General features: G+C 64.6%; 57 protein-coding genes and 1 tRNA gene (1 of these 58 cut by a window edge). 27 read left to right on the top strand and 31 right to left on the bottom strand.

Annotated elements, in window-relative coordinates:
* Positions 1-1,252: ATP-binding protein (locus AC1DT7_RS15915; RefSeq protein WP_478037010.1), on the top strand; the 1,252-nt coding region annotated here is incomplete at its 5' end.
* 56 nt (positions 1,253-1,308) lie between these two features.
* Here the strand turns inward: AC1DT7_RS15915 and AC1DT7_RS15920 are convergent.
* The 5 genes from AC1DT7_RS15920 to AC1DT7_RS15940 form a co-directional block, all read right to left on the bottom strand.
* Entirely contained in the window at positions 1,309-2,277 is a 969-nt protein-coding gene (locus tag AC1DT7_RS15920; protein ID WP_478037011.1) for an N-acetylglucosamine kinase, read from the bottom strand.
* Entirely contained in the window at positions 2,274-3,413 is a 1,140-nt protein-coding gene (locus AC1DT7_RS15925; RefSeq protein ID WP_478037012.1) for an SIS domain-containing protein, read from the bottom strand. The genes AC1DT7_RS15920 and AC1DT7_RS15925 overlap by 4 nt, the downstream gene beginning before the upstream one ends.
* On the bottom strand, positions 3,406-4,689 hold the full coding sequence (locus AC1DT7_RS15930) for a D-tagatose-bisphosphate aldolase, class II, non-catalytic subunit (protein ID WP_478037013.1): 1,284 nt from the start codon (positions 4,687-4,689) through the stop codon (positions 3,406-3,408). Before AC1DT7_RS15930 ends, AC1DT7_RS15925 begins: the two co-directional genes overlap by 8 nt.
* A 67-nt stretch (positions 4,690-4,756) precedes the next feature.
* Positions 4,757-5,677, bottom strand: coding sequence for an EamA family transporter (locus AC1DT7_RS15935; protein WP_478037014.1), 921 nt, complete (start codon positions 5,675-5,677; stop codon positions 4,757-4,759).
* On the bottom strand, positions 5,674-7,767 hold the full coding sequence (locus tag AC1DT7_RS15940) for a glycoside hydrolase family 36 protein (protein WP_478037015.1): 2,094 nt from the start codon (positions 7,765-7,767) through the stop codon (positions 5,674-5,676). The genes AC1DT7_RS15935 and AC1DT7_RS15940 overlap by 4 nt, the downstream gene beginning before the upstream one ends.
* A gap of 145 nt (positions 7,768-7,912) precedes the next feature.
* Here AC1DT7_RS15940 and AC1DT7_RS15945 point away from each other — a divergent pair, with 145 nt between their 5' ends.
* Complete coding sequence (locus AC1DT7_RS15945) at positions 7,913-9,019, top strand: amidohydrolase family protein (protein WP_478037016.1); 1,107 nt, start codon at positions 7,913-7,915, stop codon at positions 9,017-9,019.
* Between the two features lie 3 nt (positions 9,020-9,022).
* Here AC1DT7_RS15945 and agaR read toward each other — a convergent pair whose 3' ends face one another.
* Entirely contained in the window at positions 9,023-9,799 is a 777-nt protein-coding gene (gene agaR, locus AC1DT7_RS15950) for a transcriptional repressor AgaR (RefSeq protein ID WP_478037017.1), read from the bottom strand.
* Between the two features lie 174 nt (positions 9,800-9,973).
* Between agaR and AC1DT7_RS15955 the strand changes: the two genes are divergently transcribed.
* Both AC1DT7_RS15955 and AC1DT7_RS15960 read left to right on the top strand, forming a co-directional pair.
* The gene (locus AC1DT7_RS15955; protein ID WP_478037018.1) at positions 9,974-12,847 is read left to right on the top strand and encodes a TonB-dependent receptor; all 2,874 of its coding nucleotides are present in this window, start codon (positions 9,974-9,976) and stop codon (positions 12,845-12,847) included.
* 9 nt (positions 12,848-12,856) lie between these two features.
* A complete protein-coding gene (locus AC1DT7_RS15960; protein ID WP_478037019.1) occupies positions 12,857-14,425 on the top strand; it encodes a hypothetical protein in 1,569 nt (522 codons plus the stop codon).
* Between the two features lie 324 nt (positions 14,426-14,749).
* Here the strand turns inward: AC1DT7_RS15960 and AC1DT7_RS15965 are convergent.
* Positions 14,750-14,839: transfer RNA gene (locus AC1DT7_RS15965), tRNA-Ser, on the bottom strand.
* Positions 14,840-14,989: 150 nt separating this feature from the next.
* Here AC1DT7_RS15965 and hspQ point away from each other — a divergent pair.
* The 5 genes from hspQ to AC1DT7_RS15990 all read left to right on the top strand — a co-directional run bounded on the left by hspQ (position 14,990) and on the right by AC1DT7_RS15990 (position 17,715).
* Positions 14,990-15,370 carry a heat shock protein HspQ gene (gene hspQ / locus AC1DT7_RS15970; RefSeq protein WP_478037020.1) on the top strand — a complete coding sequence of 127 codons (381 nt, stop codon included), beginning with the start codon at positions 14,990-14,992 and terminating at the stop codon, positions 15,368-15,370.
* Between the two features lie 135 nt (positions 15,371-15,505).
* On the top strand, positions 15,506-16,162 hold the full coding sequence (locus AC1DT7_RS15975) for a glyoxalase superfamily protein (RefSeq protein ID WP_478037021.1): 657 nt from the start codon (positions 15,506-15,508) through the stop codon (positions 16,160-16,162).
* 176 nt (positions 16,163-16,338) lie between these two features.
* Positions 16,339-16,716 (top strand): 50S ribosomal protein L21, encoded by a 378-nt coding sequence (gene rplU / locus AC1DT7_RS15980; RefSeq protein ID WP_478037093.1) that lies wholly within the window; start codon positions 16,339-16,341, stop codon positions 16,714-16,716.
* Between the two features lie 12 nt (positions 16,717-16,728).
* Positions 16,729-16,998, top strand: coding sequence for a 50S ribosomal protein L27 (rpmA, locus tag AC1DT7_RS15985; RefSeq protein ID WP_478037022.1), 270 nt, complete (start codon positions 16,729-16,731; stop codon positions 16,996-16,998).
* Between the two features lie 171 nt (positions 16,999-17,169).
* Positions 17,170-17,715 carry a GNAT family N-acetyltransferase gene (locus AC1DT7_RS15990; RefSeq protein WP_478037023.1) on the top strand — a complete coding sequence of 182 codons (546 nt, stop codon included), beginning with the start codon at positions 17,170-17,172 and terminating at the stop codon, positions 17,713-17,715.
* A gap of 24 nt (positions 17,716-17,739) precedes the next feature.
* Here AC1DT7_RS15990 and AC1DT7_RS15995 read toward each other — a convergent pair whose 3' ends face one another.
* On the bottom strand, positions 17,740-17,940 hold the full coding sequence (locus AC1DT7_RS15995) for a hypothetical protein (RefSeq protein ID WP_478037024.1): 201 nt from the start codon (positions 17,938-17,940) through the stop codon (positions 17,740-17,742).
* Between the two features lie 349 nt (positions 17,941-18,289).
* Here AC1DT7_RS15995 and AC1DT7_RS16000 point away from each other — a divergent pair, with 349 nt between their 5' ends.
* Genes AC1DT7_RS16000 through AC1DT7_RS16010 form a run of 3 tightly spaced genes read left to right on the top strand, consistent with a single transcriptional unit; the run spans position 18,290 to position 20,731 of the window.
* The gene (locus AC1DT7_RS16000; RefSeq protein WP_478037025.1) at positions 18,290-18,658 is read left to right on the top strand and encodes a PDZ domain-containing protein; all 369 of its coding nucleotides are present in this window, start codon (positions 18,290-18,292) and stop codon (positions 18,656-18,658) included.
* Between the two features lie 2 nt (positions 18,659-18,660).
* Positions 18,661-19,341 (top strand): winged helix-turn-helix domain-containing protein, encoded by a 681-nt coding sequence (locus AC1DT7_RS16005; protein ID WP_478037026.1) that lies wholly within the window; start codon positions 18,661-18,663, stop codon positions 19,339-19,341.
* Between the two features lie 10 nt (positions 19,342-19,351).
* The gene (locus tag AC1DT7_RS16010; protein ID WP_478037027.1) at positions 19,352-20,731 is read left to right on the top strand and encodes a sensor histidine kinase; all 1,380 of its coding nucleotides are present in this window, start codon (positions 19,352-19,354) and stop codon (positions 20,729-20,731) included.
* Positions 20,732-20,749: 18 nt separating this feature from the next.
* On the opposite strand, the gene AC1DT7_RS16015 is transcribed toward AC1DT7_RS16010, so the two are convergent.
* The gene (locus AC1DT7_RS16015) at positions 20,750-21,001 is read right to left on the bottom strand and encodes a hypothetical protein (RefSeq protein ID WP_478037028.1); all 252 of its coding nucleotides are present in this window, start codon (positions 20,999-21,001) and stop codon (positions 20,750-20,752) included.
* Between the two features lie 164 nt (positions 21,002-21,165).
* Here AC1DT7_RS16015 and AC1DT7_RS16020 point away from each other — a divergent pair, with 164 nt between their 5' ends.
* Positions 21,166-21,537: a TonB-dependent receptor domain-containing protein gene (locus AC1DT7_RS16020; protein ID WP_478037094.1), complete on the top strand. Its 372-nt coding sequence runs from the start codon at positions 21,166-21,168 to the stop codon at positions 21,535-21,537.
* A gap of 349 nt (positions 21,538-21,886) precedes the next feature.
* Here AC1DT7_RS16020 and AC1DT7_RS16025 read toward each other — a convergent pair whose 3' ends face one another.
* Positions 21,887-22,747, bottom strand: a complete 861-nt coding sequence (locus AC1DT7_RS16025; protein ID WP_478037029.1) for a metal-dependent hydrolase — start codon at positions 22,745-22,747, stop codon at positions 21,887-21,889.
* 66 nt (positions 22,748-22,813) lie between these two features.
* On the opposite strand from AC1DT7_RS16025, the gene AC1DT7_RS16030 reads away from it, so the two are divergent.
* The 10 genes from AC1DT7_RS16030 (at position 22,814) to lptG (ending at position 34,035) form a co-directional block, all read left to right on the top strand.
* A complete protein-coding gene (locus AC1DT7_RS16030) occupies positions 22,814-23,398 on the top strand; it encodes a TetR/AcrR family transcriptional regulator (protein WP_478037030.1) in 585 nt (194 codons plus the stop codon).
* Positions 23,399-23,841: 443 nt separating this feature from the next.
* Positions 23,842-24,888 carry a GTPase ObgE gene (gene obgE / locus AC1DT7_RS16035; RefSeq protein ID WP_478037031.1) on the top strand — a complete coding sequence of 349 codons (1,047 nt, stop codon included), beginning with the start codon at positions 23,842-23,844 and terminating at the stop codon, positions 24,886-24,888.
* A 150-nt stretch (positions 24,889-25,038) separates the two neighbouring features.
* Positions 25,039-25,836, top strand: coding sequence for a hypothetical protein (locus tag AC1DT7_RS16040; protein WP_478037032.1), 798 nt, complete (start codon positions 25,039-25,041; stop codon positions 25,834-25,836).
* A gap of 45 nt (positions 25,837-25,881) precedes the next feature.
* Positions 25,882-27,012 (top strand): glutamate 5-kinase, encoded by a 1,131-nt coding sequence (gene proB, locus AC1DT7_RS16045; protein ID WP_478037033.1) that lies wholly within the window; start codon positions 25,882-25,884, stop codon positions 27,010-27,012.
* Positions 27,009-27,911: an NAD-dependent epimerase/dehydratase family protein gene (locus tag AC1DT7_RS16050; protein ID WP_478037034.1), complete on the top strand. Its 903-nt coding sequence runs from the start codon at positions 27,009-27,011 to the stop codon at positions 27,909-27,911. The genes proB and AC1DT7_RS16050 overlap by 4 nt, the downstream gene beginning before the upstream one ends.
* Before the next feature lie 205 nt (positions 27,912-28,116).
* A complete protein-coding gene (locus tag AC1DT7_RS16055) occupies positions 28,117-28,359 on the top strand; it encodes an acyl carrier protein (RefSeq protein WP_478037035.1) in 243 nt (80 codons plus the stop codon).
* Between the two features lie 4 nt (positions 28,360-28,363).
* Entirely contained in the window at positions 28,364-29,626 is a 1,263-nt protein-coding gene (gene spt, locus AC1DT7_RS16060) for a serine palmitoyltransferase (protein ID WP_478037036.1), read from the top strand.
* Positions 29,627-29,680: 54 nt separating this feature from the next.
* Positions 29,681-31,621: an ATP-binding protein gene (locus tag AC1DT7_RS16065; RefSeq protein ID WP_478037037.1), complete on the top strand. Its 1,941-nt coding sequence runs from the start codon at positions 29,681-29,683 to the stop codon at positions 31,619-31,621.
* Between the two features lie 108 nt (positions 31,622-31,729).
* Positions 31,730-32,941, top strand: a complete 1,212-nt coding sequence (gene lptF / locus AC1DT7_RS16070; protein WP_478037038.1) for an LPS export ABC transporter permease LptF — start codon at positions 31,730-31,732, stop codon at positions 32,939-32,941.
* A complete protein-coding gene (gene lptG, locus AC1DT7_RS16075) occupies positions 32,938-34,035 on the top strand; it encodes an LPS export ABC transporter permease LptG (protein ID WP_478037039.1) in 1,098 nt (365 codons plus the stop codon). The genes lptF and lptG overlap by 4 nt, the downstream gene beginning before the upstream one ends.
* Before the next feature lie 291 nt (positions 34,036-34,326).
* On the opposite strand, the gene AC1DT7_RS16080 is transcribed toward lptG, so the two are convergent.
* Complete coding sequence (locus tag AC1DT7_RS16080; protein WP_478037040.1) at positions 34,327-35,433, bottom strand: fatty acid desaturase family protein; 1,107 nt, start codon at positions 35,431-35,433, stop codon at positions 34,327-34,329.
* Between the two features lie 150 nt (positions 35,434-35,583).
* On the opposite strand from AC1DT7_RS16080, the gene AC1DT7_RS16085 reads away from it, so the two are divergent.
* Positions 35,584-36,744, top strand: coding sequence for an N-acetyltransferase (locus AC1DT7_RS16085; RefSeq protein ID WP_478037041.1), 1,161 nt, complete (start codon positions 35,584-35,586; stop codon positions 36,742-36,744).
* Between the two features lie 62 nt (positions 36,745-36,806).
* On the opposite strand, the gene AC1DT7_RS16090 is transcribed toward AC1DT7_RS16085, so the two are convergent.
* The 11 genes from AC1DT7_RS16090 to AC1DT7_RS16140 form a co-directional block, all read right to left on the bottom strand.
* Positions 36,807-37,052 (bottom strand): hypothetical protein, encoded by a 246-nt coding sequence (locus tag AC1DT7_RS16090; protein WP_478037042.1) that lies wholly within the window; start codon positions 37,050-37,052, stop codon positions 36,807-36,809.
* A 183-nt stretch (positions 37,053-37,235) separates the two neighbouring features.
* Positions 37,236-38,024, bottom strand: a complete 789-nt coding sequence (locus tag AC1DT7_RS16095; protein WP_478037043.1) for a transporter — start codon at positions 38,022-38,024, stop codon at positions 37,236-37,238.
* A 103-nt stretch (positions 38,025-38,127) separates the two neighbouring features.
* Entirely contained in the window at positions 38,128-38,898 is a 771-nt protein-coding gene (xth, locus tag AC1DT7_RS16100) for an exodeoxyribonuclease III (protein WP_478037044.1), read from the bottom strand.
* Between the two features lie 4 nt (positions 38,899-38,902).
* Positions 38,903-39,244 carry an iron-sulfur cluster insertion protein ErpA gene (gene erpA, locus AC1DT7_RS16105; protein ID WP_478037045.1) on the bottom strand — a complete coding sequence of 114 codons (342 nt, stop codon included), beginning with the start codon at positions 39,242-39,244 and terminating at the stop codon, positions 38,903-38,905.
* Positions 39,245-39,298: 54 nt separating this feature from the next.
* Positions 39,299-40,492: a M23 family metallopeptidase gene (locus AC1DT7_RS16110; protein WP_478037046.1), complete on the bottom strand. Its 1,194-nt coding sequence runs from the start codon at positions 40,490-40,492 to the stop codon at positions 39,299-39,301.
* A gap of 111 nt (positions 40,493-40,603) precedes the next feature.
* Positions 40,604-41,395, bottom strand: a complete 792-nt coding sequence (locus tag AC1DT7_RS16115; protein WP_478037047.1) for a ferritin-like domain-containing protein — start codon at positions 41,393-41,395, stop codon at positions 40,604-40,606.
* A gap of 5 nt (positions 41,396-41,400) precedes the next feature.
* Positions 41,401-41,871 carry a peroxiredoxin gene (locus AC1DT7_RS16120; RefSeq protein ID WP_478037048.1) on the bottom strand — a complete coding sequence of 157 codons (471 nt, stop codon included), beginning with the start codon at positions 41,869-41,871 and terminating at the stop codon, positions 41,401-41,403.
* Entirely contained in the window at positions 41,871-44,582 is a 2,712-nt protein-coding gene (locus AC1DT7_RS16125; protein ID WP_478037049.1) for a bifunctional [glutamine synthetase] adenylyltransferase/[glutamine synthetase]-adenylyl-L-tyrosine phosphorylase, read from the bottom strand. Before AC1DT7_RS16125 ends, AC1DT7_RS16120 begins: the two co-directional genes overlap by 1 nt.
* A gap of 345 nt (positions 44,583-44,927) precedes the next feature.
* Positions 44,928-45,578: a sigma-70 family RNA polymerase sigma factor gene (locus AC1DT7_RS16130; RefSeq protein WP_478037050.1), complete on the bottom strand. Its 651-nt coding sequence runs from the start codon at positions 45,576-45,578 to the stop codon at positions 44,928-44,930.
* 88 nt (positions 45,579-45,666) lie between these two features.
* The gene (locus tag AC1DT7_RS16135; protein WP_478037051.1) at positions 45,667-45,804 is read right to left on the bottom strand and encodes a hypothetical protein; all 138 of its coding nucleotides are present in this window, start codon (positions 45,802-45,804) and stop codon (positions 45,667-45,669) included.
* 78 nt (positions 45,805-45,882) lie between these two features.
* Complete coding sequence (locus AC1DT7_RS16140) at positions 45,883-46,689, bottom strand: response regulator (protein ID WP_478037052.1); 807 nt, start codon at positions 46,687-46,689, stop codon at positions 45,883-45,885.
* Positions 46,690-46,740: 51 nt separating this feature from the next.
* On the opposite strand from AC1DT7_RS16140, the gene AC1DT7_RS16145 reads away from it, so the two are divergent.
* From AC1DT7_RS16145 to AC1DT7_RS16155, 3 genes are all read left to right on the top strand, one after another.
* Positions 46,741-47,109, top strand: a complete 369-nt coding sequence (locus tag AC1DT7_RS16145; RefSeq protein ID WP_478037053.1) for a hypothetical protein — start codon at positions 46,741-46,743, stop codon at positions 47,107-47,109.
* Positions 47,110-47,116: 7 nt separating this feature from the next.
* Positions 47,117-48,700: a sensor histidine kinase gene (locus AC1DT7_RS16150; protein ID WP_478037054.1), complete on the top strand. Its 1,584-nt coding sequence runs from the start codon at positions 47,117-47,119 to the stop codon at positions 48,698-48,700.
* Positions 48,701-48,968: 268 nt separating this feature from the next.
* On the top strand, positions 48,969-49,103 hold the full coding sequence (locus tag AC1DT7_RS16155) for an entericidin A/B family lipoprotein (RefSeq protein WP_478037055.1): 135 nt from the start codon (positions 48,969-48,971) through the stop codon (positions 49,101-49,103).
* A 95-nt stretch (positions 49,104-49,198) separates the two neighbouring features.
* Here the strand turns inward: AC1DT7_RS16155 and tatC are convergent, their stop codons facing one another.
* The 9 genes from tatC to AC1DT7_RS16200 form a co-directional block, all read right to left on the bottom strand.
* Positions 49,199-49,990 (bottom strand): twin-arginine translocase subunit TatC, encoded by a 792-nt coding sequence (gene tatC, locus AC1DT7_RS16160; protein WP_478037056.1) that lies wholly within the window; start codon positions 49,988-49,990, stop codon positions 49,199-49,201.
* Positions 49,987-50,442: a Sec-independent protein translocase protein TatB gene (gene tatB / locus AC1DT7_RS16165; protein ID WP_478037057.1), complete on the bottom strand. Its 456-nt coding sequence runs from the start codon at positions 50,440-50,442 to the stop codon at positions 49,987-49,989. Before tatB ends, tatC begins: the two co-directional genes overlap by 4 nt.
* Positions 50,443-50,544: 102 nt before the next feature.
* Complete coding sequence (locus AC1DT7_RS16170) at positions 50,545-50,778, bottom strand: twin-arginine translocase TatA/TatE family subunit (protein WP_478037058.1); 234 nt, start codon at positions 50,776-50,778, stop codon at positions 50,545-50,547.
* 27 nt (positions 50,779-50,805) lie between these two features.
* Positions 50,806-51,408 carry an SMC-Scp complex subunit ScpB gene (gene scpB / locus AC1DT7_RS16175; protein WP_478037059.1) on the bottom strand — a complete coding sequence of 201 codons (603 nt, stop codon included), beginning with the start codon at positions 51,406-51,408 and terminating at the stop codon, positions 50,806-50,808.
* Positions 51,405-52,148, bottom strand: a complete 744-nt coding sequence (locus AC1DT7_RS16180; protein ID WP_478037095.1) for a segregation and condensation protein A — start codon at positions 52,146-52,148, stop codon at positions 51,405-51,407. The genes scpB and AC1DT7_RS16180 overlap by 4 nt, the downstream gene beginning before the upstream one ends.
* Before the next feature lie 57 nt (positions 52,149-52,205).
* Positions 52,206-53,213: a glycoside hydrolase family 3 N-terminal domain-containing protein gene (locus tag AC1DT7_RS16185; protein ID WP_478037060.1), complete on the bottom strand. Its 1,008-nt coding sequence runs from the start codon at positions 53,211-53,213 to the stop codon at positions 52,206-52,208.
* A gap of 66 nt (positions 53,214-53,279) precedes the next feature.
* A complete protein-coding gene (locus AC1DT7_RS16190; RefSeq protein WP_478037061.1) occupies positions 53,280-54,005 on the bottom strand; it encodes an SPOR domain-containing protein in 726 nt (241 codons plus the stop codon).
* A complete protein-coding gene (gene argS, locus AC1DT7_RS16195) occupies positions 54,005-55,732 on the bottom strand; it encodes an arginine--tRNA ligase (RefSeq protein ID WP_478037062.1) in 1,728 nt (575 codons plus the stop codon). The genes AC1DT7_RS16190 and argS overlap by 1 nt, the downstream gene beginning before the upstream one ends.
* Positions 55,733-56,139: 407 nt before the next feature.
* Positions 56,140-56,863, bottom strand: the 3' portion of a protein-coding gene (locus tag AC1DT7_RS16200) for a DUF1501 domain-containing protein (protein WP_478037063.1). It continues 431 nt past the right edge of the window; only the last 724 of its 1,155 coding nucleotides appear in the window; its start codon lies beyond the right edge, outside the window; its stop codon occupies positions 56,140-56,142.

A 56,863-nucleotide genomic window follows, 5' to 3' on the forward strand; every position in this document is an offset into this window, starting at 1 on the left:
GCGACAGCCATGTGGCAATGTCGTCCACCTGTTCGAGCGCGACTGCTCGCTCCAGCGCCGCCACCAGAAGGTGATCGAGGAAGCCCCTGCCCCCGGCATGGACGAGACGACGCGGGAGGCGATCTGCGCCGCAGCGGTGAAAGCGGCGCAGGCCGTCGACTATGTCGGCGCCGGCACCATCGAGTTCATCGCCGATGCGAGCGAGGGCCTGCGCGCTGATCGCATCTGGTTCATGGAGATGAACACCCGGCTTCAGGTCGAGCATCCGGTGACCGAGGAAATCACCGGGCAGGATCTGGTCGAGTGGCAGTTGCGGGTGGCGTCCGGCGAGGCGCTGCCGAAGCGGCAGGATGAGTTGGCCATCAACGGATGGGCGATGGAGGCACGGCTCTGTGCGGAGGACCCGTCAACCGGCTTCCTGCCGTCCACCGGCAAGCTCGAACTCGCCGACTTGCCCGATAGCCAGACCCGGATCGAGACCGGAGTCGAACGGGGCGATGCGATAACGCCATTCTACGATCCGATGATCGCCAAGATCGTGGCACGCGGGGATGATCGCGATGGCGCGATCGATGCCCTTGCCGAGGCGATGCGCCGGGTAAGAATCTGGCCGGTCAAGACCAATGCCGCGTTTCTGCTGGCATGCCTCGGCCAGGCACAGTTTCGCGCTGGCACCGTGACCACCGGCTTCATCGCGGACCAAGGCGACGCGCTGACCGCAGCACCCGCTGCCACGGACAGCGACTGGAACCTCGCGGCGGTCCAGATATATGCCCCCTATTTCCTTCATCGCGACGACGCGACGGCAGACCCCTGGGGCAGGGCAATCGGCTTTCGTCTCAACGCCGGCCATCGTGGCGCCATTGCCGTTCAGCATGGAGCCGAGCGCCGAACGATCGACCTTATGTCGCTCGACGACAGCAACGGCTATGTCGCCCCTGTTTCGGACGGCTTGCTAACCTTCCGCAACGGGCAGCCGCTGCTGTTCACCGAAACGCGTTTCGGGGCTGGCGCCGGGGGAACGGTCGAGGCCGGCTCGATCCTCTCCCCCATGCCGGGGCGGGTCATCGCGGTAGAAGTTGCGGCCGGCGACGCCGTCACCAAGGGCCAGAAGCTGCTCACGCTCGAAGCGATGAAGATGGAACACAGCCTGATCGCGCCGTTCGACGGGACCGTGGCGGAGTTGAGTGCGGAGACCGGTGGCCAGGTCAGCGAGGGCGCGCTGCTTGCCCGCATAGAACGGACGGAATGAGCTTGATCCGGGGCTGACGCACGCCCGTTCTACGCGGTTCGGCGCCAATCCGCTGCCTAAGCCGACTGCCTATCGGCTGTTTCCCGTTTGTTGGTTTGCGCCGACAGCCGGGCATATAAGGCGGCGCCATATCCCGGCGGGTGAAGAGGCTCGGTCGCCGCAAAAAGCCCGTCCTCACTGACGATCCGAATAAAGGCATCGCGCACCAACGGCTCCTGCGACAAGACGCCTCCCGACCAGGACAATGGAACGCTGACGTCGGACGGAAAACCCAACACGTCGCGTAACCCGATCGCCAGCGCCGCCAGTTCATGGGCTGCTGACAACAGAATTGCACCGGCGCCCTTATCGCCATCGGCAGCGGCGCTCGAGACCACCGCCGCGAGACCAGCGACCGCGCCTCGGCTCATTGCCGCGGGTCCCATGATGCGCTGGCACAGGTCCAGGTCATCCTCGAGCACAAGCGCTTCGGAGATCCGATCGTGCAGCAGATCCTTGGTCGCGCGACCGTCACTCATGCGGGAAAACAGGGCGAGGCCTTTGACGGCTATCCAATAGGCCGACCCTTCGTCGCCGAATACCTCGCCCCAACCGCCCGCGCGGGCACCCCTGCCCTCTCGTTCCCCATAGGCGATCGAGCCGGTGCCGGCGACAATGTTGATCCCATCCTGGCAACCCAGCGACCCCGCCCAGCCGCATATCATGTCGTTTCCGCAGGCGTAGCGGTCATGGCCGAGCAGCCGTCCACAGGCGGCGTCCAGCTGTGGGTCGATGACCTTGTCCTCGCCATAGGCCGGAAGGCCGAAAAAGACGTAGCTCAGCGCGTCGGGCTGAATGCCGAGCTGTCCGCAAATGGCGGCGACTCCCTGGCCGATGCGCGCCGCGGCCTCATCCATCCCGACCTCGATATGATAGGTCGTGCCGGTCATCGCGCGCGCGACGATCGTGCCGGCGGCGTCGATGCAGATGAATTCGGTCTTGGTGCCGCCCCCATCCACGCCAAGGAAATAGCTGCGGTCGCTCATGCTTGTGCGGCGTATATCCGAACACCTTGCACGACCCGGTTAACGGCGCCGCTGGCATTGGGACGGTCGGGGGTGAGGCCCAGAGCCAGCGAGACATGCAGCCCGAAAAGCTGCGCCGGCACGATGAACGGGAACAGGAGATCGGCGTCCACCGCATCGGTCATGCCGGCGACCGCGATGTCCGCGCCGTCGCCCGGCCGGGCGGAGATCACCGCGAGAGCGCCGCAAAGGCCGTCCCTGCGCAATTCCTCGACGATATCGAGATCGTAGCGGCGCGTAAGCGGGTCGTTCGACACGAACACCACGGCGAGCGTGTCGGCATTGATGATCGTCTTGGGACCGTGCCGGAAGCCCAGCGGGGTGTCGAAGGTGGTGACGACTGCGCCATCGCTCAGTTCCATCAGCTTCAGCGCCGCTTCGCGGGCGAGCCCCTTGAATACCCCGCTACCGAGATAGACGACGCGCTTGAACCCGCGCGTCGCAAGGTCGGCGACCAGCCGCTCGGACCGGGCAAGCACGTCATCGACTGACGCGGCGATGGCAGGCACGCGCGCATCAAGCGCATCGATACCACCAAGGATCGACAGCGCCGCCAGCATCATCGCGCCAAAGCTGGAGGTCATCGCAAAGGCGCGATCGTGCGTCGCCTCTGGCAGCACGACGACATGGGTGTTGCCGCTGCTGCGCCCGGCCAGCTCGCCCTCAGGGTTGCAGGTCACGATCAGGTGATAGGCCTCGGCAACGGTCGCATCCACCAGATCGACCGCGGCGACGCTCTCCGGGCTGCTGCCCGAGCGGCCGAACGAGACCAGCAATGTCGGCGTACCGGCGCGCAGGTACAGCGACGGCGCGCTGACGATGTCCGTCGTGGCGATCGCCTCGACAGAACGATGCAACAGGCCCGACAGCCAGGGTGCGAGGCACTCGCCGATGAACGCAGAAGTGCCTGCCCCGGTCAGCACGATGCGAAGATCGGTCCTGGCGAGCAAAGGCGCGACGAATGCCTCGATGTCGGCCCGGCGATCGCGCAGCAACGCCTGGGTGGCGCGCAGCGTTTCGGGCTGCTGGTCGATTTCCCGGCGTGTCCAGGACGTGTCCTGGCCATCGGGTCGGGGGGTGAGCAAGGTCTCAGGCATTGGGAAAGCAAGCTCCATGATACGCGTCGAGTGTCGCGGCGATATGCGCCATGGCAAGTTCGGCAGGATCGAGTGTCGCCCGGCCGGCGCGTAGCGCGGCATAAGCGAGCGGAAGATACTGGCTGACCAGCGCCAGCGGCGGCGGCGTCAGCCGGAGATTGGCGAACAGCTTTTCCTGCGCGGCGGCGATCTCCGCGTCGGGCCAGTAATAGCGGATCCGGTCCGACAGACTGTACTGCAGCTGGAAATCGAGCGCCGCGCCGGTCGCATGGTAATATTTCCGCCAGTGCTTCGGCTCGGCGTGCATGCGCGACAACGTCACCGTCCGCAAAGAGGCGCGCTCCCCGGAAGGACATATCTCCGCCTCGATCGCATCCAGCGCCCAGAGCGCCTCGCGCAACGCGAATGTGACGCCGGGCCCGACTTTCAGGATCGCATAATGGTCGCGTACCAGGGCGGCGAGCGCCCCGGGCGTCTGATAATCGGTGGAATGTGCCTCGAACACCATATGCTCGACCGGCTCGATGGCCTGGCTGAGCGCGGTCGCGCGTTCGGGGCGGTAGTCCACCACCTTGTCGTGATCGAACTCGACGCCGGGCTGAACCACGGCTGCGATGACACGGTCCCACGCGCTCTCCAGGCCGGCCGCGTGAAACAGATCGCGGTGCATGTCGATCGTAGCGGTCGCCGCCTCGGGCGTGGTGACCGCCAATTCTCCCAGGTCCTCCGCCGCCCCGCCGGGAACCGGCACCTCGGTGCCGATGACATAGACCGGCGCGTCGGCGGGATCGCCATCGAACGCGTCCTCGGCCGCGCGACACAGCAGTGCCGCGCGCTCGGCGATGATCTTCTCGGGCAGCGGCACCGGATCATCGGCGCAGCTCATCGAGCAGTCGAGATGGATTTTCCGGAAACCGGCGCGGACATAGTCCGCGACCATCACATCGGCCTTGTCCAACGCCTCTGCCGCCGGCGCGCCCGTCCAGGCGTTGGGGCCGAGATGGTCGCCGCCGAGAACGAGGCGCTCGAGCGGAAATCCGACCTTGGCAGCGATCGCCTGGACGAAATCGCGATAATCGGCTGGGACCATGCCGGTATAGCCGCCGTCCTGGTTCACCTGGTTGGAGGTGGCCTCGATCAGCGCGATCGGCTGACCAGTGGCGAGCGCGTGGAGCAGCGTCGCCTCGATCACCAACGGGTGCGCCGAACAGACCGACGTGACGCCAATCCGCTCTCCCGCCTTGTGCCGAAGCACCGTTTCTAGAATCGCCTGCACATCGGCTCCTTCGGCAAACGCGTACCGCAACCTATAACAAAAAGCAACGAAACGAAATATAACGAAACTAGATTGTTTCGACAATAGCATCCGGATCCTTTGCATCCGGCTCGATCGCGAGCAGCAGGGAGGCAATGAGGGCGAGCCCGATACCGACCGCCTTGAGCGGCCCGGGTACCACCCCCAGGATCACCAGCGACAGCAACGCCGTGGCGAGCGGCGCGCCCGCATTCGCCAGCGGAGCGACGATGATCGCCTTGCCGTAGCGAAACGCGAACACGAGGGTCAGGGCGCCGATAGCGTTGAGCACCTGGATCAGGGCCGCCAACCAGGGGCCGTCCAGCCCCCAGTTGATCGGGCGGCCGAAGTCGGTCATCGCCCAGGCGACCGGGATCAGCGTCAGCCCGGAGAGCATCATGTAGACGAAGATGCTTTCGCCCGACATGACATGGTTGGCCGCCTTCATGAAATAGGCCTGCACGCCCCAGCAGAGCATCACGATCAAGGCCGGCACGAGCCACGCCGCCGAGGCGCCGCCCCCGCTCCCGGGTGCAAAATCGAAGGTCGGCAAGGCGAGCAACGCGAGCAGGATGCCGAAGGCGCCCAGCCGTCCGGTGCGTTCGCGCATCAGCAGGAACGATAAGGCGATCGTCACGATCGGCGACAACGAGATAATCGGGAAGATGAGATAGGCCGGGCCCCGCGCGACGGCGTAGAACAGCACCATCTGCCCCCCGGCGCCAAGCAACCCGATTGCCAGGCCGTAGCCGATCGCTCGAGGCGAGACATCGAGCCGCCAGCCGGCCAGTCCGAGCACCACCAGCGCCGGCGGAATCATCGTCAGCGCCCAGACGCAATACACCAGGGTTTCGGGGAAGCCATGCTGCGGGGAAAGGCCTGAAAAGGCGCCCCAGATTCCCCAGAGAATGACGGTGATCAGCGCATTGATCAGCCAGGCACGGCCCGATGGCACGACCGCTCCGGTCATGCCCTGCCTTCCCGGACAGGGGTGGCCTGTACGAGAAGAAAGCGCTCGAACCTCGCCTGGATGATGTTCCGCGCCGCCGTGGCGCTCCCCAAGGGGCTGCCGGTAAAACTGTCCGTCAGCGCGTAGCGGCCGGTGCCGAGGCCCTTCAGCGTGACCGGGCCGTCCCACTTGGCCGCGTAGAAGGCGTAATGCATGACACCGTCACGATCGATCGCATGAGCTTCGGGCTTGTCAAAACCGATATCGTAGAGGCCACCGAGATAGCGCCCCTTGGATAGCATGTTGGCGCGGTACAGGTCGATCCACTTGCGCCACAGCGCCTCTTTCGCCGCGGTCAGCAGATAGCCGCCGGGCGGGAGGGGTTCCGATGGGGTCTGCACGTCCTTGGGCCAGGTGAACTTGGTCGACGGAATCGCGCCGATCCCATAGGTCGAGGCGAAATCGTCGTGCCCGTCGCTCAGCTCGACATGGTCGCCCGAATAAGGCGCAGACGGTCCCATCAGCGCCTTGAACGTCTTGCCCTTCAGCCTGACCTGCCATGATGACGTGGGATCGGATGCTGGCGTATTGTTCATCGCCGGGATATTGTGGAACGCGAAACTGTCGCCGCACGGACAAATCTCGATTACCGCCTGCGGGTTGATCGCGATCGCTTCGTCATACACCGCCTTCCAGAAATCCTGCAGCTTCTCGAACGATTCCTCGGGACGCGCATGGTTGTGCGCGGGGTTGTAGCAGGGTGCGACGCCGTTCAGGTGCTGCCCATCGAGCTTCAGCCCCTCGAAGCCCCAGTCGCCGATGATGCGGCGCACCTGCGCGCGAAAGAAGTCGACCGTTGGCGGATAGGCCGGGCACATCGTGAACGCGCTCCACCAGCTGACATTCTGCGCCGCGCCGTCACGGTCGAGAATGAGCATCTCAGGATGGTCGCGCAGAAGGTCTGTACCCGGATCGACCGCGAGCGGCGCGAGCCACAGTCGCGGACGCATGCCGTCAGCCTTTATCCGGTCGGCAAACGCCTTCATGTCCGCATCGCCACGCGGAAACTTCCTAGCGTCCAGTTTCCAGTCACCTTCGGATGTCTGCCACCCGTCATCGAGGACTGCCCATTCGAAGCCGAGCTCCTTGGCCTTCGGCAGCGTGCCATACACCTGTTCGGGCGTGAAATTGCGCTCATAGCCCCAGGCACACCAGATCGGGCCGTAGCTCGATTCCGGGATGGTCGGCGCCGCGAGGCCACGCTCGGCCATGATGCGCCGATAGGCGTCGAGCGGGCGAAAATGGTCGCCGGTATGCGCCATCAGAAAGGCGGTCGGCAGGGTCAGGGCAGCGCCCGGCGGGAGCAGGGTCGCCTCGTCGCCCGACAGGCCGATGCGCGTCCCGTCCGGCTGCGCTGCAACCGGCAGCGAGATCAGCCTCGGCACCTTTTCGATGTGGCCGACCGCCAGTCCGACATCGCGGCGCCATACCACGGCAACGGGCGTACCGCCGCCATAGTCGGACCCGTTCATCCCCATGAAGTTGCGTTGCTCGAAGCCCGGTGCGACCTTCTGCACCCAGTCGCGGCGATCGGGATAGGAAGCGCCGGCGAAGCTCCACGCGCCCGCCGGATGCGCCAGCAGATCGTGCGTCGCGACGCGCCACCCGGCGATCGCCAGCGGCATGGTGCCAGTATTGCGATACCGCAGCTCGTACAAGGCGAGTCCCGGGTAGCGATCGAGGAAGGTCACATCGAGCTGCTGCTCCACCGCACCGCCCGCGGTGCCGCGCAGCCGGTGCCGGCGGCCCGGGCCGTGCGGGCCCGATATCGGCCCTTCTTCATGGTCCAGCAGCAGGAAGCGATCGAGCGTGCGTTGACCGGCGACAAAGAGCGCCTCGCCCGCCGCCATCGGCGTGACCGGCCTGCCGCCAAACGACACGCGCGATTGCATCGCCGCATCGAAATCGATCGTCAGCGTGCCATCGGAAAGCTTCACGCCCTCCGACGCGGCAGCCCAGGCGCCTGCCGGCAGCACAGGCCCGGAAACAAGGGCTGCGCCGGTCATCAGGCGGCCAAGCAGAACGCGGCGATCGATGGGATTGGACAGCATGGCAACGGCTTCCCTGATATCGGCCGCAAGGCAAGCGAGCAGCCGTATGAGAAAGATGTTGCACGAACCGCACGGCCGGCGCAAACCCTATTCGCAATTTAATCGATCGTTTTGTTTCGTTTCGTTGTTTTTGCGGAGACAGAGGATGCAGTCACTGAAGGTCGTCCTGTTGCTCGGTACGGCAGCGCTTCTGGGCGGTGCGGCGGCACCCGCACCTGGCTACAGCGAAGCGGATTTTGCGAAGGTCGCCAAGTTCGACGCCCACGTCCATGCCAATGTCGACGATCCTCGTTTTCTCGATGTGGCGCGACGCGACGGCATGGAACTGCTGTCGATCAATGTCGATTATCCGGACTTCCCGCCGCTGCCGCTGCAAGCGACGGTCGCGCATAAGATGCAGGCGCTCGATGCGGGCCAGTTTCACTTTGCGACCACGTTTTCGATGCAGGGCTTCGGTACGCCGGGGTGGGCCGAACGCACCAACCGCGCGCTGGACGACGCCTTTGCACAGGGCGCCGTGGCCGTGAAGATATGGAAGAATGTCGGCATGGTCGCCACCGATGCGGAGGGGAGGCGCGTGTTTCTCGACGATCCGCGCTTCGACGGCGTCATGGCGCATCTCGAGAAACGCGGCGTGCCGCTGATCGCGCACCAGGCCGAGCCGAAGAACTGCTGGCTGCCGCTCGACCAGATGACGACCGAGAACGACCGCTCCTATTTCAAGGAGCATCCCGAATATTACATGTTCCTCCACCCCGAAGAGCCGAGCTACGAGGCACTTATGGCGGCGCGCGACCGGTTCGTCGCCCGTCATCCCAGGCTTGCCTTTGACGGCGCGCATATGGCCAGCATCGAATGGAGCGTGGACGAACTGGCGCGGTTCTTCGATCGCCATCCCAACACGGTGGTGGATCTCGCGGCGCGCATGTCCAACCTGCAGGTCCAGTCCAACGCCGATATCGCGAAGGTGCGCGCCTTCTTCGTCAAGTATCAGGACCGTATCCTGTACGGCACCGATCTCACCGACAGCCCGCCCGACCCCAAGGCGCGGGCCCAGAATCCTCCCGCCACCAACGATTTCCCCAAGGAGGCCGACCAGGTCTGGCGCGCGGACTGGCGCTATCTGGCGACCCCGCTCAGCCAGCATGTCGATGCCATCGATGCCGATGCGAAAGGGCTCGACCTGCCCCGCGCCGTAATCGACAAGATCTACTGGAAGAATGCCCGGCGCTTCTTCAAGCTCAAGGGCTGAAGCTCAGGCGATGTGAAGGCGAAAGCCCAGGCGGTCGGCAGCCGCCTGCATTGCCGCATCGGCGCCATCGGTCACCAGGTCGTCTATCTCGGCCACGTTCATGATACGGTGCAGGCAGACGCGGCCGAACTTCGACCGGTCGCTCACGGCGATCACCTGCCCGGCGGCCTTGACCATCTTTCGGTTTAGCACGGCTTCCGGCTCGAAATGGGTGGTGATGCCGCGCTCGACGTCAAGCCCGTCCACGCCCAGGAACAATTTATCGACATGCAGGTCGTCGAACGCGCTTTCCGTCTGCGCTCCGTAAAACGCACGGTTGCGCCGCCGCAGCGCGCCACCCAGCATCACGACGTTGATCCGCTCCTTGGCCGCCAGCGCGCAGAGGATATCCAGATCGTTGGTCAGCACGGTTACGTCTTCGATATCGGCCAGATGCAGTGCGATCTGCAGCGCCGTGGTGCCCGAATCCAGCACGATCGAATCGCCCGGCATCACCATGGCAGCGGCGACCGCGCCGATTCGCGCCTTTTCGTCGACATTGATCGCACGCTTGACCTCGACCGGGGGCTCGGCCGCGACGTTGACGGCATCGGCCGCGATCGCGCCGCCATAGGAGCGCTCGGCGATGCCCCGCTTTACCAGATAATGGAGGTCCTTCCGGATCGTCTGCATTGAGACGCCAAACCGTTCCGCCAGCGGCACGACCTGCACGCTGCCGTGCTCGCGCATCAAAACACTGATCTGCTGCCTTCGGCCGCTGGTGTCCCGAGTGATGGACATATGGCTCCTCCCGTTCGCAGACCTGCATATCAGCCTCGAATTGCTCACACAACAAACAGGAAGTTTCGTTTCTTTTCTATTTGACAGTTTCGCTACGGTCGGGATACCAAACCGCAATAAATCGCGCGAATCCGTCAGGGTCCGGAGAACGCGCATCGGCAAAGGGGAACGGCGATGACGCAACGACACATCTTGCGGACTATGGTGCTGGGCGGAGTCAGTGCGGCGGCGCTGCTCTCTGCGTCGACCGCTTCGGCTCAGGAGGCCAAGCCCACCACGGCCGAGCCCGACCCAGCGACGGTGCTGACCGATGGTGCACAAGAGCCTGGCGACGCGAGCGCCGCGCCCGATATCGTCGTGCGGGGTGTTCGCGGCAGCCTGCTGCGGTCGATCCAGGCCAAGCGCAATGCCGACACGATCGTAGACGCCATTTCCGCCGAGGAGCTCGGCAAGTTTCCCAACCGCAACGTCGCCGAAGCCCTCGCCAATATTCCGGGCGTGACCGTCGGTCGCGACGGCCGCGGCGAAGGCCGCTCGATCACCGTACGCGGGCTTGGCGAGAATTTCGCGATCACCACGCTCAACGGGCGCATCCTGCCGACCGACGGCACCGACCGCTCCTTTGCATTCGACGTGCTTCCATCGGAAATCATCTCCGGCGCGGAGGTCCAGAAGGCGGTGCGCGCGTCGGAACTTGAAGGCAGCATCGGCGGCAACATCAACCTGCGCACCGCGCGGCCGCTCGACCGTCCCGGCCTGCATGCCTCCGCCTCTGTGGAAGGACAATATAACGATTTCGTCGACAAGGGCGGCTACAAGGTCACTGGCGTCGTCAGCACGACCTTTGCCAACGACACGATGGGGGTGATGGCCGGGGCCAGCTACAACAAGTACAAGTTCCGTACCGACAATCTCGGCGAATATTCGATCACTGACGGGACGGAAGCCGCCTATGGCGTCGATTTCAACCGGGACGGCAAGATCAATCCCGATGCGAATGGACCAGCCTATATCTGGCCGGACTATTACAGCGTGGGCACCGTGCAGGGCGAGCGCGAGAGGATTGGCGCGGCCGGTGCCTTCCAGTGGAAGCCGTCAAGCGCCTTCGAGCTGACGATCGACGGCATCTACAGCCAGTACAATGTCACCCAGCACAATTATCGCTCCTCCAATTATCTCAATCCGCTGGGCGACGACGGTTCGCCGCGCTGGGATCCGGCGTCGATCAAGGTCGATTCCCATAATGTCGTCACCGGGTTTGCGATCAACGATCTCGTCAGCGAAGTGCTGACCACCGACGAACCGCGCAACAGCAAGACCTACCAGATCGGTGGCCATATCGACTGGCACCCCGTCGATCGATTGAAGGTCGCGATCGACGGCTATTACGGCAAGGCGAGCGACGACACGGGCGGGCAGAACCGCTTCGTCGTGGCCGGCATCCCCGGCGCGTCCGCGGTCTTTGCGACACGGGACGGCGGCATCCCGGATCTCGACATCACGATCCCCGGCGGCCGCTCGCTCGATCAGGCGACCAATGACGATTTCCGCGCCCACTATATCGGCATCCAGGGGCAAAATATCGAGGATCGCACGCAAGGCGCGAAGCTCGATCTAACCTATGAGGTCGACAACGACACGTTCAAGTCGATCACCTTTGGCGGCGCCTGGACCGATCGCCGCAAGACCGTCGAGACAATCGACAACCAATATACCACTTCGTGCAATTATTGCGGCTATCCCTTCACCTTCGGGCAGCTGGGTGCATCGGTCGTGCGGCCGGGCAATGACAATATCCTGTCGAAATTGCCCGGCAATTTCCCGCGCAACTTCCCCAACTTCGACATCGATACTTATCTCGCGGCACTCCCGCGTGCGGACAACAATCCGGCGATCCTCGATCCCAACAGCTGCCTCGATGCGACGGGCACGCCGATCCCGGGATGTGCCCTGTCGCCTTATCCCGCCGGCTATTCGGCCCAACTGGTCGAGCCAGACCTTCCTGCGTCCTATCTGATCAGGGAGCGGACCTGGGCAGGGTATGTGCAGTTCAACCTGGCCGGCAAGCGCTGGCGTGGCGATATCGGCTTGCGCCTGGTGTCCACCAAAGTCTCGTCGACGGGCTATGGCGCCAGCATTGCCAGCATCATCCCCCGGGTCGGCACGCAGGACAATGACGTGAACTTCAATCCTGTCGATGCCATCAACGGCGGCGGCGACTATCTGCGCCTGCTGCCGGCGGTCAATTTCGCCTATGACATCGCCGACGGCTTCCGTGTCCGGCTCGCGGCGTCGAGAGCAATCTCGCGGCCGAGCTTCGGCGAGCTGTCGCCCGCGAAGGACGCGACATCGGCCCAGTCGGGCACCTTCATCATCTATGATGCCGGCAACCCCAATCTCAAGCCGGCCACGGCTGACCAGTTCGATGTCTCGTTCGAATATTATCCGTCGAACCGCCTCGCCCTGACGGCGGCGGCGTTCTACAAGCACATCACCAGTTTCGTCTCGACCGTCCCGGTCGACGTCGTGATCAGCCCGTCCGCGCAACCGGCCAACCAGCAGCAGAATTTCGATTTCGTCGAATATCAGGTGATCAACGGCGACAGCGCGAAGGTTTATGGCCTGGAGGTTGGCGGCCAATATTTCCTCGACAACGGCCTCGGCGTTCAGGCGAACCTGACCTACAATCATTCGCGCGCCACTTCCGGGGCGGTGACGACAGGCCTGCCCGGCGCGATCCCCTTCTCGGCCAATACCAAGCTCTTCTATGAGAAGAATGGCATCGGTGCGCAGGTCTCCTACAGCTATCAGTCGCGCTACACCTACGCGCAGGCAGGCAACCTGGCCTATTTGCCGGTAAAGGAAGAGGCCTATCACGAGATGTCGGCCAGCCTGTCCTACGACCTGACCGACAACGTCTCGGTATATGTCCAGGGATCGAACCTGCTCGGTTCGGCAATCAAGCGCTTCAACACCTACAGCAACGTGCCTAATTTCTACGAATATTCGGGCCGTTCCTTCTTCTTCGGTATCCGCGGCCGCTTGTGACCTAGGCTGGTGAGCGGCGGAATCGTCAACCGGCGAACGTTCCTGGCGGCAGGCGCCGCCGCCGGGAGCGGTCTCGCGGCCCTTCCGGCAGCGGCTGCCCGGGTGCCGGAACATGCGTGGAGCGGGTTCGATTGGGGCTCCGGCCCACGGGTCGCGGACCGACTCTATCAGGGCCCCTTCCCCCAATATGGAGCGGGTGCCGTCGTGCCCGGCAGCGAGGTCGTGATGGTCACGAGCCCGTCCCGAGACATCGTCCCCAACCGCGGCATGGGCCTCACCGTCTATGTTTCGGGCGACACCGGCCCACCCCACATCCCCGGCGAAACGCTGGAAAAGTCGATCGAGGATCTGATCCGGCTACCCTTTGTGCAGAAGGTCTATCTTCGTCCCAATTGGCGCGAGGTGCAGCGCCGCCCCGGCCGACTCGACCTGCCGGACTGGTGGCAGATCACCTTCGATCTCGCACGGCGGCACGGCAAACAGGTCGGTTTCCGCATCATGCTCGAAAACCCAGACTTCGCCGAGCCGGGCATGCCCGCATTCCTGATGGACAAGGTTCCGTCGGTTCGCCTGAAAGGCAGCTGGAAGGGCGACCGGTTGCAGACGCGGTATAACAAGCGCCACGCCCTACCGCGCTACGATCACCCGGCCTATCGCGCCGCCTTCGAGGAATTGAACGCTTTGCTGGCGGCCGACCTGAACGGCCACCCGGACGTCGAGTACATGGACACCATGATGTACGGCTTCTGGGGCGAGGGCCATAGCTGGCCGTTCGAAGGCCATGTGTTCGAGAGTGATCTCATCGCCGAGCAGACCTGGCGGCAGATGCTCGAGGTCCAACTCACGGCGTGGACCAAGACGCCGCTCGTCACCAATACGCAGCCGGATTTCAACAATGTCGGCAATGCCGACATGCTCGATCGTACGGTGCGCAGCGGCAACTGGATCCGCAGCGACACGATCTTCATCGAGAACACCCAGATCGAGGCGCTGAGCAATCGCCCTTCCTGGTGCGCGGCAATCAGCGAAGTCGGCATGACGACCGGTGCGCCTGCCGAGCTCGGATTGGAAGACGGCATTACCCAGAATGAACGGATCATCGATCAAGTGCTGGCGGTCGGGGCCAATTACTGGTCGGTGTGGAACTGGCACAATGAAGCCGCGGCAAATGTCCTGGGCTATTATGACCGCTTCCCCGAACCGATCGACGGCGCCGCCCGGCGCATAGGCTATCGGATCTATCCGTCCTTCATCTGGGCATTCGAGCGTGACGCCCAGCAGGGGCTGGTGATCGGGCTCGCCAATGCCGGCGTCGCCGCCCCACCCGGCGTAGTTCGCCTGACCGTTGAGGACTCCATGGGCCGGAAGCTGGTCAGCGGCTGCGTCGATGCCGGTTATCCGCGTCCGACGGGCATCCATCAGGCGATGTTGCAGCTGCCGCGCGGTTTTGCCTGGGAAGGTCTTCGGCTCAGGGCGGAGCTGGAGATCAAGGGTGTCCTTTACCCTGTGCGATGGGCATGCCGGCAGCAGCTGAACGCGGACTTCTCGCTGACGCTTAAGCGGAATATCCGCCCATGACATGGACGGGTCACCGAAGGACCGCGATCGGGTCCTCGCCGACGGCACAAGACCGCCGCCCGGTTCTCCTTGCGATCGGGATCGCCTGTTGTCCGCGTAGCGGGGGCCCGCGGTTTTGCCGCGGACTTTTGCGTCGGTGCGCAAAGCTCGCCTCCTGAAAATACCGTAATTCCCGACCACGCGCACCACGCAAAAGTTGCCGCAATCCGCCGGCAGGCCGCTAACGGGTACGGACGGGCGTGGCCGACCTGATCAGCCAAGCGTCTATTTTCAGGTGAAAAGTCGATACCGGGAGCCCGGTGCGGCCCCCTGTGGAGGGCCCCGTGGCGGAGAGGGTGGGATTCGAACCCACGGTACCCGTGAGGGCACAACGGTTTTCGAGACCGTCCCAATCGACCACTCTGGCACCTCTCCGCAGAGGTCTTTGCAAAGCAACCCAGGCCCGTGAAAGCGAGGGGTACCGGTCGAAGAGCGCGCGCCTCTAACGCAAAGCTAAACATCGCACAAGCGCCGGTTTGCGGCCTATCTGCTTGTGCGGCGTAAAAGAGTCCTTAGATTGGCGTCATGCCCCGTGCCCATATTCCCGCCCATCCGTTCGATGCGGCGATTCCCCTGCCGCCCGTGTCCCATGCGCGCTTCGCCATCGGCGATGTCGTGCGCCATCGCATGTTCGATTTCCGCGGCGTGATCTTCGACGTCGATCCGATCTTCGCCAACAGCGCCGAATGGTATGAGGCGATCCCGGAGAATATCCGGCCTCGCAAGGATCAGCCCTTCTACCACCTGCTCGCCGAGAACATGGAGTCGAGTTACGTCGCCTATGTCAGCCAGCAGAATCTGATTGCCGACGACACGGACGAACCGATCGACCATCCGGCGATCTCCGACCTGTTCACCGATTTCGCCGATGGGCGCTATCAGTTGCGGCGCGAGCACAAGCACTGAGATTCGCACACGCCGCCGGTCGATTGACAGGCGGCGTACCCCGATCCTAGTCTTGCATCGCTCTCCCGGGGTGCATCGGCATCGTGCCGAAAGGGCCAGGCCCGCCCGCTGACATTCTCAGCCGGAGCCTTAGCCATGCCCAATCCCGTCCCCGCCAGCCTCGAAGCCTATCGCAAACACGCCAAGCTGTTCGTCCGCTGGCACCGTGAGGGCAATTATTCGATCGGCGGAAAGATTCGCCTGCTCGAACGCTATCGTCATCTCACCGATCGCGAAGCACTCGACATGCCGCGGCCCCTCACCCTGGCCCAGGAAGTGGTGGCCGTGGAAGCGGGCTTTCCGAACTGGACCGCGCTCAAGGCGGGGCTCGATCGCGCTGCCCGGCCGAAGGCCGAACCCGCAGCATCCATGATGAAGGCAATCGTCCCCATCCTGTTCGTGCATGACGTTGCCGCCGCCGCATGGTATGGCGATAAGCTCGGCTTCGCGGTGGACTTCCTCCACGGAAACCCGCCTTTTTACGGCTCCGAATCGCGTGACGGCCTGTGCCTTCACCTGCGATTCGTTCACCAGCCCAATTTCGCCGAGCTCGCGGCACGCGAGGCATCGCTCATCTTCGCGACGATCGAGGTGAGCAACATCAACGCGCTGTTCGAGGAGTTCAGCGCACGCGACGTGGAATTTGCCCAGAAGCTGTTCAAGCAGGCCTGGGGCGGCACCGACTTCCATGTCGGCGACCCTGACGGGAACGTCATCTCCTTCGTCCAGTATCGCTCCGCACCGGCTCCCTGATGGAGCGAGAGGCGTGGACGACTCGATCCCGATCGCCTATATCGTTTCGGCGTGGCCCCGCTTCCCGGCGGAAGGGCAATTCGGCGTTGACAGAATCGCCTGTCTCCCTTAGCTGCGCCCCTTCTCCCGCCGGGCATGCCTGAGCGGGCACATGCATTTGGAAAGTGATTGAGGCCATGTTCGCAGTGGTGCGCACGGGCGGCAAGCAATATCGCGTTGCCGCTGGAGACAAGATCGTCGTCGAGAAGCTCGAAGGCGAAGCGGGAGCGTCGATCACGCTCGCTGACGTTCTGCTGGCGGGCGAAGGCTCGGAGCTGCAGTCGGTCGAAGGCCTGACGGTCTCTGCCGAGATCATCGCGCAGGCGAAGGCCGACAAGGTCATCATCTTCAAGAAGAAGCGTCGCCACAATTATCGCCGCAAGAACGGCCATCGCCAGCAGCACACGATCCTGAAGATCACCGCGATCGGTGCTCAGGAGAAGAAGGCCAAGGCAAAGAAGGCCGACGCAGCCCCAGAAACCGGCTCGGCTGAAGCCCCGGCCGCCCAGGCGTAAGGAGTAGTTTAGATGGCACATAAGAAAGCAGGCGGCTCCTCGCGCAACGGTCGCGATTCGGCCGGTCGTCGCCTCGGCGTGAAGAAGTTCGGTGGCGAAGCCGTCGTTCCGGGCAACATTCTGGTGCGTCAGCGCGGCACGAAGTTCTACCCGGGCGTCAATGTCGGCATGGGCAAGGACCATACCCTGTTCGCCCTCGTGGACGGCCGCGTGTCGTTCAAGGAAGGCAAGCTCGGCCGTAAGTTCTGCTCGGTAGAAATTATGGCGGCAGCGGCCGAATAACACGGGTGACCGTTCGGGTTGCCCACTAGGGCGACCCGGGTTTTCGCAAGAGAACCGAAAAAGGGAGACGGGTCGCCCCGGCTCCCTTTTTTCATGCTCCCTCCCCACCCATTGTCGTTCCCGCGTCATCCCGGCGTGCGAGCGGCGATGCGACCGACGAGGAGGAGTACCATGTTCGCTCGGACTGCAAGATTGACGCTGCGCCCCGGCTGGCCCGAGGACGCACAGGCGCTGACCCACGCGATCGCTCATGAAGCGGTGGTCGCCAACCTGTCGCGTGCGCCCTGGCCTTACACCCTGGAAGACGCCCGGGAATTCCTGGCGAAGCCGCGCGCGGCCGACGACGCCCGATTCGTCATCCTCAGCCATGAGGCCGACTATCCGCGGATCATCGGCACCATCGCCGTCTGGTTACAGGACGATGCCTATGAGCTCGGCTATTGGCTGACCCCCGCGGCGTGGGGCCGCGGCTATGCCACCGAGGCAGGCCGCGTCGTGGTCCAGATGGCGCGGCATGCACTCGGCGTGAAGCATGTCCGCGCCGGTCATTTCGTCGACAACCCCGCCTCGGGCCGGGTGCTGACCAAGCTCGGCTTCCGCCCCACGGGTGCGGTCGTCCCACGCTTCAGCCTCGCGCGCGGCGCCGAAGTACCCTGCGCGGTGTTCGAGCTCGATCTCGACGAGGATCGAATGTGCGACGTGAAGATGGCGGCCTAGGCCGAAGACCACATGTCGCGGGATTCAGGATCGCTGCAACCTTCCGCCTTCATGGCCACCGCACGGCGTGCATGGCGAGGCGAAGCGAGGTTGCAGCGCCCTCCCATCTCCGGCCGGGCGATCGGTGAAATCGCGCGGATCCCGGACGGGAATCGTTGCCGTCAGAACGCCCATCGTCAGGACGGCCGCCACCACGCGGCCGGAAGTCAGATTGGTAATCAACATGGCGCATCTCCCACATCCCTTGGGAACAACCGCCTGATCGCTCCGTGATCGGGTGCGTCCCATGATCTACTCCCCCGATGCCGTCCCGCCGGTGGCGGCTTCATTAACAATCGGACGGAATTGGAGCCCGAGCGGTTGATCGCGCGCGGCGGCTGGTGAGCATATGACAGATCGGTAATGCTTCGCTCATGCTGTAGGCAGCGAGCAGCGTGTATCGAGGCTCGCAGGAAGGAGAATCCGGCATGACCACCCTGCCCGCTCGACGCACGCTCATGCCGCTCAGGAACTATCCGTATCGCCTTGAGCGACTCGCCGCCCCGCTCGTTCCCGAAACCCGGAGCAGGTCGAGGTGACCCGCCTTCGCCTGATCGGCGCCTTTGCCGGTGTCGCGATCCTCATCGCCACCCTCAGCATCGTCCGCGCGCTCCACGCGCCGGCCGCTGCTGCCGAGCATCAGCAGGCCCTTTCCGGCGTGACGCTCGAACAGGTCGAGACGTCGAGCGGTCCGGCGCTGGTCGTGACCAGCCTCAAGTCCGGCACTGCACCCGCCAATGGACTGAAGGTCGGCGACCGGATCGACAGGGTCGACCGGCTCCCAGCGCCTTCGACCCGAATATTGCGCCGGGATCTGGCGCATCGATCCGGCCCTGTGGAAATTCGGGTCTGGCGCGCAGGCCATCTCACACGGATAAGCATGCCGCGTCATACGGGAGCATAGAAGTGGCGAACCGAATCCTGGTCGTCGAGGACGATCGAACGACCGCCGACTATGTGGCCGGCGGCCTGGCCGAGCAGGGCTTCCTGGTTGACCGCGCCGACAATGGCCGCGACGGCCTGTTCCACGCGACCGATGGCGGGTATGACTGCATCATCCTCGATCGCATGCTGCCGGGGATGGACGGCATGGCGGTGCTCGGTGCGATCCGGGCCGCCGGCATCGCCACGCCGGTGATCGTCCTGTCGGCGATGAGCTCGGCCGAGGATCGCGTCGCCGGTCTGACATCGGGCTCCGACGATTATCTGACCAAGCCCTTCGTCTTCGCCGAACTGCTGGCGCGAGTGAGGCTGCTGATCCGTCGCGGTGGTGCCGGGCCGGCACCCGAAACCAGGCTCGTCTGCGACGATCTGGAAATGGATCTGCTTGCGCACCGCGTGAAACGGGCCGGCCAGCCGATCGACCTCCAGCCGCGCGAGTTCCGCCTTCTCGAATTCATGCTGCGCCATGTCGATCAGGTCGTCTCCCGGACGATGCTGCTGGAGGGCGTGTGGGATTATCATTTCGATCCGGGGACAAACGTGATCGACGTCCATGTCAGCCGCCTGCGCAAGAAGATCGACGAGGGGCATCGTGCTCCCCTACTCCACACGGTGCGCGGTTCGGGCTATCGGCTCGGCCTGTGAGACCCACTCTGTGAGTCTCCGCTTCGGCCGATCTACCACGCTGCGCTTCGCCGCTTTGGTCTTCGTGCTGCAATTGCTGGGCGGCGGTGCCGTGCTGTACACGGTGCGCGAGCTGACGCGGACCCAGATCCTCGCCGATGCCGAGGACTATGCCGAGCGGCTGCGCGACGAATGCCTCGACGCCTATCGGCGGGACGGTCTGGCCGGCCTGAAACAGGCGGCCGAGCAACGATCCGACCCGGCCAGGCTCCCGCGATCGGTGATCCTGCTGGTCGACCGTCAGGGTCGCTATCTCGCCGGCAACCTGGCCGACTGGCCTCCGACGCTTACCGGCCCGAACGCCGAACGCACCATCGACCTCTACCGAATCGGCCGGGAATCGTCGGAGCGCATGCGGATCATCGCTGCCCCCCTGCCGGGCGGCGAGCGGTTGCTGACCGGCCATGTGATCGAAGGCGAACTGCACGTCGCGAGCGCGATGGAGGAGGCGATGCTGACCGCCTTCGCCATCGCGGTTGCGCTCGCGGCCGTTGCCGCGCTGGTCGCGGCGGCGATCATCGAGCGTCGCCTTCGCGCGACGGTCGCCACTGCTCAGGCGGTCGCGGCCGGCTCGCTCGACCGCCGCGTACCGGTCAACGGCGCCGGCGACGCGTTCGAGGAACTGGCTCAGTCGATCAACGCGATGCTCGACCGGATCGCCATGCTGATGACCGAGCTCAAGATCGCCACCGACGGGCTGGCGCATGATCTGCGCTCCCCGCTTTCGCGCCTGCGCGTGACGCTCGAACGCGCGATGACGGGCGACGATCTCGAATCGACCCGCTCAGCCGTGACCCGCGCGCTGGAGGAAAGCGACCGCCTGCTCGCGATGCTGGACACCGCGCTGCGGATCACGCGGGCCGAGGCCGGCCTTGGCCGGGAGGCATTCGTCGACACCGACATTTCCGCGCTGCTCGAGGATATGGCCGAGGTCTATGGGCCCCTCGCCGAGGATGGTGGCCATTCGATCCGATCGGCCGCCGCGCCGGGGATCCGGGCATTCGTCCACCGCGAGCTGCTCGGCCAGGCGATCGCCAACCTGATCGACAATGCGCTGAAATATGGCGCCGGGGAGATCGGCCTGAACGCCGTGAGAGACGCCGACCGCCTCGTCATCGAGGTGTCGGACCGGGGTATCGGAATAAAGGAGGATCGGCGCGCAGAGGCGCTGAAACGATTCGGCCGCCTCGACCCGGCAAGAAGCGAGCGAGGGGCCGGACTTGGCCTCTCGCTCGCTGCCGCCGTTGCGCACCTGCACGGGGGAAGCCTGGATCTCGGGGATAATAATCCAGGGCTGGTGGTGCGTCTGACGCTTGCCATAACCGGGGGGAGCGGCGGGACCCGGGAGTAACGTCCCGCCACCCGGGGATCAGGCGCGTGCCTTTTTCGGCGACACGGTGCGCGCGGCGAGCTTCGTCTTGGCGGCGCGGCTGGCGACCTTCGTGGCCGCCTTGCGCGTGGCGGTCCGGTGCATCGCGGCCGGGTGTGCCTTCACGGTCTTCGCAGCGACCGGTCGGGCATGTTTGGCAGGCGTTGCCGCATTGGCGGGGGCGACGGCCATCGACAGTGCCGCGATCGCGGTCAGGGCAGCGGCGGGGATCAGCTTGCTGGTGCGGAACATTTCAAATCTCCTCTTCGACATCGCTGCGGGATCGTCCCCGTGGCGTGAGAACAGGAATAGGATTCCGCACCTCTCTGTGCCGTGGCCCTTTCATTGCAAATCGGTAATGCCGCAGCCTTTACGCATGAAAACGATTCTTCGCTTCAATTCCGACCGAATAGAGGATTAACGCCCCCCGCCGATCCGATGGCAACCTCCGTCGCGCAGGGTTTCCCGGCTTCCAGCCATCGAACCGGGTCGACGCGCATCGCTCGAACGTCTCCGGCTATCTCGATATCGAGGCGAAGCCGGTCGAGGCGCTGACCATCGGCGCCGCCGTCCGCGGTGAAAGCTATTCGGACTTCGGCGAGACGGCGACCGGCAAGCTCAGCCTGTGGTGCGAATTCGCGCCCTGGATCGCGGTCCGCGGCCCTGCCTCGACCGGCTTCCGCGCGCCATCGCTCCAGCAGCAATATTTCACCTCGACAGCATCGGTCCTGACCAACGGCACGATCGTCGAAACGGGCCTGCCCGCTATCAGGTCGTCAAGAACCTGAACCTGAACCTGGCGGTCGGCGCGAACAATCTGTTCGACACCTATCCGGATTATGTGAAAGTCCTGTCGGCGCGCAACCAGCAGCTCAACAGCACCGGCCTGGTCGGCTTCCCTTATTATTCGCCCTTCGGCTTCAACGGCCGCTACCTCTACGCCCGGGTCGGCGTGACCTGGTAAGGCAGCATCGTCCAGGTCGGTTCTTTGCCGTCATGCCGGACTTGTTCCGGCATCCATCGTGCCGCACATTCATCAGCCGCTGATGTGCCGCACGCTGGCCCTGAACAAGTCCGGGGTGACGACGAGACTGTCGGTTGAAAATCTTGAGGGCCGGTTCGCCGCCCCTCCCCTTGTCAGGCGGGCACTGCCTCACGCGGCAGTATCGCAGCCTCATACTCGCTCTCATACATGCCGATCAGCTTGCGATCGTCATGGTTCCACGGATGAAAGCTCGGCCTGAAGAAGGACAGCCACTGGCCGGCGATCTTGCGCGCCATGCCGGGCCGACCGAACGCGTACCAGAACAGCGTCACCCAGACTTTCGGGCCGGACATCCCGTCCTGCCGCAACAGATCGAGCATGCCGACGATGCGGCCTCGCGTGAAATTGGCGGTGACGCGCAGCATCACCAGCGCCTTCACCTTGAAGCGCTGCCATTCAGTCCAGCTCTTCGTCGCGTGCAGCCAGGTGTCATAAGCGACGCCCTTGTGCTCGATCTCTTCGGCCGCATGCCAGCGCCACAGATTGGCGAACTCCTCCTCGCCGCCTGCCAGGTGGCGCGGATTGGCAAGCAACTCGTGCGCGATGATCGCGGTAAAATGCTCCAGCACCATCGTCGCGGTCAGGTTGGCAATCGGCGGACGGCCCTTCGTCAGGTCTAGCCCCCGCTGCACCCCCTTCTCGAGCCGGCTGATGTCGTACCCCTGGTCGACGACATGCCGGTTGAACGCGACATGCTCGCGCGTGTGCATCACTTCCTGCTTGATGAAGGCCTGGATCTCGCCCGCCAGCTTGGGCGGCGCGGCGTCGCGAAACGCGCGTACGCTCTCGACGAAAAAGGCCTCGCCCTTGGGGAAAGTCACCGACAGCGCGTTGTAGAAAGCCGTCGCATAGGGGTCGTTGTTGAGCCACCAGCGGCCCATGCGCGTCTCGCGCCCGAACCGCCGATCGCGCGGTGTAATGGTCAAGTCGCCGGGAGTGGTTGCTTTCACCACAAAAACCTCCGAACAGGGTAGACAACGGATCACTTACAAGACTGTAAATAGGCCTTACTTACACTAGTGTCAATAATTCGCAAACGCCTCAGCCCGGAAGAGTCACGCGATGCCGCAATCGAGGCGGCTCGCGCATTGCTCGTGGAGGAAGGCCCGCAGGCCGTGACGCTCAAGGCGGTCGCGGCGCGGATCGGCCGTACTCACGCCAATCTGCTTCATCATTTCGGCTCGGCCGCCGATCTGCAGCGCGCGCTGATCAAGCATCTCGCCGACAAGATCACCGCGCAGATCGGCGCCGCGGCAAAACGCGCGCGCGAAACCGATCAGAACCCGCGCGAAGTGGTCGATATGACCTTCGATGCCTTCGCCCGCGGCGCCGGCGCCATGGCGAGCTGGATGATCCTGACCGGCAACCAGGACGCGCTTGATCCGATCCTGGAGGCGATCCACAATCTCGTCGAGGAGCTGTCGCAGGATCACAAGCCGGGCGGTCAATCGATCCATGAGGAAACGCTGCAACTCGTGCTGACCGCGCTCGGCGATGCCCTGCTCGGCGGCCCGATGGCCAAGGCGCTCGGCCTGCCCCGTGAAAAGGCGCGCGAGCTCGCCGCCAACGCGCTGATGGCGGCGCACAAGAGCGAGACGGCGTAGGAGTCGCAAGACTTCGCCCTCACAGCCAAAATTGCGATCGATTCAAAACCGGGCCGCGGCATCGCAAGATGGCGTTGGACGGTGTTCCCGAACGCCGCGCCGCGCTCTTTCTCTCGGCAGCACGACTGGATTTCCCTGTTCTGGCAGGAAATTTCCCTGTTATGCGCACGCGAATTCCCTGTTATCCGATAACAAGGAATTGCGTAGCAAGCCGCGGTAAGGATTGAAGAATTTCTGCCGAGAACTCCAAGAAAAGTCTGAAAAAATAAGAATTCCCTGTTAATTTCCCTGTTATCGCATCGGAACAGGGAAATCCGTCCTCGCACCGCGCCCGCGACTCGGGTGCCATATCGCTGGCGCCGACGGGTCGCCCCGCGATCACCGAAAATCATGGTCGAACTCCCCACACTGGATAAAATTGCGATTTCCGCTAGAGAGCGGCCATGCATTTTCTCGACCAAGCAAAGATCTTCGTCCGTTCGGGCGCGGGCGGCCCCGGCGCCGTCGCCTTCCGGCGTGAGAAGTTCATCGAATATGGCGGCCCGAACGGCGGCAATGGCGGCAAGGGTGGCGACATCATCTTCGAGGCTGTCGCCGGCCTCAATACGCTGATCGACTTCCGCTACACCCAGCATTTCCGGGCACCGCGCGGCCATGGCGGCTCCGGCTCGAACATGACCGGCGCCGGCGGCGACGATCTGGTGATCCAGGTCCCCGTCGKCACCCAGGTCCTGTCCGAGGACAAGGAAGAGGTGCTCGCCGACTTTACCGTCGCCGGCCAGCGCGAAGTGTTCCTGCGCGGTGGCGATGGCGGGCGCGGCAATGCCAGCTACAAGACCTCGACCAACCGCACGCCGCGCCAGCACGGCACCGGCTGGCCCTATCAGGAGGCCTGGGTCTGGCTGCGGCTGAAGCTGCTGGCCGATGCCGGGCTCGTCGGCCTGCCCAATGCCGGCAAGTCGACCTTCATCAATGCCGTGACCAACGCCAAGGCCAAGGTCGGCGACTATCCTTTCACCACCGTGCGCCCGCAGCTTGGCGTGGTCAGCCGCCACAATCGCGAATTCGTCATCGCCGACATCCCCGGCCTGATCGAGGGCGCGGCTGACGGCGCCGGCATCGGTGACCGGTTCCTCGGCCATATCGAGCGCTGCAAGGTGCTGCTCCACCTCGTCGACGCGACCGAGGAGGATCCGGTCGGCAATTACCGCATCGTGCGCGGCGAACTCGACGCCTATGGCGCCGGCTTGATCGACAAGCCCCAGGTGATCGGTCTCAACAAGGTCGACGCGATCGACCCCGCCGATGCCAAGAAGCTGATCACCAAGCTCAAGCGCGCCAGCAAGGCCGAAGTACTGCCCATGTCGGGCGCCGGCGGCGATGGTATCGAAACGGTGCTCGACCGGTTGCTCGACGCGATCGGCCCGGCGTCGACGACGCCCGTTCGGGATGATGGCGGCGAAGACACGATCGAATGGTCACCGCTCTGACGCATTGGCGCGCGATCAGGCCGGAGTGATTCGGGGCCACCGCCCCGGCCTCTGACGGGAGACCTGGACATGGCGCTTTTCGATCTGATCCGGAGACTGTTCGGCCGGCCCCCTACCCCTTCACAGGCTGCCCCTTCACAGGCTGCGCCCGTGAATCTTCAGACGCCTGTCGTGCCGGAAAAGGCCGTCGAGCCGGAGGCCGTGGCCGAGCCCGTTGCCGGCACGCCGGAACATGAAGCGGCCTTCGAGACCGACGCGCTGCAGCTTTCTGCCCAGAGGCGCGACGCCTTCTGGGCAACCGTGGGCACCGTTGAAGGCGATGTCCTCACCCATCTCATCAGCCCGGGCCTGATGGGTGGCCCGGCCTGGCCGACCACCCGCCAGGCGTACCGCGTGATCCGCCGCGACGGATCGGTCGTGATCGCAACCGATGGCATGTCCGACCCGTTCGACGATGGCGGCGACACCAATGGCTTCAATCTGGAGTTGTTCGTCGAAAGCAGGGATCTGCCCACCGACCTTGCCGGCACGCCTGGCGATGTCAGTCCGCTCGCGCGGAGCTGGATGCTCGAACTGCTTCAGAATGTCGCCGGCACCGTCGCAGGGGCGGGCGGGATCGAACGGCAGCTCGACCGTTATGGCGCGCTGTCGATGGAAGTGCCCGGCGTTTCGGCGTCGCATGCGATCAAGGACCAGTTGCCCGAGGGTTTCGTCACCGCCGACGACGCGATCGGCATCCTGATCGGCGGCCCCGTTCCCGATTTCGCCAACCTGATCGAGGATATGCCGCTGTCGCCCGTGCGGATCGTGCCGGTCGTTCTGCTCACCGCCGCCGAACTCGGCGAGATCCGCGCCGGGGACGAGGAGACCCGCGACGGAGTCGTGAAGCGGCTCGCCGCGACACCGACCGGGCACCGCAGCGATCTCGGGCGCCCGTCGATCGTGTGACGTGCCGGTGGATTGCGGACGCAACCGTCGCTAAGCGCTTGGGCGATGACCAGCGCCTCGCTCTCCTTCTCTCCCGCCAACTGCCCCCGGCTGATCGTCAAGGTCGGCTCGGCGCTGCTCGTCGCGCCTGACGGCACCGTCCGGCGGGAATGGCTGACCAGCCTCGTCGCCGACATCGCCGCCCGGGCAAAAGCGGGCCAGGAGATCGCCGTGGTCTCCTCCGGCGCGATCGCCCTCGGCGCGCGCCGGCTGAAGCTGCCCAAGGGAGGCCGTGCCAGCCTGGAGGACGCGCAGGCAGCCGCCGCGACCGGCCAGATCGCGCTCAGCCAGGTCTGGGCCGAACTACTCGGCGCCGAAGGCCTGACGGCGGCGCAGATGCTGGTGACGCTCGACGATCTGGAGGATCGCCGCCGTTATCTCAACGCGGCCGCCACGCTCAACCGGCTGCTCGCGCTCGGCGTGGTGCCGGTGATCAACGAGAATGACAGCGTCGCGACCGCCGAAATCCGCTTCGGCGACAATGACCGGCTTGCCGCGCGCGTCGGTCAGGCAGCCAATGCACAGGGCGTGATCCTGCTGTCCGACGTCGACGGCCTTTACGATTCCAACCCGACCACCAATCCCGATGCCCGCCGGATCCCAAGCGTCGAGCGGATCGACGCGAAGATCGAAGCAATGGCCGATAGCGGCTCGGGTTCCGGTATGGGCTCGGGCGGCATGGTGTCGAAGATCGCTGCCGCGCGCATCGCCACCGCGGCCGGTGCGCATCTCGCCATTGCCTCAGGCCATGTCATGAACCCGCTTACCGCCCTTGCCGATACCGGCCATGGCACCGTGTTCGTCGCCCGCAAGGCCGCGCCGTCGCGCAAGGCCTGGCTGGCCGGCGGCCTCACCGCCAAGGGAGAGATCCATATCGACGACGGCGCGGCGCGCGCGCTGGTCGGCGGCAAGAGCCTGCTCGCGGCGGGCGCGGTACGGGTCGAAGGCAGGTTCCGCCGCGGCGATCTGGTCGCGATCTGCGGCCCGGACGGCAAACCGCTGGCGCGCGGCCTGGCCGAATATGATGCTGCCGATGCAGCCCTGATCACCGGCAAGCGCAGCGATGCGCTCGCCGCGATCCTCGGCTACGCCCCCCGCGCCGCTTTGGTCCATCGCAACCATATGGCGCTGCTGTGAGCCTGATCGCGCTCACCGGCGGCACCGGCTTTGTCGGCGGCAGGCTGATCGGTCTTGCGGTGCAGGCTGGCTATGAGGTCCGCGCCCTCGCCCGCCGTCCGCAGGCCGATATTCCCCGCGTCACCTGGGTGTCTGGCGCGCTCGGTGACAGCATGGCGCTGAACACGCTGGTGCGCGGCGCCGATGTGGTGATCCATGTCGCAGGCGTGGTGAACGCCGACCGCAAGGGGTTCGAGGCCGGCAACATCGCCGGTACCCGCGCCGTGGTCGATGCGGCGACGGGCGCCGGCGTGCGGCGCTTCATCCATGTCTCTTCGCTCGCGGCACGCGAGCCGGACCTGTCGATGTATGGCTGGTCCAAGGCCGGTGCCGAGCGGATTGTCGAAAAATCGCCGCTCGACTGGACGATCGTGCGCCCGCCCGGCGTGTACGGTCCGGGCGACATGGAAATGCGCGACATGTTCCGCATGGCCAAGGTCGGACTCGCCGTCCTGCCGCCGCCCGGCCGGATTTCGATCATCGAGGTCGGTGACCTCGCCCGCCTGCTGCTCGCCCTGATCGCCACCGATCCCGGTCGGGTGATCCTTGAGCCCGATGACGGCGTCGAGGGCGGCTGGACCCACGATGCTTTCGCCCGGGCGATCGGCGCGGCGGTCGGCCAGCGTGTGTTGCCGCTCGCGCTACCGAAAGCGCTGCTTTCGCTCGCCGCAAAGGCGGACCGGCTCACCCGGCGCGACAAGGCAAAACTGACCATGGACCGTGTCGGCTATCTCTCGCACCCCGACTGGACCATCGACCCGGCCCGCCGTCCCGATCCGACCCTGTGGCGTCCCGAGGTGCCGACCGCGCAGGGCTTGGCCGCGACCGCGGCCTGGTACCGCGCGAACAAGCTGCTCTGATCCTTCGGAGGCACGAGCCTCTTCTCCCGATTCAATCCTCGGTCGTCTCTTGTCAGAGAGCTCGTGTGTGGTGCGCTCGTCGGACACTTCGACGAAATCCAATACGGCCGCCCGGTGGCATCGCCGGCCGGCGCTGCTATAGGATCGTCAGAAAGCCGCCGCATTTCCTTGTCAGGGCGCGGCATCACAGTTCGAAGGACATGTCTTGACCGACCGCGCACAGATTTTCGACACCGTCACCGGGCTGATCGAACCCTTCAACAAAAAGGGTGTCGCGCTCACCGACGCCACCACCTTCCAGGGCGATCTGGAGTGGGACAGCCTGACCGTGATGGATTTCGTCGCCGCGATCGAAGACGAGTTCGAGATCATCATCACGATGAACATGCAGGCCGAGATCGAGACGGTCGGTCAGCTCGTCGACGCGGTGATGAAGCTGAAAGCCTGAACCGATGACCGATTCCGCCCAGACTGCCGACGCCCTGCCGATCGATCCGCCGGTTATCCCGCCCGAACGCGACCTGTTCACCAAATATGACGCGCTGATCGCCGAGCGGCAGGCAATGCTCGATTCCGGCGTGCGCGATCCGTTCGCGGTCGTGATGGAAGAGGTGAAGTCGCCGACCGTCGCGGTGATCAAGGGCAAGGAGACGATCCTGCTCGGCACCTATAATTATATGGGCATGACGTTCGATCCCGACGTCATCCAGGCTGGCAAGGACGCACTCGACCAATATGGTTCGGGCACCAACGGCAGCCGCGTGTTCAACGGCACCTTCCGCGACCATGCGGACGTCGAGGCGGCACTGCGCGAATTCTACGGCACCACCGGCGCGATCGTCTTCTCGACCGGCTATCAGGCCAATCTCGGCATGATCTCGGCGCTGGCCGGCAAGGGCGAGTACATCATTCTCGACGCCGACAGCCATGCCTCGATCTATGACGGCTGCGCGATGGGCAATGCCGAGGTCGTTCGTTTCCGCCATAATTCGGTCGAGGATCTCGACAAGCGCCTTGGCCGCCTGCCGGTGGAGCCGGGCAAGCTCGTCGTGCTCGAAGGCGTCTATTCGATGATGGGCGACATCGCGCCGCTGAAGGAAATGGTCGCCGTCGCGAAGAAGCACGGCGCGATGGTGCTGGTCGACGAAGCGCATTCGATGGGCTTTTTCGGCAAGCACGGCCGCGGCGTCTATGAGGACCAGGGGCTTGAGGATCAGGTCGACTTCGTCGTCGGCACCTTCTCCAAATCGGTCGGCACCGTCGGCGGCTTCTGCGTTTCGAACCATCCGAAGTTCGAGATCATGCGCTTCGTGTCGCGCCCCTACATCTTCACCGCCTCGCTGCCGCCATCGGTCGTCGCGACCGCCGCGACGTCGATCCGCAAGCTGATGCACGCGCACAACAAGCGCGCGCATCTGTGGGAGAACAGCAAGCGCCTGCACGGCGGCCTGACCGACATGGGCTTCAAGCTGGGCACCGCCACGCCGGAATCCGCGATCGTCGCGGTGATCCTGGAGGATCAGACCCAGGCGGTCGCGATGTGGCAGGCGCTGCTCGAAGCCGGGCTCTATGTGAACATGGCCCGTCCGCCGGCAACGCCGGCCGGCACCTATCTGCTGCGCTGCTCCGTCTGCGCCGAGCACAGCGCGGAACAGATCGAAACGATTATCGAGATGTTCCGATGCGCGGGACAGGCGACCGGTGCGATAAGCTGAGCCGAAAATACGGCGGCTTTTCATGAATGTCGCTTGAGGGTAGACTCTCGGCCAATGAGCGGGAACGAAGGCGAGGCCGTGGCTCCCGGGGAGCCTGGAGGCGCCTGGCGCACCATCATGCTTGTCGTGATGGGGTTGCTGGGTGCGTTGGTGCTTGTCGCCCTGATACTGACGCTCAACAACGCCAACAGCCAGCGCGACCGGGCGCTCCGCCTGCAGACTCACAGCTTCGAGGTGATGATCCTCGCCCGGACGCTCTCTGGCACCATCGCAGGCTCGGAAGCGTCGCTTGGCCGCTATGTCATCAGCGGCGACAAGGCGCTGGGTCGCCAATTCTATGACGAGTGGCGCGTGGCCGGCGGACAGATCGCCAAGCTGGACCGGGTGACGGACGACAATCCGGCCCAGCAGGGGCTGATCGATGCCCTGCGGCGCGCTTACGGGGTGCGCGGCCAAGAACTGGGCCTGATCGCGCTGACCACCAACTATCACAAGAACGACCAGTCGCTTGCCCGCTATTACCAAGCGAGTAAGGCAGCATCGCTCACGCGGATCAACGATCTGCTCGAACAGATCATCGCCAGCGAGCGATCGCTGCTCGACACGCGTAGCGGCGAGGCGATGCGATCGGTCGCGCAATCGACCGGCGTAGCGCGCGTGTTGGGGGCATTCGGCATCCTGATCGTGCTCGGCGCGATCGTGCTCGGCTGGATGACGGTACGAGCGCTGGGCGAACGAGCCATTGCCAATGCGGAGGCTGAGACGGAACGCCTGCGCGCCGAGGATCTGGAGGAGGCGGTCGCCAAGGCGACGGCCGAGCTGCTCGTGAAGGAAGCCCGGCTCCGCCAGGTCCAGAAGATGGAGGCGGTCGGGCAGCTCACCGGCGGCATCGCGCATGATTTCAACAATATGCTCGCGGTCGTTCTCGGCGGCCTGGAGCTTGCGCGCCGCAATGTCGCCGAACCCGGCCAGGCGAAGCGGCACATCGACAATGCGATGGAAGGCGCCAACCGCGCCGCCGCGCTGACCCGTCGCCTGCTCGCGTTCTCGCGCGAAGAGGCCCTGAAGCTCGAACCGATCGAGCCCGGGCCGCTGGTGGTCGGCATGTCGGACCTGCTCGACCGTACCCTGGGCGACGCCATCACCGTCGTCACGCGCGATGAGGGTGCGGGCTGGGAAATCCGGGCCGACCGCTATCAGCTCGAAAACGTCCTGCTGAACCTGGCCGTCAACGCGCGCGACGCGATGGACGGGCGTGGCCAGCTCACCATCGCGACCGGCGGCGCCGCGCTTGCCGCGGATCAGATCGGCGCCTGCCCCGCCGGCGATTATGTTACCATCGCCGTGACCGACACCGGTTGCGGCATGACGCCCGAGGTTATGGAACGGGTGTTCGAACCCTTTTTCACCACCAAGCCCGTCGGCAAGGGCACGGGCCTCGGCCTCAGCCAGATCTTCGCCTTTGTGCGCCAGGCCGACGGCGAGATCGGTATCGACTCCCAACCCGGCAACGGCACCACCGTCACCCTCTATCTGCCACGCCACGTCGGTGTCATGCTCGTCGAGGCGCAGGGCGAGGAACAAATAGACGTCGCGGCATCGGCGTCCCTGGACATACTGGTCGTCGAGGACGATCCGCGCGTGCTTACCTCGACCATGGCTGCCCTGACCGAGCTCGGCCACCGCCCGCTCGCTTGCGACGATCCGCTCCTCGCGCGCTCGCTGCTCGATCGCATGGACAGCGTCGACCTGATCGTATCCGATGTGCTGATGCCACAACAGACCGGGCCGGAGATGGTCGCCGCACTGGCGGACGGCTATGCCCGTGTCGCTGTGCTCTACGTCACCGGCTATGCCGGCGACGCGAGCGAGGCGGCGTTCGGCGGGCATCATGTCTTGCGCAAACCGTTCACCATCGCAAGGCTGGAACGCGCGATCGCCGTCGCCATGGCCGCATCGTGCGGGGCCGAACCCGACAGCCTCGCTGCAGAGTGAAGAGGTTGCATGCGATTTGGTAGCTGACGCGGCCCCCCTGCCCCGATATAGCCGCTCGACCGGGTGGATTTATCCTGCCCTTCCGCAAAGGCTGCCGCCGCTAACTCCATGAAGTCCATTGACCGCTACATGGCCCGGCTGATCGCGGTGCCGCTGTTTTCGACCCTCATCATCTCCGCGATGCTGCTGGTGCTCGATCGCATGTTGAAGCTCTTCGATTTCGTCGCCACCGAGGGCGGCCCGGTCAACGTCGTCTGGAAGATGCTGGCCAACCTGCTGCCGGAATATCTCGGCCTCGGCATTCCCATCGGGCTGATGCTCGGCATCCTGCTCGCCTTCCGCAAGCTCGCCACCACGTCGGAACTCGACGTGCTGCGCGCGGTGGGCATGAGCTATACGCGCCTGTTACGGGTACCCTTCATGTTCGCGCTGGGCCTGGCGGCGGTGAACCTGGCGATCGTCGGCTTCGTCCAGCCCGATGCGCGCTACGCTTATGAAAAACTGCGGTTCGAGCTGCGCACCGGTGCCCTGGGCGCCTCGATCAAGGTCGGCGAGTTCACGCATTTCGGCGACAAGATGACGATCCGGATCGAGCAGAGCCGCGAACAGGGCCGCAGGCTCTCCGGCATCTTCGTCCATATGGTCGACAAGAAGGGCGGCGATTACGCTGTCACGGCAGACCACGGTCAGTTCCTCGCGACCGATAATCCGGACGAGATCGTCTTCCGTCTCACCAACGGCACGCTGGTGCGCAACGAACCAGGCGTGCCGACGCCGCGCGTGCTCACCTTCAGCCTGCACGACCTGCCCATCGCCCTTCCGAAATATGAGAATTTCCGGAATCGGGAGGGCCGTAACGAGCTGACCTTGCCCGAGCTTGCACGGATCGGCGGCAACAGGAATTCGCCCGAGGAGTTGCGCGATACGAGCCGCGCCGCGTTCCATTTCCGCATCGTTGAAGTGGCGACGATGTTCCTGCTGCCGCTGCTCGCCCTCTCACTGGGCGTTCCACCGAAAAGGTCGACCTCGGCGCTCGGCGTCTTCCTGTCGATCGTGATGATCGTCACCTATCACAAGGTGAACGAATATGCCCGGGACATCGGCGGCATGGGCACGGTCGATCCGTTCATCGCCTTGTGGACGCCCTTTCTTGTCTTCTCGCTCCTGATTTTCTGGATGTACTACACCATCGCCTATGTCCCTGGCGGCCAGCCGATCGGCGCGCTCGAGCGAGTCTTCTCCAAGGCCGGCAAGCTGGTCGGCCGTTGGCTGCCCGGCGCCCGCCCCAAGGAAGATGAAGAAGCAGAGGCCAAGGCATGATCGCGCTTCAGCTTTTCCCCTCGCGCACCGTGTCGCTGTACATGGGCAAGATGTTCCTGGTGCGGACGTTCGCGATCCTCGCGGCGTTGGTGCTGGTGCTCCAGGCGCTCGACCTGCTCAGCGAATCGGGCCGTATCCTGGCGCATGCCGGCAATGGCGATGCGGAGATCTGGCGCTATGTCAGCCTGCGCACGCCGGAGATCATCGCGCGTTTCCTGCCCTTTTCGGTGCTGCTTGGCACGATCATCACGCTGACCACGCTAAACCAGAACAGCGAGATCGTCGCGCTCAAGGCTTCGGGCCTGTCCGCCCATCAGGTCCTGGCGCCGTTGATCGTTGCCAGCCTTGGCGTCGCACTCATCTCCTTCACCTTCAACGACCGGATCGTCGCCCGCGCGACCGGTACGCTCGATCAGTGGCAGAAGGTCGATTATGCCCCGGTGCCGATCGATCGCGGCGACCGAACGAACGTGTGGGTGCGCGACGGCGACGACCTGATCGAGGTCGGCCAGATCAGAGGCCGCGGCAATGCGGCGACCCTGGGCAACGTAACGCTCTACGATCGCCAGGGCGGCAACCTTGTCGGCATCATCAGCGCCCCGCAGGGCAAGCGTGACGGCGATGCCTGGCGGATCGGCCCGGCGACCCGTTTCGACGTGAAGACCGGCAAGAAGACCTCGCTCGGCACGGTCACCGTCGCCAAGGGTGTCCGGCCGGACCAGTTCACCCTTTCCACCGTCGACCCCGACGGATTGTCCTTCGGCGGCTTGAGCTCGGCGATCGACGACCTGTCCGATGCCGGGCGCCCGACCAAGGCCCTGGAGGGGTCGCTGTGGCACAAATTGTCCGGACCATTGTCGTCGGTGCTCATGCCGCTGCTTGGCGCCGTTGCCGCCTTTGGCCTCGCCCGCTCGGGCAAGCTGTTCGTGCGGGCTGTGATCGGCATGATGCTCGGCTTCACCTATTTCGTGGCCGACAATTTTGCGCTCGCGATGGGTAATCTGGGCGCCTACCCGCCCTTCCTCGCTGCCTGGGCGCCATTCCTTCTGTTCTTCCTGATCGGCGAGGCAGTGCTGGTCCGCACCGAAGAGTAGCGTCAGGGATCGGCCAGGGCTCGATGTCGCCTCGATTCAACGTCGCGGCTGCCGATGGCATGTCGGGATCGGGCGCAGCGCTTCACCTACACCGCCCGGCTCTTTATCAGCGTGAGACAAGTTAGGGGCTGCACCGCACCGCAGGCTGGCAAACAACCTGTTTCTGCCGAGCCGCGAGCCGCGCTATCTCAGCCTGGACAGCGTCTCTGCACCAACCACTTTTTCAGCACCCCCGCAACGGGATGATGCATGTCGATTCGCCCGACTTGCTCGGACGATCGCCCGCGAGACTCAACCGGGGCGACGACCCATCGTGCTGCGCACCAGACGGTCGACCAGGCCGGGCAGGCCCGGATAGCTCGCCTTATGATAAGGCGAATCCTTGCCCACCGCCGCGGACAGGCGACGATGCGCCTCAGCGAGGCCATGATAGGGCACACCCGGCAGCAGATGGTGCAGCGCGTGGTAACGCAGGCCGACGGGCGCCCACAACATCGGCAGCAGCGCCGGCGGCGGCACATTGACGCTGTCGAGATACTGGGCAGTGACCGTCATCGCCTCGCCTTCATTCTCCCACAGATGCGCGACCAGCGTACGCACCTGATTGAGGATGGCGACACCCGACGCGACGACAAGGAAGATCAGCAAGGCGCGCAACGGAATCACGCCCGTTGCGGTCAGTGCCAGCAGTCCGATCGCCCAGATGCTGGTCGCGACCTCGAGCCGGCGCCAATGACCCTTGAATGCATCCTCCGGCGCACGACGGCGGAAGGATGGGTTGATCGACAGGCTCGAATAGCGCTCGTCAAGGATCGCCCGCAGCCTCGGGGACACCAGCGAGAGCGGCGCCAGCACCGCGAAACGCACCAGCAGCGCGACCGGCGCAAGCAGCGAGGCAACGACGAACAACGGCAGCGTCCACGGCTTCATCAGCGCAAGCGGCAGATATTCGGGATCCTCCGACGTGCCGTAGCGGGTGCGGGCGTGATGGAGGTTATGCACGCCCTCATACATGAAGGACGGCACCATCATCGGAATGCCGGCAAGCAGGTTCCAGCCAAGGCGGAAACCCGGCAGCGCCGAATGCTTGATATGGGTGATCTCGTGAATGAAGCTGTCGGCCCGGTACAGCGCCAGGATCGCGACGACGCCGGCCACGATGCTCAGGCCGATCGACGGCGCAAGGATCGCCGCCAGCAGCGCGCCATAGCCCACCACGGCGGACAGTATCAGGTCGGTCCAATAGATGGCAGGCTTCGGCGCGTTCAGGTCACGCGTCAGTTCGGCCGCGGTCCGTAGCATCGCCTTGTCGTCGGCAATACGCTCCCGCGCGGTGCGCAGGGCGGTGCTTGGGGCCGACGCGGTCTCGCGCCGATCGAAGGCAAGCGATGTGTTCATGGATCCAGCCATTGCCCAAAGATAGTGGCTATATGGTGGCAGCAACAGGGTGTGCCGATTGGACAAATCGCCCCGGTGCTTGACAGGAGCGCGCTTGACAGCTTGTGCGGCAGGCGGGAGTGCGCAGTTCTTACAGAGAGGCTTGTCGTCTTGGCTACCACGCACCCGCTTTCCATTCGTCCCATCAGCAGCAAGGCCGATCGGAAGAAATTCGTCGACCTCCCCTTCAGGCTGTATAAGGACGATCCTAATTGGGTGCCGCCGCTGAAAGGCGAAGCGCTCGGCCTCATCACGCCGGAAAAAAATGGCTGGTTCAGCCATGCCGACGCGCAATTGTTTCTCGCCGAGCGGGGCGGACAGGTTGTCGGGCGCATCTCGGCGCATATCGATACGCTAGCGCTGACCATGCCGGCGACCCAGGGCTTCGGTCCCGGCTGCGGCCAGTTCGGCCTGTTCGATGCAGAGGACGCCAATACCGCCCAGGCGCTGATCAACACGGCCGAGGGCTGGCTGCGCAACAAGGGCATGACAAGGGTGCTCGGCCCGATCAGCATGTCGATCTGGGAAGAACCCGGCCTGTTGATCCAGGGCTATGATCATGCCCCGACGATCATGATGGGCCACGCCAAGCCCGAATATCGCGACTGGATCGAGGCGGCGGGCTATACGCCAGCCAAGACGCTCTACACCTATGACCTGGATATCACCCAGGAATTCCCGCCGATCGTGAACCGCATCATCCAGTCGGGCGAGAAGAACCCGCGGATCCGCATCCGTGAAGTCGACAAGTCGAAGTTCGACGAGGAAGCAGCGATCATCCTGCATATCCTCAACGATGCCTGGTCGGACAATTGGGGCTTCGTTCCCCTCACCCCGCCCGAGATCGCCGATGTCGGTGTGAAGCTGAAGCCGATCGTGTTCAACGATCTGATCCGGATCGCAGAGCTCGACGGCCGGCCGGTCGCCTTCATGATCACGCTTCCGGACCTGAACGAGGCGATCAAGCCGCTGAACGGCAATCTGCTGCCCTTTGGCTGGGCCAAGCTGCTGCTATGGCTGCGCAAGCCCAAGGTCCGCACCATGCGCGTGCCGCTGATGGGCGTGCTGAAGGAACTTCAGTCCTCCCGCATGGCGAGCCAGCTCGCCTTCATGATGATCGAATATATCCGCCGCGCGGCGGTCACCAAATATGGCGCGAGCCGGGGCGAGATCGGCTGGGTGCTCGACGACAATCAGGGCATGAACGCCATTGCCGAGACGATCCAGAGCCGGGTCAACAAGACCTACGAAATCTATCAAAAGACCCTCTGACGGGTTGTGAGGATGGGCTGTGAGGGGCGGCCCGGCACCAGCCGGACCGCCACTTCATCACATCACTGCTTCTCGGTCGGATCGACGCCGACCAGCAGCCATTCGGCGCGGGTGCGGCACTTCTTCTTGGCGATCCGCGATCCCGTCGTCGCCTCGATGATGCAATATTTCTTCTGATCGACGGCCGCCTTGGATTCGGAAGCCGGCGCGCGGGGGGCGCCGGCGCCTTCGGGAACGGCAGCGAACCCGGCGACCGGTGTGGCGATCAGCATGGCGGTCGCGAGGGTAAGGAACAGGGGCTTGGTCATGACATAATCTCCGCATTTGCGGATCAACACCGGTTGGTCCGCATCTGTGTTAGTGCATTAGTCATGCCAAACGGCTGAATCTTTTATTTCCAATGCCTTACCAAAAATCTGCAAGTCTCCCCTGTCCGATTTACTGACCGATTTCGGGCAGTACGCGCCGATGTTTGGGAAATATCGCCGCTATCAGAAACGGCGCGAGACGCCGGCATACAGTTCGGCATCGGGCGCATCATGGTCGAGGCCGGCGACCGCCCCCACATCGAACTGCCAGTCTTTTTTGGGCATCCAACCAAGGGACACCGATGCAAGTGCCTGGGTCGTTTTGCCGGACGGATCCTCGTCCCTAAGCTCCTGGAATTCGATCGTCCCGCTAACTGAATCGCTGACCGCCACGCCGAGCCCGACCGTACCACTGGCGGCAAAATGACGGCCCCTGCCGTCCTGGTCGACAGCCGCATCGGCCTCGGGCGCGAATTGCAGGCTGAGCTTGTGGCCAAGATCGAAGCTGACCGGCACGACCACCCCTGCGCCCCAATCCCCTGCGCCGATCGGCGGACGACCCACCGGCACCGTTACAAAGGGCTGCACCGCCAGGGAAAACCCACTGCCGTCGGGATGGCGGAGATTGGCCTTGAGACCGATCAGTACATCTCCGACTCGATTGTCGGTAGCGACAGAGCCGCTGGTTTTGTCGCGGGTCCGGTCATGGCCGAACGCCGTCCAGCCGACCTGCGCCTCGATCGCGTCGGTCAAGCCCACGCGCACGAGCGTGTCGCCGATCAGGATCGTGTCATCACGCTGTTGTGCATTGTCGTCGCGAGTCCAGTCGACCAGTGCGGTCTCGACCGACACGCGCCCCGGCGAGATCGTGCAGGCAGGCGTACCCAGGCCAGGCCGCGCCGGGCAATAGTCTCGATCCTCAGCAAAGGCAGCCGCCGGCAGCAACAGGAGCGCGAGCACCAGTCGCTTCATGTGAGCCGCACCGGCGTCGGATCGCCAAGCTCGTCGCATAGCCGGGCGGTTTCGAACTCACCCTTACAATGGAGCATGCTTTGGAGATCGAACGCCATCGGCGTCAGCGCAACCGCACCCAGGTCGGCGCATGATCGCTCGCCTTTTCCCGGCCGCGATACTCCTTGTCGACGCCGGCATCGGCCAGCCGATCGGCCGCGATCGGGCTGAGCAGCAGATGATCGATGCGGAAGCCCGCGTCGCGCTGCCAGGCGCCCGCCTGATAGTCCCAGAAGGTCCATACGCCCCCCTTGGGGTGGCGGGTGCGCAACGCATCGGTCCAGCCCTGTGCGACCAGTGCTCGATAGCCCGACCGGCTCTCCGGCTGCATCAGCGCATCGTTCTGCATCGCACGAACGGAGAAGGTGTCATCGTCATTGGGAATGACGTTATAGTCGCCCGCCAACACCACCGGCTTTTCCTCGGCGAGCAACGCACGCGCGCGATCCGACAGGCGCTTGATCCATTTGATCTTATAGTCGAATTTCGGCCCCGGCTGCGGATTGCCATTCGGCAGATAGATCGATGCGATCACCACGCCATCGACCTCGGCCTCGAGATATCGGCTGTGCTCGTCGTCTGGATCGCCAGCGAGCCCACGATGTCGCTCGACCGGGTCGGCGCCTTTCGCCAGCACGGCGACGCCATTGAAACCCTTTTGCCCGTGCCACAGCGCGCCATAGCCGGCGGCGCGGATATCGGCCTCGGGAAAGGTGTCGTCGCTTGATTTCAGTTCTTGCAGGCACACCACGTCGGGCGCCTGTTCGGCGAGATATTCGAGCAGGCGCGGCAGGCGCGCCTTGATGCCGTTGACGTTGTAGGTGACGATTCGCAACGGATCAGACCGAGAAGCTCGAGCCGCAACCGCAACCGGACGCGGCATTGGGGTTGGTCACCTTGAACGCGGCACCACCCAGGTCCTCGACATAGTCGACCGCAGATCCGCGGACGAGATCGAGGCTGATCGAATCCACCACCAGCTTCACGCCGCGATTCTCGGCGACGGCGTCATCCGCCTCGATCGCGTCGGCGAACCCGAATTTATATTGGAAACCCGAACAGCCACCGCCATCGACCGAAAGGCGGAGAATGGCGGGCTTACCCTGTTTCTCCGCAATCGTCGCGACGCGCGCGGCGGCGGAATCGGTGAGCGCGATTTCTGGAGCTGTCATGGTTGCCATACACGGCAGATAGGCGTTCCTGGGACCATCGGCAACCGAGGCCGGAGCCGACGATCAGTCGGCCGCAGCCGGGCCGCCCACCGAAACCGGAGTCGTCTTCAGCGCGCGATCCTGCACCGCGACCAGATAGTCGGCGGTCTGCAGGAACGGGATCGGGTTTACGGCATGCCCGTCGATCCGGACCTCATAATGGAGATGCGGCCCGGTCGAGCGGCCGGTCGAGCCCATCAGCGCGATCAACTGACCGCGATGCACGCGGGTGTAAGGCGCCACGAGGATCTTGGAAAGATGGCCGTACCGGGTCTGGATGCCCTTGCCATGGTTGATCTCGACCATGTTGCCATATCCGCCCGCACGCTCGGCGCGGTCGATGATGCCGTCGGCGGTTGCATAGATCGGCGTGCCGACCGGGCCGGGAATGTCGACGCCGGCATGCATCGCAGCCGTGCCGCGGAACGGATCGGAGCGGACGCCGTAATTGCTGGTGAAGGCAAGGCGTTCAACCGGCTGGGCCGAGGGGATCGCGATCACGCCCTGCTCGAGCGAATCGAGCTTCTTCCAGGTCATGAACAGCGAACGGAACTGCATGTCGGCGCGAAGATCGGCCTCGGCCTCGGCGCTGTCGGCTGCTTCGAAAGGTCCGCCCATCGCCGGCATCCGCTGCGCGAAACGCTCCGGCGCGATGCCTAGCTTGCGGACATGTGCCACGGTCATGGCGTAACGCTGCTCGACTGCCTGCCGCGCCTTGACCGCCATGGCGACCTGGCGCAGCTCGATCTGCTTCAGCGGCGCGACCACATCGGCTGCGACCTTGTCGGAATGGCTGTCGATCGTCGGCGCGACCAGAGCAAGCGCACGGGGATCGCCCTTGCCGGAGATGACGGCGGAGATCAGCGCCTGGCGCTGCTCGACACGAACGGCATGGGCCTTGGCTGCCTGCTTGATGGTTTCGACATCGGCCTGCATCGCGGCGACCTTCGCCTGCATCTGCGCTACCTTGGCTTCGGGCGAGAGCGGTGCATCGACGATGCCGCTCATCGCAACGGCCCCAACCGCCGCCTGGGCGACGCCATAAGCGGAAAAGCACAGGGTGACGCCTGCAACACCGGCCATCAACGCCTGGGCACGCCCCCCGACGCTGAAGCGGCGCAGATCACGACCGTCGTGAAAAATGAAATCCCGGGTGGTGAAGTGCGTCTTAAGCCGCGACACGAAATGCGCGCTCGACGCGATGGAAATTTTGTTCATCAATCCCCGGCGACCATTTGAATGCGATTGCCGGAAATCCAGCGCCCGCCCCTAATTCGTCCTGGTCGCAGCCCCTCCACGCCCTGGACATGTCGCAATTGGCCTAGTTTTTCAGGAAGGGGCAAGCGCGCCGTAATATTTGAGCGTCAGACCGGCTGAGTCGCGCGCCGAGTCGTTGAATGGTGGCTTAATTATCCCGCGAAAATGTCGCTCGACCAGGGAACGCCAGTGCGATTCGGGCGTATAACCGTTGACGGAGCATCCATATTCGAACCAGACGGTGCCCGCCCGCACATGCCGTATCTCGTCGGTCAGGATACGTTGCAGGATGCGGGCGCTAGTCTCGTCCCGCGCCGACCTGAACCGCAGGATCGTCTCCGGCGTTACGTCCAGTCCCCGCGCCTCCAGCACCATCGGGACGACGGCGAGCCGCGCCATCGCATCGTGCGCGGTGTCGGTCGCCGACTCCCACAGGCCGTCATGCGCCGGCATCGCGCCGTAATGGCTGCCTAGTGCCTTCAGGCGCCGGTCGAGCAGCGCGAAATGCATCGCCTCATCGGCGCCGACCGCAATCCAGTCGTCAGTGAAACTCCGCGGAAATTCGCCGCCGAACCGCCCGACCATGTCGAAGGCGAGATCGATCGCGACGAATTCGATATGCGCCAGCGCGTGCAGTAGCGCGATCCGCCCCCGCTCGGATCCGCCCTTGCCACGCCGGGGCATCTGGCTCGGCACCAGCAGTTCGGGCAGCGGGGGTCGCGCCGGACGATCCGACATCGGCGTGTCGAACCTGTGGTCCAGCTGTCCGCGCCGCCAGGCCCGTGCCGCTGCGCGAGCCGCCCGGACCTTCGCTGCAGGGTCGGCCGTTTCCAGCACGCCCCGTGCCGCGTCAGCGATGCTCATGACGATCAGCCGAGTTCCTTCAGCGCCCCGAGCACTTCCTCGACATGGCCGGGTACACGTACCTTGCGCCACGTCCGCACCAGCGTGCCACCGGCATCGAACAGAAAGGTCGAGCGGTCGATGCCCATATAGGTCTTGCCGTAGAGCTTCTTCTCTACCCAGACCCCGAACGCAGCCATCGCCTGATCCTGATCGTCACTCGCGAGCGGTACCGTCAGCTCATATTTGTCGATGAATTTCTGGTGCTTGGCCGGCGTATCTCGCGAAACGCCAAGGACTGCGGCACCTTGCGCCTGGAATTCGGCATAATGCTGGCTGAAGTCCTGCGCCTCTCGGGTGCAACCGGCCGTATCGTCCTTGGGGTAGAAATACAGGACCAGCGGCTTGCCGATATAGTCGCGCAGATTGATCTTGCCGCCGCCCGGCGCGGTCAGCTCAACGTCCGGAAGCTTGCCGCCCACGATCACCGCCGCCATCATTCGTCTCCACCCGTCGTTTTCCCGGTCGCGGCCGATCCCGCCGCCACTGCCGCCCAGAAGTCGGAAACCTCCTGCCGGGTCCGCGCGAAGCACGCAACCACCGCCTCCCAATCCGCGACGTCGAGCGCACGGGCGATGAGGGTGCGGGTCGCCTGGGCCGGTGGCTGCGCATCGGGCGCGACCAGCCGTAGCGCGACGAGCAGGCGAGTCAGGAAATCATGCGCTGCGGCGATCGGCACCGGTACCAGCCCGGCATCGACCAGCTCTCCGATCGCCACCGCAAGATGCGGGTCGAGCCCGGCATGCTGGGTAAGCTGGACGACATGCACTGCGAACTCGAGATCGACCAGTCCGCCCGACAACAGCTTGGCATCGAGCGGCCCGGCCGGTGGTTTGTGCGCGGCCATCTCGGCGCGCATGCCGATCGCATCGGCAACGATGTCGCGCTTCGGGCGGTCCCCGCGCAGCACCGCGTCGATCACGGCCTGAGTAGCCGCGCGCGCGCCAGGTGAGCCGAAAACCGGCCGGGCGCGGGTCAGCGCCATATGCTCCCAGGTCCAGGCATCCTCGCGTTGATAGCGCGCGAAACCGTCGAGCGAGACGACCAGCGGCCCCTGCGTACCCGATGGCCGCAATCTCGTGTCGATCTCATAGAGCGGCCCCGAGGCAGTCGGAGTCGACAGGGCACTGCTCACACGTTGCGCGAGGCGATTATAATAAAGCACCGCACCCAAAGGCTTTTCGCCGTCGGATTCCGCCATATAGTCGCCGGTGAAGAGATAGATCAGGTCAAGGTCGGAGGCATGGGTCAGCGCCCCGCCGCCCATCCGGCCGAGCGCCAGGATGACCAGTTCGCTGCCCGGCACCACGCCGTGCTTCAGGATGAATTCGGCCACCGCCGCATCGGCGAGTACCATGATCGCGGCCTCGGCCACCCGCGCATAGCCCGCCGACACTTCGAGCGGATCACCGACCCCGGCCACGATCTGGGTACCCAGCGCGAAACGCTTCTCGCCGACCACGCGGCGCACATGGTCGAGTTCGGCCTGGTAATCACGGCCCTCCCCGCGCATCTCCTCCGCCAGCGCCGCGACTGGGGAGACGGGATCGAGCGCGCTCGCGTCGATCAGCCCGTCGAACAATTCCGGTCGCCGCCCCAACGCCTCGGCCAGCGTCGGCGTATGGCTGAGGATCGCGCCAAGCAGCCGCGCCAGCGCAGGCCGGGCCTCGAGCAGGCGAAAGAAATTGATCGCGCTCGACAGCTTCGCGAGCATGACATCGAGCCGCACGATGGCGCCCTGCGGATCGGGCGCCTTGGCCAGCGCCTCGATCAGCCCGGGCAGCACCGCCTCGAGCGCCTCGCGCGCCGCAGGGCTGCGCAGCGCGGGATAGGTGCCGGCGCGCCATTGTTCGATCCGCCGGGCAGCCGCCGGCGCATCGGCAAAGCCCGCCTCGGCAAGCTGCTGCTCCAGATGCTCACCGTCCTGCGACAGTGCGCCTTCATCCTCGGGATCGAGCGACTCATAGGTCCGCGCGGTCGCCTCGACGTGCGGCCTCAACAGGTCGAGCAACGCCTGGCCATCGGCGACGCCATGAAGCCGCGCGAGCCCGTCGAGCGCCGGGCCGGTCGGCAGGTGGTGCGATTGTCGGTCGTCGACCATCTGCACCCTGTGCTCGATCGTCCGGAACAGGGTGTAGGCGGCCGTCATCGCCTCGGCTTCCCCGGCGGCGATCCAGCCGGCATCGGCAAGCCGTGCCAGCGCGTCGCGCGTCGCCGGTGCCCGCACCGACGGATCGCGTCCGCCATGGATGAGCTGGTGGATCTGCGCGAAGAACTCGATCTCCCGAATGCCGCCGCGTCCGCGTTTCAGGTCGAAACCAGGGCCAAATTGCTGCCCCCGGGCATGATGGTCGCGGATGCGGCGAGAGATGCCGCGAATTTCCCCGATCGCACCGAAATCCAGCGCTCGGCGCCAGATGAACGGCCTGATCGTCTCCAGGAAGCGGCCGCCCAGAATCGGGTCCCCCGCCGCCGCCCTGCCCCGGATGAAGGCGGCGCGCTCCCAGGGCAAGGCCAGCGATTCATAATAGGAAATCGCTGCATCCACCGGCAGCACGATCGGCGTCACCTCGGGTGACGGTCGGAGCCTCAAATCGACTCGCAGCACATAGCCGTCTCCGTCGCGCGCCTGGAGTATCTCGACCACGCGGCGCCCGATCCGCACCGCTGCCTCGTCCGGCTCCTCACGCGGCCGGCACGGCAAGGTCGCCGGATCGAAGATCAGGATCGGATCGATGTCCGACGAATAGTTGAGCTCATGACTGCCCTGCTTGCCCAGCGCGATGGCAGCGAAGCCGACCGGCTCGGCCCCCGGCGTCCGCTCGGCGATGGCGGCGATGATCGCACGCTGAAGCGCATGGTCGGCGAAATCCGACAGAGCGCCGGTGACGGCGGTCAGGTCGTAGGAGCCGGCCAGGTCTCCGATGGCGACCAGCAATGCCAGCCTCCGGCGCTCGAGCCGCAATCGGCGCATCACCGGCATGTCGGGATCGTCGATCGGAACCGCCGATAGCGGCGGCAACAGTCCTCGCTCCAGCTGCGACGCTAGGGTCGCCTCGCGATCGAGCAGCAAGGTCAAAAAAGGCGATTCCGCCCGCGCGCGGAGAACCGCGCCTTTAATCAGCGCTTCAGGACCTGTGTCAGTCATGCGACAACTGTGGGTAATCCCGTTAATTAACTTGCGTTTGCAAGCAACGATTTCAGTTGCTCGGTCGTTCTTGCACCATGTCGATCAAGATCTCGCCCTCTGCCGCAGACTCCGTATCCCAAGGATATATCGTAGCGGCGCCAAAGACGAGCGACATGATCAGCGGCGCGCTAAATTGCGCCTTTGGCCCTCAGGACAGCAAGATCGACGATTTCACTGCGCTGCTTTCCCAGATCGACGTCGCTGATCGCGAAGCACGCCGCTGCTAGGCGGCGCACGCCTGACGCACCGCTCTTAAGGAACATTGATAACTACAGGCACATGAGGCGGCCCCAGGGCCGCCTCTCAATCGCCGCGGTCGCGACTCAGATCCTCGACTTCGCCCATGATCGAATCGAGCGCCGTCATGCCCGGCTCGTTGCTGTGCGACCGGCGCGACGGCAGCGAGTTGTCATTCATGATCGTCTCGAGCGCGACCCGACCACGTGCCACGCGGCTTTTGATCGTGCCGACGGCCACGCCGCAAATCTCCGCCGCTTCCTCATAGGCGAATCCGCCCGCGCCGACGAGGATAAGGGCCTCGCGCTGTGGCTGGGGCAGGTGAAGCAAGGCGCGCTGCATGTCGCCAAGCTCAACATGCCTGTCCTGGCTCGCCGGCGCGGCGAGGATGCGATCGGCAACCAGATCGTCCCATTCGCCCTTGAAGCGAGCGCGGCGCATCTGGGAGAGATAGAGATTACGCAGGATGATGAAGGTCCAGGCACGCATGTTGGTACCGGCCTGGAAGCGCAGCCGCGCCGCCCATGCCTTCATCAGTGTTTCCTGGACGAGATCGTCGGCGAGATCGCGGTTACCCGACAATGAGCGCCCGAAAGCGCGCAGATGCGGGATTACCTGCGCAAGCTGCGCCTTGAAGTCTGAATCGGACAGAGCAACATGCTCGACTGGCTCTGGCGCCGTATCGTCATCGTCGTCGGTCTCGAAGGCGTCGGTCATGAACATCCGTTTCGTGGTCCGGAAAGCGAACATGGGGGCGGACTCTGGTCAAGTCCACCACGCCATGCGGTTTCGTTCATTTGAATGGTTAGCGGAGCAGCAGGAACGCGAAGATCACGATCACGAGCACCAGGGAAATACCCAGTACATACCGCGTCATATGAGGCGTCGCGCCTGACCGGGCCTCTTCACCGCTGAGGTGAGTCTGTTCTTCTGGATTTGCCATATGCCTATAACCCCCGAGCATTGTTTTGGGTCCGTACCAGATGGAACCCAAATGCCGGGGGTCAGGCAAAAGTTCCCGTCAGAGGGCGGGAACTGTCGCGGAATCGAAGAACAATGCCTGGCTGATCGCCGCTTTTACCGTCGAACGCTGGAACGGCTTGGTGATCAGGAAGGTCGGTTCCGGCCGCTCGCCGGTGAGCAGGCGCTCCGGGAATGCGGTGATGAAAATGACCGGGACATTGAACTCGGCCAGGATATCCTTGACGGCATCGATGCCCGAACTGTCGTCGGCAAGCTGGATGTCGGCGAGCACCAGGCCCGGACGATCCTCCATCGCAAGGGCGACCGCTTCATCGCGCGTTACGGCAACCCCCGTGACGTCATGACCCAGGTCGCGCACGATCGTCTCGATGTCCATAGCAATGATAGGCTCGTCTTCGATAATGAGCACACGGGCGCGGGTCTGCTTCTCGATCTCGGCCAAAGCCTCATTGACGAGAGACTCGACTTCGCTCGTCTCGACCTCGATCAGATAGGCAGCGTCTTCGGGCGTGAAGCCTTCCATCGCGGTCAGCAGCAACGCCTGGCGCGACAGCGGCGTCATCCTGGCGAGGCGTGCGCGGGCAATCGCCTCCTGGGTGCTGCCGGCATCGGCACCGGCATTCTCCGGCGTCTCGTCATAGTTGGTCGAACTCCAGATCGCCTGGAACGTACGATAGAGACCGAGCCGCGGATCGACGTCGCGCGGAAACTCCGCCGGAGCCGCGACGATCGCCTCGAGCGTCGCACGCACATAGCGGTCGCCATGCTGCTGACTGCCGGTCAGCGCCCGGCCATAGCGGCGGAGGAAAGGAAGGTGGGGGGCAAGCTGCTGTCCAAGCGACATGGCTGTCGGGGTCTCCTCCAAAAAAAACGCCAAGTTCTGACAGGGGTCCTTGTGGAAGCGCCCCCCCGCCTTTGCAACGCGTTTTGCGGCCCGAGCGTGAGTGCCGGGCTTTTTCGCATCGGACATGGAACAATCGAGGCGATCTTTGGTTTCATGCTTTCGTCGTGGATTGTATGCGCGACGTGCTTGGCCGTTTCCTCGGCCAGGTTTCTCGATATGCCCGGCTTTTACACCGGATGCTCAAGGGGGACTATTTTGCGTTCGGGCGACGAGTCTTCGAAAAAACCGCGGGCCGCAAAAACGGCCAAGGTCCAGAGCAAGGACCGAGACATGGGGGCGGCGCTGCGCACCGTGTATCAGAAGACGGTGGATGAATCGGTTCCACCCGAGATGCTCGACCTCCTGAGCAAGCTCGACTGAGCAGGTCATGGCGGATTCCGCCGCCGAGCCTCAGGCTCCGGCTCGCAACCACAAGCTCGCGGCACAGATTCCGACCGGCGCCAAGATCTTCCTGATCCTGAGCGCGGCGTTGTTGCCGCTTGCGATCATCGCTTTTTTCGCCTCGCTGAAGACGACCCAGACCGCCGACGAAAGCGCCCGTGCGCAGCTGCGCCTGGCGTCGGCCGAGAGCGGGCGCAAGCTAGCCATCGAACTGGTGGGTGACATGACCGCGCTCCGGGTCGCGCTCAATGCGCTCGATGCCGACCAGGGTGACGCACCGAGCTGCGCCCGGGCGCAGGGCGTCTTTGCCCAGCAGGCGATCAGCGGCACACGATTCGTCATCAGGGATCGGCGCTCCCGCACGCTGTGCGGTGCCGATTTCCCCGCAAACCTGCCCACCCTGGCGGCTGGTAGCGAGCCGATTGCGGCGCGTATCGTGCCGGAACGCGGCCTGCTTCTCGCGATCGCCGGCTCGACGGGCGCCACCGGGACCGCATTTTTCCCGTCGCGCTTCCTCACCGAAACGAGCAGGCCGAGCGATTTCGCACCACCTTATGAGGCGGTGCTGATCAATGGGGGCGATTCCCTGCCGCTCAATCAGTTGCCGCCGCGCGAAGCGCTCGAACGGCGCGAGACGATGCGAACCTCGCTCGGCATCGGGAACCTCGCGCTGCAGACCAGCGTGCGCAGCGCGCCGATCACTTCCCCCCTTATCATCGCCATGCTGCTGCCGATCCTGATGTGGGCAGCGGCGGCAGGTATCGGCTGGTTCGTGGTGGACCGCCTCCTGATCCGCCCGCTCCGCCGCCTTCGCACAGCCGTCGCCGCTTATGTGCCCGGCGAGGAGATCGACCCGGCCGAAGTCCGTGCCCTGCCCGCCCAGGAGATTCGCGAGCTCGGCGACACGTTCCGCATGATCAGCCGCACCGTCGCGGCGCACGAGGCGGGCCTGGCCGAGGGGCTGGTGCGCCAGACCCGGCTGACCCGCGAAGTCCATCATCGGGTAAAGAACAACCTCCAGGTCATTTCCAGCCTGATCAATTTTCATGCCCGCGGCGCGCGTAGCAAGGAGGCGACGAGCGCCTATTCCTCGATCCAGCGTCGCGTCGATGCGCTTGCGGTGGTGCACCGCCACCATTTTGCCGAGCTCGAGGAGAATCGCGGCCTTTCGCTCCGCTCCGTCATCGGTGAACTCGCCTCGAATATCCGTGCGACGGCGCCCGAAGGATCCTCCCAGCTCGGCATCGCGATCGATATCGATCCGTTCCTGGTCAACCAGGACGTAGCGATTGCGGTCGCCTTCCTCATCACCGAGATCGTCGAGCTGGCCATGACCTTCAATGCCGCCGCGCAGATCCGCATCTCGGTGAAGCCCGGCGAGACCGAGGATCGGGTGCTGTTACGGGTCAATTCCCCGGCGCTGGTGGATGGCGACGATCTGCGCAAGGTCGTCGAGGAACGCTACGGCCGGGTGATGGAAGGCCTGTCCCGCCAGCTCCGCTCGCGGCTGCATCACGACCCTCTCGTCGGCGCATATGAGATTTCGATCGCCGTCACCGGACGCGACTGATTCAGGCGGCTCAAAAGAATCGAAAAAATTTTCGAATCCCCGGAACCCGTCCGCGAAAGCCACGTTCTTAGACTCGGATAGTGAATTTATGCCCCCCCGCTCTCGCTATCCAAGACATGGGCCCGAAAGCGTCAACCCTCCCCCCCGGTGACGCTCTCGGGCCCAAATTCTTTTTCAGCTCAGCAGTATCGCGCCGTTTCTTTCACGGAACGAAGGCGCTTGCCGATCATTGAGCTCATGGCAGAAGCCAAATCTCAGGAGATATTCGATGCGCAAGCTTGTTGGACTGGCCCTCGTCGCCGGAGCGTTGATGGTCAGCGCATGCAACACGGTCGAAGGCGTCGGAAAGGATGTGTCCTCGGCCGGCAGCACCGTCGCAAAGACGGCTAACGACGCCAAATAATTCGCTGCCAGCTCTAGGCAGACCAAGGCCTCCTCCCGAGCGGGAGGGGGCTTTTCTTTTGCCCTGTGGAGGTCTCCGCCAGCTCCGGAGAGGCTTTACGCCTTCTCGATGTCTGTCGTCTCTGCATCGGTCGCTGCCTTCGCCCGCTTCCGCTCGGTGAACCAGATGCCGATCAGCGCCAGTTCGTAGAGCAGGCACAACGGTATCGCGAGCAATAGCTGCGACCCGATATCGGGAGGAGTCAGCACTGCAGCGACCGCGAAGGCGCCCACGATGGCATAGCGCCGCGCGGCTATAAGCTGCTTGCGCGTCACTATACCTGCCCGTTCGAGCAGCATCAGCACGACCGGCAGCAGAAACGAAACGCCGAACGCGAACAGAAACTGCATCACGAACGACAGATAGCCAGCCACCGAAGGCAGCGCTTCCTGCTGAATGCCGCCCATGTTTCCCTGGTAGGAAAGCAAAAAGTGCAGCGCCATGGGCACGGCAACGTAATAAGCCATCGCCGCGCCACCGATAAACAATACCGGCGTCGCGAGCAGGAAGGGCAGCAGGGCCTTCTTCTCCTGGCGATACAGGCCTGGCGCCACGAACTGCCAGAGCTGGTTGGCGATTACCGGAAAGGACAGCATCATCGCCGCGAAGAAAGCCACCTTCACCTGGACGAAGAACGCCTCGAAGATCTGGGTATAGATGATCTTGCTCTGTCCGGCGGCAACCAGTGGTTGTACCAGAAAGCCGAAAATCCGCTCGGCGAAATAAAAGGCGACGACGAAGCTCAGCACGACGGCGACAACGCAATAGAGCAGGCGCCGCCGAAGTTCGATCAGATGATCGAGCAGCGGAGCGCGGCTTGCGTCAAGATCGTCGGCGGGCGCGTTCATGAATCGGTCTTTGCGGCTGGTTTGCGCACGCGCTTGGCGGCAGGCTTCGCGTCATCGGCAGCGGCCTTTGCCCTGGGCTTGCGCGCCGGCTTGGCGGCAGGCTCCGGCAACGCTTCCGGCTCGGGCGCGGCGGCGATCACCGGCGGCTCGACCAGCACGACGGCCAGATCCTCATGGTCGACCTCGACCGCCAGCGGCAGCATCTGCTGTGGCGTGGGCGGGTGCTCGCGCATGATTCGCGCATTCTCTTCCGCCCACTTCTTTTCCATTTCCTGCAGCTCGGCCTCGCGCATCATCGTATCGAAGCCGGAGCGGAACTGGCGCGCGACGCCACGCGCACGGCCGACCCAATAGCCGATGATACGCATCGCCTTGGGCAAGTCTTTGGGCCCGATGACGATCAACGCCACGATACCGACGAGGAGGAATTCTTGTGGCTCGATACCGAACATGCGAAAACTCTATGGGCGTTACCAGACGGCCGGCAGCTCGCGATCTCGCCGGCCGTTATCCACGCGTCACGCCGGCACGCCCGCCGCGACGTCTTGTGAAGCTCAGCGCTCCTCGCGCAGCTTCTCGGTCTCGACCTCGATCACCGGCTCACCGGTCTTGCGGGTCTCGATGCGGCTCGGCTCCCGCACGGGCTCGTCGTCTTCGGCCATGCCCTTCTTGAACTGCTTGATGCCCTTGGCGACGTCGCCCATCATATTCGAGAAGCGGCCGCCCCCCAGCACGAGGATCGCGATCACACCGAACACCAGCCAATGCACGAGGCTGAAACTACCCATCACCAATCTCCTAGGACGTAGGCCTATCTAGTCCTCATCGGCGACGTTTTCTACCTCGCTGTTCTGATCATCGTGTTCGCCGACATGTTCCAGGGCGAGATCGACCGGATCGAGCAGGCCGGCCGCCTTCAGATCGTCGATTCCCGGCAGGTCACGCCTGCTGGCAAGGCCGAAATGGGCCAGGAACTCCGGCGTCGTCGCATAGAGCAAGGGGCGCCCCGGCACCTCACGCCGTCCAGCGGGACGAATCCAGCCGGCCTCCATCAGCACGTCGAGCGTGCCCTTGGATATCTGCACGCCCCGAATCGCCTCGATCTCGGCGCGAGTCGCGGGCTCGTGATAGGCGATGATTGCCAGCGTCTCGATGCCGGCGCGGCTCAGCTTGCGCGGCTCCTCCCGGTCACGGCGCAGCAGGTGCGCCATGTCGCCGGCGGTCTGGAAATGCCAGCGGTCGCCGCGCCTTACCAGCTCGATGCCACGCCCAGCGAAGTCGGACTGGATCTCGTCGAGCACCGGCCGGATATTGTCGGCATTGCCCAGATGCGCGCGGATCGCGTCCATCGTCATCGGCTCGGTCGCCGCGAACAGCACCGCCTCGACCGCGCGCGTCAGGTCGTCGGCGCGCTTCATGCCCCAGCCTTCAGCTCAGGCGCCCTGAGATAAAGCGGTGCAAAGGGTGATTTCTGGCGAAGCTCGACCCTGCCCTGCCGCGCCAGCTCGAGCGCCGCCACGAAGCTCGATGCAAGCGCCGATTTGCGGAAGATGCCGGTTGCGGATTCGGGCAGGAAGGTTTCGATCACGGCCCAGTCTATCCGTTCCCCGACCAGGCGCGATACCCGTTCCAGCGCCGCGTCGAGCGTCATCACGGGACGATTGGCGACGATATGCATCACCGGCCGCGTGCGGGCGCTGATCCGGCCATAGGCGGAGATCAGGTCGTAGATCTCGGCCTGCCACAACGCCTTGCGCACGGTACGAAGCCCCTCGGGGGCACCCCGGACAAAGACGTCGCGGTCGAGCCGGTCGCGCGCCATCAGCCGGGCGCCTGCCTCGCGCATCGCGTTGAGCCGTTCGAGCCGCAATTGCAGCCGCAGCGCCAGTTCCTCGGGACTCGGCTGCTCTTCGGGATCGCGCGGCAGCAACAGCGCCGATTTGAGATAGGCGAGCCACGCCGCCATCACGAGATAATCGGCCGCCACCTCGAGCTTGATCGCCTTGGCTTCCTCGATGAAGCGCAGATACTGATCGACCAGCTCAAGGATCGATATCTCGCGCAGGTCGACCTTCTGGTTGCGCGCGAGTGCCAGCAACAGGTCGAGCGGCCCTTCCCAGCCGTCGATATCAAGGGTCAGCGTCTCGGGCTCATCCATGATGCGGTTGTGGCGAAGCCAGGCGCGCGACACAATCCTCCCCGGCGCGGGAAGGAACTAGGCCAATCCCAGCAACGCATCCCGCTTCGCGATCAGTTCGGCCATGTCGCCCTTTGGCGCCCGGCCGGCGATCGTCGCCATCGCCCGGTCGAGCCGCTCCAGCGACCGCGCCGGCATCTCGCCGATCCGCGACGCGATGTCGTCCATCTCGTCCATCCGGCCCCAGCAATCGAGCACAAGGTCGCACCCGGCGGCGATCGCGCCCGCCGCCTTGTCGCCCGCGCTGCCGGTCAGCGCCTTCATGTCGATATCGTCGGTCATCAGCAGGCCGTCGAAGCCGATGCGCTTGCGGATCACGTCCTCGATCACGATCGGCGACAGGGTTGCCGGGCGCTCCGGATCCCAGGCCTGGAAGACGATATGCGACGTCATGCCCATCGGCGCATCGGCAAGCGCCCTGAACGGCGCCAGGTCGATCTCGAGCTCGGCATCGGACGCGGTGACGGTGGGCAGGTGATAATGGGTATCGACCTTCGCCCGGCCATGCCCCGGCATATGCTTCACCACGCCGACAACGCCGCCGTCGCGCAGCCCCTCGACCATCGCCCGGCCCATCGCGCCGACACGCATCGGCTCCGAGCCGAGCGCCCGTGTCGTGATCGCCTCGGTCGTGTCGGGCTGCGATACGTCGAGCAGCGGCAGGCAGTCGACGGTGACGCCAACCTCGGCCAGCATCAGCGCAATCGCCTGGGCATTGGCCCGGGCCGCCTCGATCGCCGAGATCGGCGCGGTCTCGTACAACGCATCGAAGGAAGGTCCGGCCGGGAAAGCCGGCCATTCGGGCGGCTGCATCCGCGCGACACGCCCGCCCTCCTGGTCGATCAGGATCGGCAGGTCGTCACGCCCGGAAAGCGCGCGCAGATCATCGGTCAGCGCACGAACCTGCGCACGATCGGCGATATTGCGCTTGAACAGGATATAGCCCGCCGGATCGGCCTGGCTGAAAAAGGATCGTTCCTCAGGCGTGAGACTCAGGCCGGACAGGCCGTAAATGACGGGCTTCATGGGAAGGCTGCCTAACAGGAAGCCTCCCCCTCAAAAACCCCTCCCTTTCGGCCAGGGGCCGACCACTCAGTCGTTCGCGACGAAGCACGCCTCGCCGGCAACCTTCAGCCTGCCGCACAATTCCGACGCCGCACCGGCGCTGCCGGCGTTGACGCGCAGGCGATAGACGGTGCGGCCATTGACCTCGGCTTTCTGCACCGACTTGCCCATCGGGGCGAGATAGGTGAAGCGCTTGGCGGCCTGAGCCCAGGCCGTGTTGGCCGCGCCCTCGTCAGGGAAGGAGCCGAGCTGTACCAGCGAGCCACGCGATGCCGGGCCTGCCACAGGCGCCGCCGATTGCGTGGTCGCGCCAAGCTTGCCGCCGGACGCCGGAATAGCCACGACCGCCTTGCTCGATCCGCCGGTCGCGGGTGCTGCGGGCGCAGCGCGCGTCCCGGCAACCGGTGCTTCCGGCGTCGCATTCAGGTCGATCGCGGCGTTGCCGCCACCGGCACCGTCACTCGTCGCGACGGCCACTTCGCCCTCGCCCTCGACCTTCATGCCGCCGGGATCGTCAGGCTTGACCTTATAGTCGCCCTCCTGCGCCACGATCAGGGCACCATTGCCGTCGGCGCCCTGCTGCTTCTTGTACCAGCTGAAGCCGAAGATCGCGGCCGCAAGAAGGGCAAGGCCGAGCACGACGATCAGGACGACACGCAGGACCGACGGACCCTGGTCGTAATCCTCGTCGACTGTTTCGAGCCAGGGCAGCCGATCCTCGTCGCGGACCTCGAAATCGTCCGACGTCGTCATCAGTTCATCTCCTGGACCGCCTGCACCCCCATGATGCCGAGTCCGTTGCGAATGATTTGCCCGATAGCGTCGGCCAAGAAAAGCCGCGCGCAGGTGACCGCCGGATTGTCCACGATCAGGAAACGGCGATCGGGCCGGTCGTTTCCGACATTCCAGAGGGAATGGAACTCTGCCGCTAAGTCATATAGATAAAAGGCAATTCTGTGCGGCTCACGCGCCGCTGCCGCTGTCTCGACCACCCGCGGGAACTGCGCGGCACGCTTCACCAGCGCCAGGTCCTCCGTTTCAAGTTGGGACAGGTCGGCCGCACCGCAGACGATGCCGGCCTCGGTCGCGCGCCGATGGAGCGAGGCGACCCGGGCATGGGCATACTGCACATAGAAGACCGGATTGTCCTTGGAGGCCTCGACCACCTTGGCGAAATCGAAATCCATTTGGGTGTCGGCCTTGCGCGTCAGCATGGTGAAGCGGACCACATCCTTGCCAACTTCTTCCACGACTTCGGCTAGCGTGACAAAATTACCAAGCCGCTTGCCCATCTTAACGAGTTCGCCGTTGCGCATAAGTCGAACCATTTGGACGAGCTTCACGTCGAAGCGAGTCTTGCCGCCAGTCAGCGCCTGCACCGCGGCAACGATCCGCTTCACCGTGCCGGCATGATCGGCACCCCAGATGTCGATCAGGGCGTCAGCCGTCTGCGCCTTCTGGTAGTGATAGGCGAGGTCGGCGCCGAAATAGGTCCATTGCCCGTTCGATTTCTTGATCGGCCGATCCTGATCGTCGCCGAACTGAGTCGATCGGAACAATGGCAGCACCACCGGCTCCCAGTCCTCGGGCATCTCGCCCTTAGGCGCTTCAAGCATACCGTCATAGACCAAGCCCCGCGCGCGCAATTCCACCTCCGCTGCCTCGGGCTTCCCCGCCGCCTGCAACTCGGCCTCGGACGAGAAGAGGTTGTGGTGGATGCCGAGCAAAGCTAGGTCGGTCCTGATCAGTTCCATCATCGCCGCGACTGCACGCTGGCGGAACAATATCAGCCAGTCGCTCTCTGGCGCGCCAGCATATTTGTCGCCGAACTCGTTGGCGAGCGCCTGGCCTACTGGAACGAGATAATCGCCAGGATAATAGCCATCCGGAATCTCGCCGACGTCCTCGCCAAGAGCCTCGCGGTACCGCAGGTGCACCGAACGGGCGAGCGTATCGACCTGCCCGCCGGCATCGTTGACATAATATTCGCGGATCACCGTCGCGCCGGCGAATTCGAGCAGGCTGGCCAGCGCATCGCCCACCACTGCGCCACGGCAATGGCCCATATGCATCGGGCCGGTCGGGTTGGCCGAGACATATTCGACGTTCACGGTCGTGCCCGCGCCCCTGGCCGACCGGCCATAATCCGCGCCCTCGTCATGAATCGTCGATAGTTCGCCGCGCCAGGTGTCGTCGGTCAGCGCGAGGTTGATGAAACCCGGCCCTGCGATCGAGACGCCCGCAACCTCGTCGAGTTTGTCCAGCCCAGCCGCGATCTTCTCCGCCAGGGCACGCGGATTGGTCGCGGCCGGCTTGGCCAGCACCATCGCTGCGTTGGTCGCGAGGTCGCCATGGCTCGGGTCGCGCGGCGGCTCGACAGTGACATTGGCGCGGTCCAGCCCGGCGGGCAGATCGCCTGCCGCGACAAGGGCATCGAGCACCGCATCGAGATGTGCGGCGAAACGGGTGTAAAGGGTCATTGCTGGTCCGGTCTAAAGAGCGAGCGCGGCCCTTAGCGGATGGCGCGCCTACACTCAAATCGCATGGGAGTCTGTCCTGCCGCCCAGATCGGCCGCCTGTTCGCTCAGCCCCGCTCATTGTGCCCTGCCCCACCCGATTGTCGGCCAGTGCCTTGCCGAGGGCGGTCGGCGCAGCAAGGTCGGTGGAAGCGGGTTGGGCCTGTCCTCGTCATGCCACCAGAATCGCCGCACTTGCGATCACGTTGAATCGAGCCGACCGGTGCATGGCATATGCGACATGATGCCACCCCGGGGGAGATATGGGACACCAGCATGTCCCATATCCTTCGAAACCGGCTCTAAAATATCGATTTCACTACAACTACTTACGGAGAAATACGTTGCACCGGCGCGACACACCGGGATTTTCAGCTTCGGACAAGTCCGTCAATGGGCCGCCCGTGACCGATGTCGGGAAACAGCGCCGCCATCGCCCGTCCGGGCTCGATCCCGAAATGCCCGGCCACCGCCCCCGCGATGAATGCGTCGAGCTGCAGCGTCGGTTTCAGGTCGCGTCCTTCGAACAGCGCCGACTGGCCAAGTCCCGGCCAGTCGGCCAGCACCCGTCCCCCCTTCACGCCGCCACCGATCAGCATCGCCGCGCTGCCAGTACCGTGATCGGTCCCGCCTGTGCCGTTGATCGCGACCGTTCGCCCGAATTCGGTCGCGACCAGCACCATCGTATCGGCCCAGAGCGGCCCGAGCCCTGTCTGCAGCGCGCCCACCATCCCGTCGAGCGCACGAAGCTGCCCGCCGAGCCGCCCGCGCTGCTGCGCATGGGTATCCCAACCCCCGGTCTCGATCATCGCGATCCGCGCGCCGTTCGCGGGTACCAACAGCTTGGCCGCCATCGCGCCGGTCGCGGCGGCATTGCGTCCTTCGTCATTGGTCATGCCACCGGTAAGCGCGCGCGTGGCCATCGCCTCGCTCCACAGTGCGTGGAGCTGGCTGTCGCCCTGATAGAGCATCGACACCCGTTCCATCAGCGCATCCGAGGCGTCGGGCAGCGACGATGGCGCATAGGAGGAGACCTCATTGCTTCCCCGCATCGCCATCGGCACGGTTGCCGAGATCGCGATCGCCTTGGCCTTG

The organism is Sphingomonas sp. P3_C6 (assembly GCF_056402595.1).

Bases quoted from the DNA above. Each gene is read 5' to 3' on its own strand.
- AC1DT7_RS15920 (WP_478037011.1), bottom strand. From the start codon at position 2,277: ATGAGCGACCGCAGCTATTTCCTTGGCGTGGATGGGGGCGGCACCAAG.
- AC1DT7_RS15925 (WP_478037012.1), bottom strand. From the start codon at position 3,413: ATGCCTGAGACCTTGCTCACCCCCCGACCCGATGGCCAGGACACGTCC.
- AC1DT7_RS15935 (WP_478037014.1), bottom strand. From the start codon at position 5,677: ATGACCGGAGCGGTCGTGCCATCGGGCCGTGCCTGGCTGATCAATGCG.
- AC1DT7_RS15940 (WP_478037015.1), bottom strand. From the start codon at position 7,767: ATGCTGTCCAATCCCATCGATCGCCGCGTTCTGCTTGGCCGCCTGATG.
- AC1DT7_RS15945 (WP_478037016.1), top strand. From the start codon at position 7,913: ATGCAGTCACTGAAGGTCGTCCTGTTGCTCGGTACGGCAGCGCTTCTG.
- agaR (WP_478037017.1), bottom strand. From the start codon at position 9,799: ATGTCCATCACTCGGGACACCAGCGGCCGAAGGCAGCAGATCAGTGTT.
- AC1DT7_RS15955 (WP_478037018.1), top strand. From the start codon at position 9,974: ATGACGCAACGACACATCTTGCGGACTATGGTGCTGGGCGGAGTCAGT.
- hspQ (WP_478037020.1), top strand. From the start codon at position 14,990: ATGCCCCGTGCCCATATTCCCGCCCATCCGTTCGATGCGGCGATTCCC.
- AC1DT7_RS15975 (WP_478037021.1), top strand. From the start codon at position 15,506: ATGCCCAATCCCGTCCCCGCCAGCCTCGAAGCCTATCGCAAACACGCC.
- rplU (WP_478037093.1), top strand. From the start codon at position 16,339: ATGTTCGCAGTGGTGCGCACGGGCGGCAAGCAATATCGCGTTGCCGCT.
- rpmA (WP_478037022.1), top strand. From the start codon at position 16,729: ATGGCACATAAGAAAGCAGGCGGCTCCTCGCGCAACGGTCGCGATTCG.
- AC1DT7_RS15990 (WP_478037023.1), top strand. From the start codon at position 17,170: ATGTTCGCTCGGACTGCAAGATTGACGCTGCGCCCCGGCTGGCCCGAG.
- AC1DT7_RS15995 (WP_478037024.1), bottom strand. From the start codon at position 17,940: ATGTTGATTACCAATCTGACTTCCGGCCGCGTGGTGGCGGCCGTCCTG.
- AC1DT7_RS16015 (WP_478037028.1), bottom strand. From the start codon at position 21,001: ATGTTCCGCACCAGCAAGCTGATCCCCGCCGCTGCCCTGACCGCGATC.
- proB (WP_478037033.1), top strand. From the start codon at position 25,882: ATGACCAGCGCCTCGCTCTCCTTCTCTCCCGCCAACTGCCCCCGGCTG.
- spt (WP_478037036.1), top strand. From the start codon at position 28,364: ATGACCGATTCCGCCCAGACTGCCGACGCCCTGCCGATCGATCCGCCG.
- AC1DT7_RS16065 (WP_478037037.1), top strand. From the start codon at position 29,681: ATGAGCGGGAACGAAGGCGAGGCCGTGGCTCCCGGGGAGCCTGGAGGC.
- lptF (WP_478037038.1), top strand. From the start codon at position 31,730: ATGAAGTCCATTGACCGCTACATGGCCCGGCTGATCGCGGTGCCGCTG.
- lptG (WP_478037039.1), top strand. From the start codon at position 32,938: ATGATCGCGCTTCAGCTTTTCCCCTCGCGCACCGTGTCGCTGTACATG.
- AC1DT7_RS16080 (WP_478037040.1), bottom strand. From the start codon at position 35,433: ATGAACACATCGCTTGCCTTCGATCGGCGCGAGACCGCGTCGGCCCCA.
- AC1DT7_RS16090 (WP_478037042.1), bottom strand. From the start codon at position 37,052: ATGACCAAGCCCCTGTTCCTTACCCTCGCGACCGCCATGCTGATCGCC.
- AC1DT7_RS16095 (WP_478037043.1), bottom strand. From the start codon at position 38,024: ATGAAGCGACTGGTGCTCGCGCTCCTGTTGCTGCCGGCGGCTGCCTTT.
- erpA (WP_478037045.1), bottom strand. From the start codon at position 39,244: ATGGCAACCATGACAGCTCCAGAAATCGCGCTCACCGATTCCGCCGCC.
- AC1DT7_RS16110 (WP_478037046.1), bottom strand. From the start codon at position 40,492: ATGAACAAAATTTCCATCGCGTCGAGCGCGCATTTCGTGTCGCGGCTT.
- AC1DT7_RS16115 (WP_478037047.1), bottom strand. From the start codon at position 41,395: ATGAGCATCGCTGACGCGGCACGGGGCGTGCTGGAAACGGCCGACCCT.
- AC1DT7_RS16120 (WP_478037048.1), bottom strand. From the start codon at position 41,871: ATGGCGGCGGTGATCGTGGGCGGCAAGCTTCCGGACGTTGAGCTGACC.
- AC1DT7_RS16125 (WP_478037049.1), bottom strand. From the start codon at position 44,582: ATGACTGACACAGGTCCTGAAGCGCTGATTAAAGGCGCGGTTCTCCGC.
- AC1DT7_RS16130 (WP_478037050.1), bottom strand. From the start codon at position 45,578: ATGACCGACGCCTTCGAGACCGACGACGATGACGATACGGCGCCAGAG.
- AC1DT7_RS16135 (WP_478037051.1), bottom strand. From the start codon at position 45,804: ATGGCAAATCCAGAAGAACAGACTCACCTCAGCGGTGAAGAGGCCCGG.
- AC1DT7_RS16140 (WP_478037052.1), bottom strand. From the start codon at position 46,689: ATGTCGCTTGGACAGCAGCTTGCCCCCCACCTTCCTTTCCTCCGCCGC.
- AC1DT7_RS16150 (WP_478037054.1), top strand. From the start codon at position 47,117: ATGGCGGATTCCGCCGCCGAGCCTCAGGCTCCGGCTCGCAACCACAAG.
- AC1DT7_RS16155 (WP_478037055.1), top strand. From the start codon at position 48,969: ATGCGCAAGCTTGTTGGACTGGCCCTCGTCGCCGGAGCGTTGATGGTC.
- tatC (WP_478037056.1), bottom strand. From the start codon at position 49,990: ATGAACGCGCCCGCCGACGATCTTGACGCAAGCCGCGCTCCGCTGCTC.
- tatB (WP_478037057.1), bottom strand. From the start codon at position 50,442: ATGTTCGGTATCGAGCCACAAGAATTCCTCCTCGTCGGTATCGTGGCG.
- AC1DT7_RS16170 (WP_478037058.1), bottom strand. From the start codon at position 50,778: ATGGGTAGTTTCAGCCTCGTGCATTGGCTGGTGTTCGGTGTGATCGCG.
- scpB (WP_478037059.1), bottom strand. From the start codon at position 51,408: ATGAAGCGCGCCGACGACCTGACGCGCGCGGTCGAGGCGGTGCTGTTC.
- AC1DT7_RS16180 (WP_478037095.1), bottom strand. From the start codon at position 52,148: ATGGATGAGCCCGAGACGCTGACCCTTGATATCGACGGCTGGGAAGGG.
- AC1DT7_RS16185 (WP_478037060.1), bottom strand. From the start codon at position 53,213: ATGAAGCCCGTCATTTACGGCCTGTCCGGCCTGAGTCTCACGCCTGAG.
- AC1DT7_RS16190 (WP_478037061.1), bottom strand. From the start codon at position 54,005: ATGACGACGTCGGACGATTTCGAGGTCCGCGACGAGGATCGGCTGCCC.
- argS (WP_478037062.1), bottom strand. From the start codon at position 55,732: ATGACCCTTTACACCCGTTTCGCCGCACATCTCGATGCGGTGCTCGAT.